35 protein-coding genes (1 of these 35 only partly in view) are annotated in these 40661 nt (G+C 52.3%); 10 read left to right on the forward strand and 25 right to left on the reverse strand.

Annotated features, from left to right (window positions below; translation table 11 throughout):
* Positions 1–623 carry the end of a PhoH family protein gene (locus P2G53_RS08015; RefSeq protein ID WP_275815995.1) on the forward strand. The gene continues 769 nt to the left of window position 1, outside the view, so only the last 623 of its 1392 coding nucleotides appear in the window; its start codon lies off the left edge, out of view; its stop codon occupies positions 621–623.
* A 50-nt stretch (positions 624–673) separates the two neighbouring features.
* A complete protein-coding gene (yidD, locus tag P2G53_RS08020; RefSeq protein WP_275815997.1) occupies positions 674–946 on the forward strand; it encodes a membrane protein insertion efficiency factor YidD in 273 nt (90 codons plus the stop codon).
* Here the strand turns inward: yidD and P2G53_RS08025 are convergent.
* From P2G53_RS08025 to P2G53_RS08035, 3 genes are read right to left on the reverse strand one after another with little or no spacing between them, the layout of a single operon-like run.
* Complete coding sequence (locus P2G53_RS08025; RefSeq protein WP_275815999.1) at positions 919–1851, reverse strand: biotin-dependent carboxyltransferase family protein; 933 nt, start codon at positions 1849–1851, stop codon at positions 919–921. The two genes, yidD and P2G53_RS08025, sit on opposite strands and share 28 nt — an antisense overlap.
* Entirely contained in the window at positions 1848–2525 is a 678-nt protein-coding gene (gene pxpB / locus P2G53_RS08030; protein ID WP_275816002.1) for a 5-oxoprolinase subunit PxpB, read from the reverse strand. The genes P2G53_RS08025 and pxpB overlap by 4 nt, the downstream gene beginning before the upstream one ends.
* Positions 2509–3249, reverse strand: a complete 741-nt coding sequence (locus tag P2G53_RS08035) for a 5-oxoprolinase subunit PxpA (protein ID WP_275816004.1) — start codon at positions 3247–3249, stop codon at positions 2509–2511. The genes pxpB and P2G53_RS08035 overlap by 17 nt, the downstream gene beginning before the upstream one ends.
* A gap of 171 nt (positions 3250–3420) precedes the next feature.
* Here P2G53_RS08035 and P2G53_RS08040 point away from each other — a divergent pair, with 171 nt between their 5' ends.
* Entirely contained in the window at positions 3421–5604 is a 2184-nt protein-coding gene (locus P2G53_RS08040) for a hypothetical protein (protein ID WP_275816006.1), read from the forward strand.
* A gap of 43 nt (positions 5605–5647) precedes the next feature.
* On the opposite strand, the gene P2G53_RS08045 is transcribed toward P2G53_RS08040, so the two are convergent.
* A complete protein-coding gene (locus P2G53_RS08045) occupies positions 5648–6460 on the reverse strand; it encodes a mechanosensitive ion channel domain-containing protein (protein ID WP_275816008.1) in 813 nt (270 codons plus the stop codon).
* A gap of 224 nt (positions 6461–6684) precedes the next feature.
* On the opposite strand from P2G53_RS08045, the gene P2G53_RS08050 reads away from it, so the two are divergent.
* The 3 genes from P2G53_RS08050 (at position 6685) to P2G53_RS08060 (ending at position 8200) form a co-directional block, all read left to right on the forward strand.
* The gene (locus tag P2G53_RS08050) at positions 6685–7260 is read left to right on the forward strand and encodes a TIGR04211 family SH3 domain-containing protein (RefSeq protein WP_275816010.1); all 576 of its coding nucleotides are present in this window, start codon (positions 6685–6687) and stop codon (positions 7258–7260) included.
* A 479-nt stretch (positions 7261–7739) separates the two neighbouring features.
* Positions 7740–7991, forward strand: a complete 252-nt coding sequence (locus P2G53_RS08055; RefSeq protein ID WP_275816012.1) for a GrxA family glutaredoxin — start codon at positions 7740–7742, stop codon at positions 7989–7991.
* A gap of 71 nt (positions 7992–8062) precedes the next feature.
* Positions 8063–8200, forward strand: a complete 138-nt coding sequence (locus P2G53_RS08060) for a hypothetical protein (RefSeq protein WP_275816014.1) — start codon at positions 8063–8065, stop codon at positions 8198–8200.
* A 43-nt stretch (positions 8201–8243) separates the two neighbouring features.
* Here the strand turns inward: P2G53_RS08060 and recD are convergent, their stop codons facing one another.
* The 8 genes from recD to ttcA form a co-directional block, all read right to left on the reverse strand.
* A complete protein-coding gene (gene recD / locus P2G53_RS08065; RefSeq protein WP_275816016.1) occupies positions 8244–10085 on the reverse strand; it encodes an exodeoxyribonuclease V subunit alpha in 1842 nt (613 codons plus the stop codon).
* A complete protein-coding gene (recB, locus tag P2G53_RS08070) occupies positions 10082–13573 on the reverse strand; it encodes an exodeoxyribonuclease V subunit beta (protein ID WP_275816018.1) in 3492 nt (1163 codons plus the stop codon). Before recB ends, recD begins: the two co-directional genes overlap by 4 nt.
* A complete protein-coding gene (gene recC, locus P2G53_RS08075) occupies positions 13566–16835 on the reverse strand; it encodes an exodeoxyribonuclease V subunit gamma (RefSeq protein WP_275816020.1) in 3270 nt (1089 codons plus the stop codon). Before recC ends, recB begins: the two co-directional genes overlap by 8 nt.
* A gap of 85 nt (positions 16836–16920) precedes the next feature.
* Positions 16921–17118 carry a hypothetical protein gene (locus P2G53_RS08080; protein WP_275816022.1) on the reverse strand — a complete coding sequence of 66 codons (198 nt, stop codon included), beginning with the start codon at positions 17116–17118 and terminating at the stop codon, positions 16921–16923.
* 32 nt (positions 17119–17150) lie between these two features.
* On the reverse strand, positions 17151–18176 hold the full coding sequence (locus P2G53_RS08085; RefSeq protein ID WP_275816024.1) for a sensor domain-containing diguanylate cyclase: 1026 nt from the start codon (positions 18174–18176) through the stop codon (positions 17151–17153).
* Between the two features lie 105 nt (positions 18177–18281).
* Positions 18282–19058: a class II glutamine amidotransferase gene (locus tag P2G53_RS08090; RefSeq protein WP_275816026.1), complete on the reverse strand. Its 777-nt coding sequence runs from the start codon at positions 19056–19058 to the stop codon at positions 18282–18284.
* The gene (locus P2G53_RS08095) at positions 19051–20238 is read right to left on the reverse strand and encodes an MFS transporter (protein ID WP_275816028.1); all 1188 of its coding nucleotides are present in this window, start codon (positions 20236–20238) and stop codon (positions 19051–19053) included. Before P2G53_RS08095 ends, P2G53_RS08090 begins: the two co-directional genes overlap by 8 nt.
* An 8-nt stretch (positions 20239–20246) precedes the next feature.
* Positions 20247–21134 carry a tRNA 2-thiocytidine(32) synthetase TtcA gene (ttcA, locus tag P2G53_RS08100; protein ID WP_275816590.1) on the reverse strand — a complete coding sequence of 296 codons (888 nt, stop codon included), beginning with the start codon at positions 21132–21134 and terminating at the stop codon, positions 20247–20249.
* 200 nt (positions 21135–21334) lie between these two features.
* Here ttcA and P2G53_RS08105 point away from each other — a divergent pair, with 200 nt between their 5' ends.
* On the forward strand, positions 21335–21811 hold the full coding sequence (locus P2G53_RS08105) for a DUF302 domain-containing protein (RefSeq protein ID WP_275816030.1): 477 nt from the start codon (positions 21335–21337) through the stop codon (positions 21809–21811).
* Here P2G53_RS08105 and P2G53_RS08110 read toward each other — a convergent pair.
* The 3 genes from P2G53_RS08110 to recQ are packed head-to-tail and all read right to left on the reverse strand — an operon-like array spanning position 21804 to position 25139.
* A complete protein-coding gene (locus P2G53_RS08110) occupies positions 21804–22586 on the reverse strand; it encodes a hypothetical protein (protein ID WP_275816031.1) in 783 nt (260 codons plus the stop codon). The genes P2G53_RS08105 and P2G53_RS08110 overlap by 8 nt on opposite strands.
* 16 nt (positions 22587–22602) lie before the next feature.
* Positions 22603–23019: a YqaA family protein gene (locus P2G53_RS08115; protein WP_275816033.1), complete on the reverse strand. Its 417-nt coding sequence runs from the start codon at positions 23017–23019 to the stop codon at positions 22603–22605.
* Positions 23016–25139: a DNA helicase RecQ gene (recQ, locus tag P2G53_RS08120; protein ID WP_275816035.1), complete on the reverse strand. Its 2124-nt coding sequence runs from the start codon at positions 25137–25139 to the stop codon at positions 23016–23018. The genes P2G53_RS08115 and recQ overlap by 4 nt, the downstream gene beginning before the upstream one ends.
* A 126-nt stretch (positions 25140–25265) precedes the next feature.
* On the opposite strand from recQ, the gene P2G53_RS08125 reads away from it, so the two are divergent.
* On the forward strand, positions 25266–25850 hold the full coding sequence (locus P2G53_RS08125; RefSeq protein ID WP_275816037.1) for a YecA family protein: 585 nt from the start codon (positions 25266–25268) through the stop codon (positions 25848–25850).
* A gap of 53 nt (positions 25851–25903) precedes the next feature.
* On the opposite strand, the gene P2G53_RS08130 is transcribed toward P2G53_RS08125, so the two are convergent.
* Genes P2G53_RS08130 through P2G53_RS08140 form a run of 3 tightly spaced genes read right to left on the reverse strand, consistent with a single transcriptional unit; the run spans position 25904 to position 29294 of the window.
* Positions 25904–26365 carry a glycine zipper 2TM domain-containing protein gene (locus P2G53_RS08130; protein ID WP_275816039.1) on the reverse strand — a complete coding sequence of 154 codons (462 nt, stop codon included), beginning with the start codon at positions 26363–26365 and terminating at the stop codon, positions 25904–25906.
* 10 nt (positions 26366–26375) lie between these two features.
* Complete coding sequence (locus tag P2G53_RS08135; RefSeq protein WP_275816041.1) at positions 26376–27494, reverse strand: phospholipase D-like domain-containing protein; 1119 nt, start codon at positions 27492–27494, stop codon at positions 26376–26378.
* A gap of 21 nt (positions 27495–27515) precedes the next feature.
* A complete protein-coding gene (locus P2G53_RS08140; protein ID WP_275816043.1) occupies positions 27516–29294 on the reverse strand; it encodes an ABC transporter ATP-binding protein in 1779 nt (592 codons plus the stop codon).
* Between the two features lie 166 nt (positions 29295–29460).
* Between P2G53_RS08140 and P2G53_RS08145 the strand changes: the two genes are divergently transcribed.
* Complete coding sequence (locus P2G53_RS08145; protein WP_275816045.1) at positions 29461–29928, forward strand: methylated-DNA--[protein]-cysteine S-methyltransferase; 468 nt, start codon at positions 29461–29463, stop codon at positions 29926–29928.
* A gap of 2 nt (positions 29929–29930) precedes the next feature.
* Here P2G53_RS08145 and P2G53_RS08150 read toward each other — a convergent pair whose 3' ends face one another.
* From P2G53_RS08150 to P2G53_RS08160, 3 genes are read right to left on the reverse strand one after another with little or no spacing between them, the layout of a single operon-like run.
* The gene (locus P2G53_RS08150; protein WP_275816047.1) at positions 29931–30248 is read right to left on the reverse strand and encodes a BolA/IbaG family iron-sulfur metabolism protein; all 318 of its coding nucleotides are present in this window, start codon (positions 30246–30248) and stop codon (positions 29931–29933) included.
* A 12-nt stretch (positions 30249–30260) separates the two neighbouring features.
* A complete protein-coding gene (locus tag P2G53_RS08155; protein WP_275816049.1) occupies positions 30261–31604 on the reverse strand; it encodes a DUF3422 domain-containing protein in 1344 nt (447 codons plus the stop codon).
* 36 nt (positions 31605–31640) lie between these two features.
* On the reverse strand, positions 31641–32006 hold the full coding sequence (locus P2G53_RS08160) for a hypothetical protein (protein WP_275816051.1): 366 nt from the start codon (positions 32004–32006) through the stop codon (positions 31641–31643).
* Positions 32007–32143: 137 nt separating this feature from the next.
* Here P2G53_RS08160 and P2G53_RS08165 point away from each other — a divergent pair, with 137 nt between their 5' ends.
* A complete protein-coding gene (locus tag P2G53_RS08165; protein ID WP_275816053.1) occupies positions 32144–32815 on the forward strand; it encodes a hypothetical protein in 672 nt (223 codons plus the stop codon).
* 25 nt (positions 32816–32840) lie between these two features.
* On the opposite strand, the gene P2G53_RS08170 is transcribed toward P2G53_RS08165, so the two are convergent.
* The 4 genes from P2G53_RS08170 to P2G53_RS08185 all read right to left on the reverse strand — a co-directional run.
* Positions 32841–36272, reverse strand: coding sequence for an SbcC/MukB-like Walker B domain-containing protein (locus P2G53_RS08170; protein WP_275816055.1), 3432 nt, complete (start codon positions 36270–36272; stop codon positions 32841–32843).
* Entirely contained in the window at positions 36269–36922 is a 654-nt protein-coding gene (locus P2G53_RS08175; RefSeq protein WP_275816057.1) for a DUF4194 domain-containing protein, read from the reverse strand. The genes P2G53_RS08170 and P2G53_RS08175 overlap by 4 nt, the downstream gene beginning before the upstream one ends.
* Positions 36923–38329 carry a Wadjet anti-phage system protein JetA family protein gene (locus tag P2G53_RS08180; protein WP_275816059.1) on the reverse strand — a complete coding sequence of 469 codons (1407 nt, stop codon included), beginning with the start codon at positions 38327–38329 and terminating at the stop codon, positions 36923–36925.
* A gap of 176 nt (positions 38330–38505) precedes the next feature.
* A partial coding sequence (locus P2G53_RS08185; protein WP_275816061.1) for a VCBS domain-containing protein occupies positions 38506–40661 on the reverse strand: 2156 nt, incomplete at its 5' end.

Raw genomic sequence — 40661 nt, forward strand, 5'->3', positions numbered from 1 at the left:
ATATTCAGCAGGCGTTTGCCATGAGTGCCGTGCTGGACCCGGATCTGGATCTGGTGATCCTGAACGGTGCTGCCGGTTCAGGTAAGACACTGATCGCTCTGGCTTGTGCGCTGGAGATGGTGATTGAGCAACGACGCTACAACAAGATCATCGTCACCCGCTCTACGCCACCGGTAGCAGAAGATATCGGTTTCCTGCCGGGTACCGAAGAGGAGAAAATGACACCCTGGCTGAGTGCCATTCAGGACAACCTTGAAGCGATGCATGAACATGATGAACGCCCTCAGAGCAGCGTGAAATACGCCATCGAAAAAGCGAACATTCAGTTCAAGTCACTTAACTTCATCCGTGGTCGCAGTATTCAGGAAGCGATCGTACTGCTGGATGAAACGCAGAACCTGACCCCTTCGCAGCTGAAAACCATCATCACCCGCTGCGGCAAGGGATCAAAAATTATCTGTTTGGGTAACCTGGCCCAGATCGACTCTAATTACCTGACGCCACTGACCTCAGGTCTGACCTACATTGTTGAACGTTTTAAAAATTATGAAGGCGCCTCCAATGTGCATCTTGAAGGTATCTTCCGTTCACGCCTGGCGGAATACGCCGAAGAACACCTCTAACCAGGTTTGGCCCACCTCCGGTGGGCCTTGCTTCCTGATATACTTAACAGATGTTGAAATCCTTCCTGCAATGGCTGCTGATTCTGCCGGTACGTGGTTACCAGTTGCTGATTAGCCCTCTTCTGGGACCGCGCTGCCGGTTTTATCCCAGTTGTTCCCATTACATGATTGAAGCTATTCAGACCCATGGCCCTGTTAAAGGTGTCTGGTTGGGTTTGAAACGACTCTGTCGCTGCCATCCCTACAGTGACGGGGGTTTCGATCCAGTGCCCGAGTCAAAAACACCCTGTGACTGTCACAAGGACAACGCAAAAAAATTATAAAACGGTCGCATCACGGCCTGAGCCGCCTGCAAGCTGATCATTTCAAACCGCAACACTGTACCCGGTCGACACTGACTCAGACGAAAAGCATCCAGCGGCAACAGCGTCCCCAGTTTGGGGTAACCACCGAGCGTCTGACGATCTTTTAGCAGGATAATCGGCTGACCGTCCGGCGGAATCTGAATTGCACCGTAACTGATTCCTTCCGACAACAACCCACTGAGCCCAGAGTCGAGCGTTTCGCCTGACAGACGAAAACCCATGCGGTTACTGTCGCTGCTGAGACTATAGTCAGAGGCATAAAAAGTCTTTAGTGCCTGAGGGTTAAACTGATCTGCCTGATAGCCGGGAATCACTCGCAGGGTCAACGGTTGATCATAATCCGGAATAAATCGCCAGGGCACGGATCTTACTGGCCGTTCAGGACATGAGGGACGACAAGGCAGCAGATCTGCTTTGCTAATCGGCTGGCCTGAAAATGCACCGATCTGTTCCCGCTGCACCGTGGCAACACTGCCAAAATTTCCCGCTAACTGGAAGCCACCGGCAACGGCCAGATAGCTACGCTGCCCGCTGTTGGCAAACCCGATTTTCAGGCGATCACCGGGGTGCAACTGAACACTTGTCCAATTGCGGACAGGCTGGTTATTTAATGATATGGGCTGTCTGGCGCCCGTTATTGCGATCAGGCATGCAATCTCCGCTTCCAGCTCGACATTGCCCAGGGTAATTTCAAGCAGGGCCGCATGCGGAGGATTCGCCAGCAGTTTATTGGCCCAGCGCGCGGCATGTTCGTCCATGGCTCCGCCCGGACTCAGTCCGTAATGCTGAAACCCCCAACGCCCGGTGTCCTGAATCAGACTCAGGGCACCGGGCTTGATCACACGTAAACCCTGGACACTCATGATTGCAGCCGCTTCAACTCAGCGGCAGAGATCGGCTCAAACGAGACCCGGTCTCCGACCTGCAGCAACCCCGGGGGCTCACTTTGTGCATCAAATAAAGTCACCGGACTGCGCCCGATCAGCCACCAGCCACCGGGAGAGGCCTGCGGGTAAACAGCCGTCTGGCGCTCAGCAATGGCTACCGAACCCGCGGGTACTTCAACTCTGGGGGTGGCTTTGCGCGGCAGCAGCAATCGCTCTGATAACGTCCCCATATAGGCAAAACCAGGTGCAAAACCCACGGCCTGTACCTCATACTCCGCCGTACAATGCAGCTCAATGATGTCAGCAACGGGTAAGCTAAGCTGAGAGGAAATCACCGCAAGGTCGGGGGCAAATTCAGGTTCATAACAGACAGGGATTTTAATTCGACGTCCGGTTTCCTGATCAGTATCCGGTATATATTGATCAAGTATGGCTGCAATTTGCTGTCGGATTGTCGGATCATCCAGCTGCATCAGATCGTACGTAATCAGCAGACTGTTATAGGCCGGTATCAGATCGATAACGGATGATCCCAACCGGGATTTCAGTTGGTCTGCACAGGCTGCGACCGAGATTGCGGCCTGCTCAGCCGGCAGATCAAACCGGAGTAGCAGGCTGTCCACCCCCGCCACTTCAACCCGGTAGCGCATTCAGCACCTGTCTGATTTCACGGACAAGGGTAACCGCAGCCGGATTATCGCCATGTACACAGAGTGTATCGGGCTGCAGTTGCAGTATCCGACCACTCTGACTCTCCAGTTCACCCTTCTCAGCCAGACGCTGCACTCTGGCCAGAATAAGATCGGTATCCTGTAGTACTGCACCGGGCTGCTGGCGCGAGACCAGCAAGCCCTGATCGTCATAAGCACGGTCGGCAAACGCTTCAAACCATAAGCGAATACCGTATTCGTCCGCGATAGCCTGACGACGCTGATTATCTGCTGTGGCCTGCACCACCAATGCCAGATTTGGAGAATACATTGCGATGGAAGTCAGAATGATGCGCAACAAAGACTCACTGCGCATCATATCGTTGTACAGAGCACCATGGGGTTTAACGTAGTTAAGCTGACCACCCTGTACCCGGGCAATCCCTTCCAGTGCTGCAATCTGATAGATCAGCAGCCCTCGAATCTCCGCTTCACTGCATTGCATACTGCGACGACCAAACCCCACCAGATCGGGATAACCCGGGTGAGCGCCCATTGTCACGCCATGCTCCAGCGCAAGTTTCACGGTATTCTCCATATGCACCGGGTCTGAGGCGTGGAAACCACAGGCGATGTTGGCAAGATCAATATGTGGCATCACCTGATCATCCAGGCCCATCCGCCAGTCACCAAAACTTTCGCCCAGATCACAATTCAGTTTCATCGGTTATATCCCACTTTTTCCACCGGTCTATCAGGCAGCCTACACTTGCAGTTAACGGCCGCTATGGTTTGCTTTCTACCAATGCGCTTTAAGCGTATCATTTTGCGACTTTGTTGGGTTGCAGCTATATGTTGCTCAACAGCCAAACGAATCAATGACAATGGCAACAGCATGTTCAGTGCAAGCTCGGTAATTCTGATTGTCGCCCTCTATATGGGCATTTTGTTTCTGATTGCCCAACGGGTTGAAAAACGCATCAGCCTGCGCGGCGCCCCAAGCCAGGGTTCACAAGCCCTGATGTATGGCCTTTCACTTGCCGTATACCATACATCATGGACCTTTTACGGCAGTGTGGGTTTCGCTGCAACCTCAGGTCTGCTGTTTTTGGGCATCTATGGCGGGGCTATTCTCGGCATTATGCTCTGGGGTGTGACACTGAAACGGATGGTGTATGCCAAAACCACATTCCGTATTACCAGCATTGCTGACTTTATCTCAACCCGCTACAACCGCTCGCAGAAAATCGCCGCTCTGGTCACCCTGATCTGCCTGCTCGGCATTGCACCCTATATTTCCCTGCAATTAAAAGCAGTTATCAGTTCGGTTGATCTGATTACTCACAGCACAAACCGGTCGTTGGAAAATGAGATGACCGGCATGCTGGTAGCGCTGTTTATGGCCATCTTCACCATCGCCTTTGGTGTCAGGCGCATTGATCCCACTGAACGACACCCCGGAGTGATGGCCGTATTGGTGGCTGAGTGTCTGGTTAAACTGATCGCTTTTATGATGGTGGGCTGGTTTGCCACCTACCATCTGTTTGATGGTTTCGGCGATATTTTCAGTCGGCTGGAAGACCGTGGCCTGTCTCATGTATACAGTTTCAATGCCGTTGAAAACAGTGGATATATGTGGGTAACACTGTTGCTGCTGAGTTTTGCCGCTATACAGAATCTGCCCAGGCAGTTCCATGTTGCCGTGGTGGAAAACTCTAATCCCAAGCATGTCAGAACAGCCATGTGGATATTGCCGCTCTACATGATCCTGATGAACCTGTTTGTAGTTCCGATTGCTGCCGCAGGACTGTTACAAGGGCTCCCCATCACCTCAGCGGATTATTTTGTCCTGCTGCTGCCTCAGCAGTCAGGTGAGCAGTTTCTCACCCTGCTGGCCTTTATTGGTGGTTTTTCTGCTGCAACCGGCATGATCATTATCACCACCATGACCCTCTCAACCATGGCATCCAACCATCTGGTGATGCCGTTAATTGATTCCGTTAAGGGCCTCAGGTTTATGCACCGCTATCTGCTGCAGATTCGCTGGGGGCTGGTCCTCGCAATTCTGTTTGGCAGCCTCTGGTTTGCAGAAGCGTTTTCAGATTCCTACATTCTGGTGGCGATTGGTCTGATCTCCTTTGTTGCAGTGCTGCAGTTCACCCCCGCCCTGTTTGGTGGCTTGTTCTGGAAACGCGGCAACAGTGCCGGTGCACTGATGGGTCTGATGGCAGGGTTCATTGTCTGGAGTTATACCCTGCTGCTGCCCGCGTTTATCCAGCATGGCTGGTTTGATCAGACCCTGCTCACGCAGGGTCCCTGGCAGATTGACGCGCTCAGGCCAGAAGCATTGTTTGGTATTGAAGGGCTACACCCGATAACCCACGCCGTGTTGTGGTCGATGGTGTTCAACCTGGGCTGTTATCTGGTCGGCTCTCTGCTGTACTCACCTAACAAAGCCGAACGCACCCTGACCTGCGAATTTATGGCTGCCATGCGAGTTTTGGTCAATCAGCGGGCACGCCCTACCGGTCTGAATGCCTATATTCTGCTGGAGCCTAAACTGGATGAAGCCATCCTGCTGCTGAGCGAATTCCACAGCGAGCAGAAAGCGCAGGACGAGGTGCAGCGGATTGCTGAAGATCTCCAGGTGGCGGATAAAACCCACATCAGCATCATTGAGCTGATGGAGTTCCATCGCATGCTGGAGCATATCCTGGCTGGATCAGTCGGCTCTGCCGGTGCGCATAATGCGATTGAAAAGAACATTCGCTATAACGAACGTGAGTCCGCCGACCTCAAAGCCCTGTACAGCCATATCATCAGTGAGCTGAATACCGGCTCTGCAATCGAAAAGGTGGCTGAGGATGACAGTCCAACCTCTTTCAATATCATTGAAGATCTGCAAAACCAGATCGATCGACTTGAGATTCAGGTGAAAGAACAGTCCAAAACCATTGAATCTCTGGAAGGCAAACTGGAACAACGTAACGAAGCACTGTTTAAAAGCCGCCTGGAGGTCCAGAGGGCCCAACAGGAAGTGCATGAACTGCGCATCGAGCTCAGTAAAAACCTGAATTGAAGCCAATAAAAAAGCCCCGTTCGGGGCTTTTTTTATTTCAGTTTTATTCCGCTGGTTGTTCAGTCTTGTGTAAGTGAACATCCATTTGCGGGAATGGGATCGCAATACCTTCCTGATCAAAACGCAGTTTCACCTGTTCAGTGATATCCCAGAGGACCGCCCAGTAATCGCCGGATTTCACCCAGGGACGAACCACGAAATTCACACTATTGTCAGCCAGCTCGGACACTGCAATCACCGGTTCAGGATCCGGCAGGATACGTTCATCTGCAGCAATGATCTCATTCAGCACCTCTTTAGCTCGACGCAGATCGCTGTCATAGCCAATTCCAAACACCATATCTATACGACGGGTGCCTTTGCTGGAGTAGTTGATAATGACACCACTGTAGATACCACCGTTGGGCACGATCACCTGACGGTTATCGCCGGTTCGCATCTCGGTATTGAAGATATGAATCTTTTCAACAACACCAGCAACACCACCCGCTTCTACAAAATCCCCCTCCCGGAAGGGTTTGAACACAATCAGCATCACGCCGGCCGCGAAATTCTTCAGCGAGTCCTGCAATGCCAGACCTACCGCCAAGCCGGCGGCACCCACCAGAGCGATCAGAGAGGTAGTATCGACACCCAGCTGATTCAGTGACGCCACCACAATTATCAGCAGCAACAGTATCGAACAGATGGAACTGACAAAATGGATCAGCATATCTTCCATCTTGGCTTTGCGCAGAATGCGTTCCAACAAACTAATGAGCAACTTGGCGACCCAGCGACCCACAAAGAAAATGGCCAGCGCGAGCAGAATATTCAGTGCCCAGGGCGTCACGTATGTTGAAAAAAAGTTTTCCATTTCATATCTCCAGTCAGTAAACAACGCACTTTGCGTAAGTATCATCCCGCTTTTGCAGCATAGCAACCCTTGCTGTCGTAAAGTTAACGTCAGTCTGGAACCTTGAATACGCTGCCCTGTCAGCATAACGGGCAAAGATGAGTGACGACCTGCGCTGTTAAGGTCGTGGAGAACACCGTACAATAACCGCCAAATGGGCGAACATTAACGAAATTAGTAGATCAATGAAAAAATACAGCTTACTTCCACTTATACTTTTCTGTGTTTCACCCCTTGTCCTGGCACAGCCTGGCCACATTGCCGATGATGCCACGGTGTATGTGCACAATGGCCCCAGCAATCAGTACCGGATCATTACCCGTATTGCCAGCGGTACCCCGGTAGAGATTCTGGAACGCAATAACAACACTAAATATACCCACATCCGTATGGATAATGGGCGTGATGGCTGGGTTGAAAGTGCCGCGGTTGATCCGGGCGACAGCCTTGCCGTCAGGTTGCCCAAACTCCAGCAAAGTCTGGAGCAAAGCCAGAGCACAGTGAGTCAACAGGCGGAGCAGATCGAGCAGCTGCAGTCAGAGTCCGCCACGTTGAAATCCAGCAATGAAACCCTGAGTTCAGAGGTGCAGAAACTGAACAGCCGTATCAAGGAGCTGCAGTTTCAGATTGATACCACCGATGAGACCAACCTTATGCGCTGGTTTACCTATGGCGGTCTTGTCGCATTAGGTGGCGTCTTTTTTGGTTTGATCCTGCCTTATCTGCCCCGACGCAAGAAACGTCGCGACGACTGGTTCTGAGCTCATCATTCCTGCTTCAAAACGGCGCAAATTGCGCCGTTTTTTTATCACTTATTCATCAGAATATGTCAGAAACATTGCACCGATCTGGCACAGCCATTCACTGCTTAAAGCACTACCTTGAAGCACAAAATGACCAAAAAACAGTCAAAAAATCCATATGTATCAAACCCATACACAGATGTATATTTTTTATACAGATTAATAAAAAAGGCCGTCGCAGAGGGGCTTACCCGAGTTCCCCCCTGTTTTTCGACAGGGTTATCCACAAAGATTGGGGAAAAACAGCGCCAGCCTTTACCCCCTGTGGGGTTCACCACATTTTGGCGACGCACAAAACTATTCACAATCGCCGGCACCATAACTGGGCATGGCGATTCTGGCAGCATAAAAATAACAAATGGCCCAGATTAAAAGAGCCAATTAGTCCCGGATTGAACTTCCCTGTTTAATGGAGTTCAGAAAACAGGAGAGCTGCTATGAAAACCATCACTATCTTTGGCCGTGAAGGCTGCGGTTATTGTCGCCGCGCTGTTGAACTCTGTGAAATCAAACATCTGCAATACCGATATATCGATATTCATAAGGAAGGGATCAGCAAAGCCGATCTGGAAAAAACCATCGGCAAACCGGTTTTAACCGTTCCTCAGGTGTTTCATGGCCAGGATCATATCGGAGGATATACCGAATTATCCGGCTTTCTCAGCCAGACACAGCACAATCGCGCTTAACTGGCTGGAGTGATGGCCGACAAATAGTTTATACTGAACAGACAGCCAACTTGGCAGAGGAGTGACAAAAGATGCTGTTACTAAGTCTGACAATTCTAGCCGTTGTGGCACTTATACTGGGCGTAATCTATGCCACTCCCACGCGCCCCGAACCCGTGCGTATCCGAGTTGAAGAACAGCCGGTACCTCAACGCCGTCGTCGACGCTAAACTAACCTACCTGTCGCCAGTGTCCTTGCACTGGCGATTTTGTTTATTCAGCTTGATTCCACAGCCTGTCTGCCAAACCGCCCCAGCGGAGGACAGGTTGCGAAGTTGCCCTTTCCAATGAAACCCTGTTCGCGATCAGACTCAGCTGTTTCTTAGCCCGGGTAATACCTGTATAGAGCAGTTCCCGCGTCAGAATATCCGGCGCTTCAGCCGGAATCACCAACACCACATGATCAAATTCTGAGCCCTGACTCTTGTGCACGGTCATCGCATACACCGTTTCATGCTCAGGTAAACGGCTGGGTAAAAATCCTGTCAGCCCCTGCGCCTGAGGAAACCAGACTTTACTGTTGCCCTCAGCATCCGGCCAGACGACACCGATATCACCGTTATAAAGACCCAGACGCGCATCATTGCGGGTAATCATCACTGGCCGGCCACGGTACCAGAGGTGATCCCCGCGGATAACACCCCGACTGACAAGGCCCTCCCGAATACGTTGATTTAGTCCAGAGACGCCCAACGGCCCCTCGCGCAGCGCACAAAGGACCTGGAGCTGCTCTAACCGGTCCAGAAACACCTCTGGTCCAGTTGACAGATCATCACTCAGCAAATGGACATGAAACTCTATAACCCTCTCGAGCAACTGACTGAGCTGCTGCTCACCCAGTGTCGCCAGAGTCAAATCTTCAGGAGGATCTGAAATCAATTCAAGCACGCCCTCCAGATCACCCAGATTGACTGCCTGCGCCAGTCGCCCAATACCGCTGCCGGCAGAGAAACGATAACTTTTCCACAGCAATGACAGGCAATCACGAATAAGGACGTTATTTTTCTCATCTGCCTGCAAGGCTGAGCCGGGCTCGAGGCGGCATAAGCGATTCAACAGATCAGTTTGTGCGCTGCTATACGCCAGTGTCTGCGGCCAGGCACAGATATCGCCCAGCACACTGCCCGCTTCAACTGAGGCCAGCTGATCTCGGTCACCCAATAAAATGAGACGTCCCTGGGGTGGCATCGCCTGGAGCAGGCGATACATCATGGGCAGGTCGATCATGGATGCTTCATCCACCAGCAGCAGATCCAGCGCCAGCGGGTTGTGCCGATTGTGTTTGAACTCTATGGTACCCTGCTGCACGCCCAGCAACCGGTGCAATGTACTGGCATCTTCAGGTATTAATGCCCGCACTTGTTCAGACAGATGCAGGGCATTTTTGGCACGGGCAATCGAGTCGCTCAACCGGGCCGCGGCCTTTCCGGTCGGTGCTGCCAGCCTGATCTGTGGACTCAGACCTGCGGCAAGCTGTTGCTGGATATATAACGCCAGAATTTTTGTAACCGTTGTAGTTTTACCGGTGCCTGGTCCACCACTGATCACCGTGAATGCATGCTGCAGCGAGAGTCCTGCTGCCACTTTCTGCCAGTCAGGTGTTTCATCACCGGCAGGAAACAACTCACCTAAACCTTTTTGCAACAGACCCATATCACATGCCAACGGCTGTGCCCGCTGCAAGATCGCCTTGCTGACCTCAACTTCATAATGCCAATAGCGATAGAGGTAGACCCGGCCCTCATCAAGTACCAGCAGCGAAGGTTGAGAACCATCACTCAGTACAACCCCATCCGGCTGCCACACCTTCTCACCCAGGGCCGACAGGGGCGCCACCAGTTCAGCAGGCCAATGAGATGACTCTTTAAGGTAGGCCAGTGGCAGGCAGACATTTCCCGCCGATAACTGATGGCTTACCAAAGCAGCCAGCGTGGGCAGGCCGTGCTGATTCCTGGCATGATCAGCTACCAAACGGGCAAATTCGAGATCCAACAGGCGGAGGTAACCCTGTCGTTGCCACTGGGTCAATACTGCTAATTCGGTGTCCTGGCTCATGGCATCACCCCACCGCCCGCAAACAACTGGTCAAGCGCGTCCAGCAGCGCCTGCGCAGGCCTACAGGCAAATATACCGGTGTCAGACTCAGGTTGAATGCCGCGCAAAAACATGTAATAGACCCCACCAAAATGCCGTTCATAGTCATAATCCGGCAAGCGGGTTTTCAGCAACCGATGCAATGCCAGAGAATAAATCTGATACTGAAGATCATAGCGATGAGACAGCATCGCCTGTTCAAGTGCGGGTTGTTGATAAGCTGCGACATCCGAGCCAAGGAAGTTGGATTTATAATCCAGTACGTAATAACGACCCTGATATCGGAACATCAGATCGATAAATCCCTTTAACATGCCCTCAACCTGTTCAAACTCCAGTGCCAACCGCGACTGGGCTGACAGCGGATCATGGCTTCGGATCACCTGCTCAAGCGCGGCGGCACTGACGCCCTGTACCGGAAACATAAACTCCATCTCCACGCGACGATCAGCATCAGCCAGGTGCCCAAGGCGCAGATCCGCACCGTCCAGCGGACAGGCAAGCACGTCCTGCACCAGGCGAGAAACCACGGGTAGCCACTCAGGGCCATAGCCATTCACTTCAAGCTGTCTGGATAAAATTTCACTGTCTTTGTCTGTCTCAAAACGCTCAAAACTGATCTCTTCAAACAGCGCATGCAAACAGGTACCGGCCTTTGCTCCTTTCGGAAAGGTGAAGATCGTATGCGCTGACTGTTGAACCGGCTCAACAGCTGCGTTTTCTCCGGAAACCTCCAGGTCAAAACCGGGCAGTTCCGGCAAAGACTGGGTATGCCTGCTCAGCGCTGAATAGCTGGTGACCCGCCAGCGATCCGGAACAGAACCCGTAAATTGACGGGCATGCAGATCAGGCTGCTTTTCCGTTGTTTGAAATGGGGCAGGCGTTTGTGCTGCTAACTGAGGTGCTACCACCCTGATACCGTTGCTATAGGTTTGCAGCGTTGCCAATGCCTGCGCCGGGTCAGGATCAACCTGCGAAAGCAAATAACCGATGGCTGTTTTATCAAGTGCCAGGGAACGGGTGCCCGGTTTTACAATGCCGATATAACAGGCGTAGATCGAACGTGTCAGCGCCACATACAGCAGCCTGAGATCCTCTGCGAGTCGTTCCTGTTCAGCTTTTTCCATAGACTGTTCACTGGCTGCAAGATCTAAAACCGCCCTGCCATCCGCATCATGAAAAAGGGCATCCCGACTCTTTTTGGCGCTGCTCGCAAATGGCAGGAACACCACCGGAAACTCCAATCCCTTGGATTTATGAATTGTGATGATGGTAATGCGTTTTCGGTCACTTTCGAGTCGCAAAACCTGCTCGTCCGACTGCGACGCCGACTCCTGTTGCTGAGCATTAAACCAGCGCAGCAACGCGGTGTGGGTTTCCAGTGTAAGGCTGCGTTGCTGCAGCAACTCACTCAGGTGCAACAGATTGGTCAGACGTCGTTCGCCCAGTGGTTGGGCCAGTAATCCTGCTGCCAGATTACGCCTTTGCATCAACTGATTGAGCATCGGTAATACACCCAGCCGCTGCCAGACCTGATGATATTCGGCGAACTCGTTCAATACAGCTTCCCAGGCCTGCTCATCACGACTGAAACGTTCCAGTGCATGCAGATCCAGCAACATCAGACTGCTGGCCATCGCTGATCGAAGGGCAGACTCATCCTGCGGGTTAGCAACAGCATTCAGGAGCAGACTCAGATCACGTGCCTCCTGGGTCTGGAACACTGAATCCCGACCGCTCAGGTAGACACTGGGTAAATTAAGCGACTGCAACGCCTGATAGATATGGTCCGCTTCAAAACGGTCCCGCACCAGTACAGCAATATCCCCTCCTGTCAGTGGGTTTTTGCCAATGCAGGTCTCTGTAGTTAACAGCTGCAAAATCTGGCGGGCGGTCACGGTAGCCATATGCCGCTGTGATCGATCTTTACTCTGGGCATCCCCGGCGGCGTCAAACCAGATCGTCATGGCAGGCACGACCTCACCCTCGCTCAGCAGCTGAGTGTTTTTACCGGCCGCATGTACTGGTTGGTAGGGTATCTGATCGGCATAGATAAAGGGTGCAGGCACGTGCTGAAACAACGCATTAACCGCATCGACCATCGCATCGGTCGAACGCCAGTTGGTGGCTAGCGTGAAGGGCTGGGCCACAGCACTTTTGGCATCCATATAGGTAAAGATATCGGCACCACGAAACGCATAGATCGCCTGCTTCGGATCTCCGATCATGATCCAGGCTGCTTCCTGACGGGTGTGATACACACAGCTGAAGATGCCGTACTGCAGGGGATCGGTATCCTGAAATTCATCAATCAGGGCCACCGGATACTGTTGCCGGATGGCGCCGGCCAAAGATGCCCCCGCCTCTGACTGCAGCGCGTTAAACAGGGAGCTCAACAGATCATCAAAGGTCAGTTGTTGTTCCCGTAGTTTTTCCTGCTGCATCCGTTGTTCCAAGTCACGCAGCACCCGGGAGAACACGACCTCTTTCAGCGGCAGCGTTTCTGTTAGCAACCGTTCAGTCAGATCAAACAGTGGATGAGTGGGCGGCTCACCTTTTTTGGTTTTTTCCTGCAGCTGAGTTGTCGTAAACCGTAACAGCGTGTCAGGCAATTTTTTGGGCGGCTCAATCTGCTCACTGGCGGCATAAGCGGTGATCTGCTCTATCCATTTAGGTACAGAGTCCTTTCTGTAACTGTTTTTATTCACCCCCGAAGCCATAATCAGGGGTTCAAGATCAGCGTATCCCGCCAACCAGGCACGTTTGAATTCCTGAATCAGCTCAAGACGTTGTTCAGACAATCTGATCAGATCAGTATCGGCAAGGTCTGTCGGCGTTAACGTCAGGCCGTGGCGCCCAAGATAACCCTGCACCGGTTTAAACAGTGCATCCGGGGTTTTCCACTCATCCAGTATCCGGTCAGCAACCGGCGCGGGCAGGCGGTAAAGCAGATCACGCCACACATCCAACAGCGCATGGCGCACCAGTGGCTGGGTGTCAGTGACTAGTTCCTGACTGAACAGACTGCCACTTTCAAAGGCGTGTTGGCGCAGCATGCGCTGACAGAAGCCGTGAATAGTAAAGATAGAGGCTTCATCCATCTGACGCAGGGCGGCTTCCAGCAGTGTTACCGCAGCCTGAGTATCCTTCGTGGCTTCAATCAGCGACTGCAGGAAACCATCAGAACTGCTGCCCACCAGAAAAGCTTCACGCGCTGCTGCCACCCGTTGCCGGATCCTGTCCCTCAACTCCTCTGTGGCCGCCTCGGTAAAGGTGACCACAAGTATCTGGTCCGGGCCTAAAGGCGTTCTGTGCGGATCCAGCCCCAACACCAATCTGAGATAAAGCGCAGCGATGGTAAAGGTTTTACCGGTACCGGCACTGGCTTCAATTAACTGAGTCCCACTGAGGGGGAACTGCATCAGGTCCAGCGGAAGGGCATTACTCATCCTTGCCATCCTCCATATAGCTGAACATGGGTTCCATTAACGCCAGGTCCGGTAGCAGCGCATCAAAATAAGCATCAGCATCAGGAAAGACACGTGCCAGATAAGGATCTTCACTCAGGCCATAGCTGTTTGCGTTGCCCTGATAGAGTTCCGTTAATGCATACCGGGCAGCCTCTTCACCTTTTTGCAGGGTTTCAAAATACTTGAACGCAGCTCTGGCGTTGAATGCCAGAGGCGAACAGAGACTGCGCTGGTAAAACTCACACCACTGCTGCAGATAGACAAGGGCATCCTCTCTGGCCACCGGAGCAAATGACACCCAGGTATTCAGACCACGGAAAAAACTTCTCCCACCCCCACTCAGCTGCAGCACTAGATGCTCGATCCAGGTGATCAGGCGATCATTGCCATTGGTCTGAGCAGGTCGAAAGCGCACCATCTGGCCCGCATAGATCTGGTCCAACGCGCCAAGTAAGCGGGTATCACATAGCGGCAGATCAACTGACTGACGCATTGGCTCACCCTGCATGAGGAGTTCAAGCTTAACCTGCAGCTCCGTCATATCTTTACGCACTTTAGCCAGCAACGTTAAACCGTGACTGGATACGGGCAACCCGCCCTCTGCCAGTAACAACTGATCCAGCCGATCAGGATCTGTACCGGTCAGCAACGCCTGCAGATAACGCTGTTTCAGCAGATAGGTTTCTAAACCATCAAGATCAAAAGGCTCTTCATCAATCTGAGCTGCATCAAGTGGTCTAAAGAAGGTTTTCAGGCGACGGTTAAAAAAGCCCTTACAGGGGTTTTTGATCTGGCTGAGCAGATCGCTTAGATCCAGTTCAGTCAAAGGCTCCTGCGGCAGCACCTGAATGCCCGCCGCAACGGTTGCTCCCCCACCCTGTGCAGCAGCCAGCCACTCTGTTGCATAACTGAAGACCCGGGGGTCTGTCCGGGAAAAGTTATCCAGACTAAAAGGCATCATCGGATGCTGCACACAGAGGTGTTGCAACAGGGCCTGGCCACTGGTCGCATAATCAAGCTCGCAATCTGCCTCAAGGCAGTAGCCCAGACGCAGATAATCCAGCAGTTCACTGACCAGAACCGAGGGAATTTTCTCGCGATTATCGTATACCGAGCGCCCTATATAACTGATGTAGAGCTTTTCCTGCGCTGACAGTAATGCTTCCAGAAACAGGTAACGGTCATCATCCCGGCGGGAGCGGTCACCACGTCTGGGTTGCTCATGCATCAGGTCAAATCCCATCGGCGCAATGGCGCGGGGGTAAGCTGCATCATTCATCCCGAGCAGGCACACCACCCTGAAGGGGATCGAACGCATCGGCATCAGAGTACAGAAATTCACTGCCCCCACCAGAAAACGCTGGCTGGAGCGACTTTCTTCAAGTCCTGCCAGAAGATAATCCACCACCACCGTTGCAGACAGAGGGCCCTGCCAGTTCGCATCCGACAGTTGCTGCTGTAGGTGCTGGAGCAGGTCACGGATGGTTTTCAGCGCGAGTTCATCGTCCGTATCCGGCAAATAACAGTTATCCAGCAACTGATTAATCACCTGCACCCAGTCAGCCAGTGTTTTGTCACCGGTCAAAGCTGTCCGCAGGTGATCCAGACAATTGATAAAAGCCGCCAGTTTGCCCAGTAACTCCGCCTGCAGGCCCTCAATTTCAGGATACGGCGCTATGCCTTGCCACAAGCCGGTATTGCCCAGCGCATAACCACTTAACATACGCCTGAGTCCAAACCGCCAGCTGTTTTCCTCAAACACCGGTATCGACCATGCCGCACGTTGAGCACCGTCCAGCCCCCAGCGAATATTGGCGCCGTTTACCCAGTCACTCAGGGTATTAAACGCAGCCTCATCCAGTTCAAACCGACGCTGGATGGCAGGCACTTCCAGCAGTTCGAGCAGGTCGCTGACACTGAAACGGCTCTGCGGCAGCTTCAGTAAGCGGGCAAAACTCAGCAACAGCGGATTTTCCTGCGCTGTATTCTGATCCGAGACAGCATAAGGAATCTTACGCTCAGCCGATGCGCTGCTAAAAACAGCATCAATATACGGGGCATAGACGCCAACATCAGGCATCATCACAATAATATCGCGGGGCTGCAGACCCGGATTTTCTTCAAACAGAGCTAACAGCTGGTTATGCAGAACTTCCACTTCACGCAGGGCGCTGTGACAACTGTGGACAGAGAGCGAACGATCATCCGATTGAATAAACTGTTTGTGACCACTGTGGGTCAGTTGATCCGGCAGTGCCGATGGGTCAGACAGGTCGAGAATATCCTGCTGCACTGCGTTCAGCAGTGTAGTTCGGCCAGGATCAACAAAGGCATCCAGTTCCTGACTCTGCAACGCCTGTAGCTGGTAGATGTAATCCCGTCCCAGCTTACCCATGGAGGAGAGTAACGGGTTGCCCAGATCAAGCAACTGTTCAGCAACCATGCCCGGTTTATCAAACCAGCGCCGGTTAAGCCGGGCAATCTGTTTCTGATCCACCACATCACCCCAGTAATAACGGCAGGGGTTGCAGACCATCAGATGCACATCAATACGTTGCCCCAGTTGCTGCAGGGCTTCGATATAGTTCTGCGGCAGCGCCGAGATACCAAACACAAACAATCTTTGCGGCAGTCGCCGGGTGACGCCCGGTTGCGTCAATGCCTGCTTAAAGGCATCAAACATATTCGCCCGATGCCAATGGGACTGACCCAGACTGTGTGTATAGTCCACCAGCGCCCGCCAGAGAATGGGCTGCCAGGGTTGATCTATGGCTGCCAGGCAGCCGCCCTGCTCCCAATCAGCGATCCAGTCAGCACGGTAAACCAGATACTGGTCGAACAGGTCGGCGATTTTCTGACTCAGCTGGTACAGCCGAAATTGATCGGGATCGTCCCTGAGATAACGCTTCAGGGCACTGAAGGCTTCCAGCTTCAGCAACGGCGGCAGCACCTGCATGAGTTTCCACTGCATCGCTTCCTTATTGAATGCGGAGCGTTGCGGTACATCATCAAGCACTGAGGAGAAACATTGCCAGAGGAAAGATGCCGGCAGCGGAAATTCAATTGAAGCAGCGATACCCTGAGACTGAGCCAGCTCCAGTTTCAGCCACTGAGCCATCCCGGGACTCTGTACCAGAATCTGCTCTGCGACAAAGGGATCTTCCAGCGGTTGCAAAGAGATCTGTTTCAGCAACAGCGCTTTGAGGACAATCAGATCATTGGAGTAATAGACGGTCAGCATGAGAGGCCGTTCGACAGGGTCCTTCCAGAGAAAATCAAACGTTTAGTCTGTAGCAGCATACCCTAACAATACAGGGGATTCAGCTTTATTCCCTGTCCGTCGCCTCTAATGCAGGCAGCTCGCCAAAGCCAGAGGACTGGTCCCAGAACTGGCGCCCCTGCTCTACCCGGACCACACCTTTGAAACGGTTCTGCAGATAACTCACCGCTTCAGGCAGGGTGTCAATTTCACAGAGAATAACGCCACCACGGTCATTATCAGTACTGAAGAGATAACTTTTCATTTTTGATGTTCAATCAAGATCTGATGCCGCAACTATAGGGTTTGCAACTGATTTTTACCGGATCGTTTCGCGTTGTAGAGGGCTTCATCCACGCGCTGCATAATGCTTTCAGCCGTATCGCAGACATGATACTCGGTCAGACCAAGACTGACAGTGATGCCAATCTTTTCACCCTCTCGTACCGGAAACCGATGGTGCTCCAGCGATTGGCGGATACGTTCCGCGACGACACAGGCTTCCGCCAGATCAGTTGATGGCAACAATACCACAAACTCCTCACCACCATAACGGTAACCGGTGTCGGTGGTACGCAGGGACGCCCGTACCATTGAGCCAAAGGTTTCTAACACCTTATCCCCTACGATATGACCAAAACGGTCATTAAGTTGTTTGAAGTTATCCAGATCAAAAAAACACAGGCAGAAAGGGTGTTGATAACGTCGGGCGTTGGCCAGTGCCTCGTCCAGACGCTGATAGAAATAACGTGAGTTATACAGGTTGGTCAGGTTATCGGTGATGCTCAGTTCACGGTAGATTCGTTCCCGTTCCAGCAGAGCAAACTCCGCTTTTTTCCGATCACTGATGACAGAGAGTGTTTCAATTGCACCAATCACCTCACCCGCCGGATTGGTGATAGATGCCGCTGAAAAATGCAGCCATTCACCCTGCTCCCCACACTCGGGGAAAAAATCCTCCGCGTCATACGCATCGGCAATCAGATTGGAGGGTTTGTACTTACCTTCATAGTAATGCTCAATGTCACTGATTTGACCATCCAGCATAAGGTCAGCCATACAGGGCCGGGGAGCTTTGTAGAAAGGCCGCCAGTGATCTTTTGTGCCGATAATCTCATCCCGGTGTAAACCACTGAGTTGCTCCATCGCACTGTTCCAGTGACGCACAACATGATGTCGATCAATCACAAAAGCGGCCAGAATAATCCGGTCCAGAAGGAGACCGAGCATCGGTTCATTGAGCGATTCAACAATGCCACTGACAGCGGGCAGGTCACTGTTTGAGCCAGCAACCGTCTTAGCTGAGGATGTAGAGTTAGCCATACTGCATTCCATCATCTTGCCTGCTGATCGGTGCCAAGCGGCAATGTTATTATCACTGAAGTATAAACCCAAGCGGGCTGGAAAGGTGACAAGAATGGTCTAAATTCAGCCCCAAAGTTTGACCGGATCGCACTTATTATCGAGTTTTCCCCCGACGAAGCTGCAAATCTGACCATTTTCAATCGCTTTGGCATCACTACCCATCAGGCTGTGAGTGCCGATCATAGTGATCTCAACGGTTTCATCTGCTGTGATCTCAAGCGGTAACACGGCGTTAGTGAGACTGAACTCAGTCCCCTCAGTTTGCAGATAAGAAAGTCCCTGATGTTCACTGCCATCGCTGTACGCATAGAGTGAACTGCCATCCCAGCAGGTAAAACTGTGACTTTCCAGTTGTCTTAACCGGCTGGCATAATCAGCCATCAGTGCAAGACGCATCTCAGTATCCGGATATCCCTCCTGCCAAAGCCGGCGCAACCGCTCAAGCAGCAGACAAAAAGCCCTTTCACGGTCCAGACAACTCAACGGCCAATGATCGCCCAGCGGGAACCGTTCAGGATCTTCAATCCCGGTCAGAGAACCCAGCATTGAAAAGAGAAAGGGATGACCGCGCAAGGATCGCAGAAAGGGCTGAATTTCGAGGGGTTCCAGAGGAGCATCAGAGTAACCCTGAGCCATCCACAGTTCGGTCTGAAACGGATGTGATTGCAGATAACTTAACAATTCAGGGCTCAGTTCAGCTTTCTGCATCACCTGACGATGAGGGTTACCTTCACAGATAAAGCCAATCCCCAGCGCCGCCAGATCAGTCAGATCGGCACCCTGTTTAACTCTCACCCTGACCGGTGCTGACGCCTGCACCACTATTAATTGTTCATGCATCACTGTGCTGGCCTTTGCTTAAGGTCTGCTGATGAACCCTGAGGAAAAACAGTATCACTGCTGCGGCCCAGACTACGACCGGCAACATCAGGATGTTCATCATCTGCCAGCCCAGAATCGACTCAAGTGCACCGGAGCTGAACGTGGCCAACGTCGCCATACTGAATACCAGAAACTCATTTGCGGCCTGGGTTTTACCCCGCTCTGCTGCAGTGTAGCAGCCGGTCAGCAGCTCGGTGGCACCAATAAACATGAAATTCCAGCCGACGCCTAACAGTACCAGGGCCAGCCAGAACTGCCACAATTCCACCCCGGCAAGGTTAACGCCTATACAACCCAGCATCAGCGTCACCCCAAGCAACATCACAGTTTTCAGCCCCCAGCGCGCGATCAATTTCGCCGTAATGAATGACGGCAGAAACATGCCCAGCACATGCCATTGAATCACTTCCGCAGAGTGGGTAAAAGCAAAGCCACAACGTGCCATGGCCAGAGGTGTCGCAGTCATCAGCAGGGTCATGACCATATAGCCAACGGCGGCCACAACAATCGCAACGATGCACTGTGGTTGAGCGAGAATCACCCGCAGACGACGTCCACCCTGAGCCGGTTGTGCGCTTGGTTCGGGTAACTGAGTCCGGGTCAACAGTAGCAACGCCAGCAGATAAAGTCCCAGCAGACCAACAAAGGCGCCCAGATAGGGTCGGTCGGTAAACCACTGCTGGCCCTGAATCGCAAGCTGAGGACCGATCACCGCAGCCACCACACCACCGGCCATCACCATGGATATAGCACGGCTTTTTACCTGGGGTTCACACACCTCCACCACGGCAAACCGGTACAGTGTGCCAAATCCAATTCCAATACCCAGCAGAAAAGTCGCACAACAAAACAGAATAAAAGAGGGCTGCAATAAAGAAATCACTGCCAGAACGGCCCCGGCAACCCCCATCCAGCTGCCAAGAAAAAAGCCTTTTTTGCGCCCTACCCGCTGCATAATCAGAGAGGCAGGCACAGTCGCCAGCATCAGTCCGGCAAACTGCAGAGCTACCGGCAAGGTAATTAGGAGAGGAGCTGGCGACAGTTGCTGACCGATCAGTGCAACCACAGAGACCAGCAGCACATTGCCGCAGACCAGCAGGGCCTGACAGGCCGATAACAGGTAGACGTTACGATTCACACTCCGGCCTAGAGTGCCAGAATATCTATGCGTTCAGCCTGAGCAAATGAAGCGCAATTCCCCTCATCCTGTCCGGCTGAATCACTGATGCCATGGGGGAAACCCAGTTGCAGACCTTTAAAGTCGAAGGTTGCCGTATCGGCAAGATGGGAAGGCACCACATGTTGCAGGGACCTGAACATGGTTTCCAGACGACCCGGATGAGACTTATCCCAGCCTTGCAGCATCTCCTTGATCACCTGCCGTTGCAGGTTCTCCTGAGATCCACACAGGTTACAGGGAATGATCGGGAACTGTTTCAGTTCCGAATACGCCGTAATATCTTTCTCGCGGGAAAATGCCAGCGGGCGAATGACCATGTTCTTGCCATCGTCCGATACCAGCTTAGGCGGCATCGCTTTCAGACGACCGCCATAAAACATGTTCAAAAACAGGGTTTCCAGGATGTCGTCCCGGTGGTGTCCCAAGGCGATTTTGTTGGCACCAATCTCATCCGCAAAACCATAGAGTGTGCCCCGACGCAGCCGGGAACATAGGCCGCAGGTGGTTTTTCCTTCCGGCACCACCTCTTTCACGACCGAATACGTATCCCGTTCGATAATATGAAACGGCACACCCAGCTCTGCCAGATAGGCTGGCAACACCTCTTCAGGAAAACCCGGTTGTTTCTGATCCAGATTCACTGCCACCAGCTCAAACTGTACCGGTGCACTGCGCTGCAGATTCATCAGAATATCCAGCAGTGTATAGGAGTCCTTGCCACCTGAGAGACACACCATCACCTTGTCGCCCTCTTCAATCATATTGAAGGCTTCAATGGCCTGACCCATCTCACGACGCAGGCGCTTCTGCAGTTTATTCAGTCGGGTTTTCTGCTTTTTCTCCGCTTCTGTCATCACAAAAGCGTTATCAGAGTCGGAGGATGGTGTCATCTGTTCAATCATGGTGCCGGTCTCGGTGGTTAAGGCGCGCATTATACCTCAGGCTTTTACCCGGCGGCGAATTCGACATGCCTGACCCTAGCGAATTTTTGCTTCCGGTCAGAGGATATTTCTCTGCTACACTGGCGATAAAGGCACCCATTCAGGAGCTAGAGATGCGGACCCTTCTCAACACACTGTTTTTTCTGACCTTTACTTTCTGCGGCATCAGCCAGGCGGGCAGTATTCTGCATATGACTCTGGAAGGCGACTATGATGGCAACTATGTAGAGATCAACAGCCAACTGGAAGCACAGCGCTTTTATGTGATCTTTGAACCCAATATTGGCGGCTCTATTGCCAACTTCAAAGAGCGCTGGGGAGAGGATTACAACCGCAACGGATTCACTGAAATCCGCAGTCTGGTGTTCTGCAATCCCTGGTATGTGAATCAGGTTCTCAATCTGGATCCGGAAATGGCCGCCCTCTGCCCCCTTTCACTGACCCTGCTGCAAAAGGGTAATCAGACTGAGATTATGATGTTACGGCCTTCTGCTATTAAGCCGGAAAGTCCGGCTCAGAAGATACTACTTGAGCTGGAGGCTGATCTGATGAAAGCGCTCAAGGCAACTGGCGCAGTAGAAGTTAATTGAGCCAGTTAATCTCCTGCGCAGTCAGTGGGCCAATTACACTGTTTTCCAATGCATCCGGCATTAGCGAAAAGTGGTCATTCTGGGGAATGCGTCCGCCCATGATCTCAGCCCTGAATTGCGGCAGAAGTGGGTCCTGGTAGGGGTCAGCGTAGCCTTCAGGCCACAGTGGCTGCAGTGTTTGCGGATCATATTTATCCGTAGCCCCCAATGTATGCAGAATTTCATGCAGGGTGACAAAGTTATTCAGCGACTGAAAATCCACACTGGCAAAGCCATTTACCAGACCAATCATGCCCTTCTGCAGACCCAGCGAATGCTCCAGTACGGTTCTGTTTTGGGGAGAGAACAGGCGCATAAAAATGCGGATATCAGGCTCCGGCCCCTGCCAGGCACTGTTACGCCAGGCCCAGTACCGGAAACGCAGGCTCCACCAGACACTCTGCAGAATACTGGCATTATCTGGCACCTCTGGCGGCTCATTTTCAACCACATCCGACAGATGAATCTCGATCGGATGATTGAGAGCAATGCCATAACGATTAGCTTCACGACCAAGGAATTGCTCGATCTCATCAAAATGATCGGCTTGCAATGCATTGAGGTAGCCACGAGTATCGCCGCGCTGATCAGCATTAATCGGGTAAATCACCACCCACAGGGTCTCCTGCCAGTCGGTGGTACGGGAGCGGGATAACCAGCTATTCAGTGAAACCACCAGCAGTATCAGCAATAAAAAAAACACCCTTACCCGATACCAGAACTGCTTTTTTTCCATCTCGCCTAACACTCCCTCAGATCAAATAGGCAATCACCCAGTAACGACCCGCCTTACCGACAAGAACCATCACTGCACTCATCCAGAGATTTAGCCTTAGCCAACCGGCCAGTAAACAGAGTGGGTCGCCGATGATGGGCAACCAGGATAATAACAATACGCCCGGGCCATATCGGGTTAACCAGTGTCTGGCCCGTTGCTGCTGCGGTTTTTCCAGCGCCGTCAGCGGTCTGTACCGGGCCAGCCAGATCCCCATAGTAAAAGTCAGCCAACCACCGAGGGTATTCCCGGCTGTGACCGTAAGCCAAAGCAGCCACCATGGGTGCATCGCTTCTGTTAACATCCAGCCAAACAGAAGTTCAGAGCCTCCGGGTAACAGGGTCGATGCAATAAACCCGCTGACAAACAGGCCCGAGAGTGCCGCTTCACTCATACGGGTTCCAGCGCGGCACTCAAGCAGCGCAACAGACCCATATCATATTGCCCTTCAAGGGCATCATAGACCGGCTTTAATGACAATCCGGAGTGATTGCGGTGTTCCAGAATCAGTTGCTCGATCTGCTGGCGCTCTGCCGATGGCAGTTCCACAACCTCATCGATAGCCAGCTCACCCTGTTTTACCGCCACAGCCAGATGGTTATAGATCACCCGCTCAGACAACTTCTGTTGCCGGGCAACCTGTGCCACAGTCATGCCGGACTGGAACAGAATCAGCGACTGTTGCGCCTGCTGTTGAGTGGAGTCCTGTTCAGGTTCGGCATGTGATCTGAGTACATCCAGAAAGGCATCGCCATATAACGCCAATTTCCGTTCACCCACCCCACTCAATCGACGCAGCTGATCCGAAGTCACCGGTCGGTACATCACCATCTCCATCAATGTCGCATCATGGAAAATTACGTAAGGTGGTACATCCTGAGCATCTGAAAGCTGGCGACGGCAACCACGCAACGCTTCCCAGAGTTGATAATCCTCGGCTGAGAGCTGACTTTGCGGCCGCTTGCTCTGACCATAGGCGGCCTGCTTACGCTTATCCTGGCGCAGCTCAATCCGGTCTTCACCCCGCAATAAAGATCGACATTTTTCGGTCAGATGCAGAACCCCATGCATCTCAAGATTCACACCCAGATAGCCTCGGGCCACCAGTTGACGAAAGACCGAACGCCACTGAGCTTTATCCAGATCACTGCCAATGCCCCAGGTAGACAGGGTTTCATGGCGGTGACTGCGGGTTTTTTCATTGCTGGTACCGCGCAGGATATCTACGATATGGTTAACACCAAAACTCTGCCCGGAGCGATACACCGCGGACAGTGCTTTACGCGCAGCTTCGGTGCCATCCCATACCGCCACAGGTTCAAGACAGGTATCACAATTGCCACAGGGTTGATGGTCCGATTCACCAAAGTACTGCAACAGTACCTGACGCCGACAACTGGTGACTTCACATAAACCTAACAGCGCTTCCAGCTTTTGCTGTTCTATCCGCTTTTGCAGCTCAGGTGCCTGTGATCCCGACAACATCTGCCGCAGCAACATCACATCCTGAAGGCCATACACCATCCAGGCATCCGCGGGCAGTCCATCGCGCCCGGCCCGTCCGGTTTCCTGATAATAGGCTTCAATGCTTTTGGGCAGATCCAAATGAGCCACAAACCGCACATTGGGTTTATCAATCCCCATCCCAAAGGCGATCGTGGCCACCATAATGATCCCCTCCTCGGTCAGGAAGCGATGCTGATGGTAAGCCCTGAGTTCCGGATCAAGACCGGCATGGTACGGCAGCGCCGTAAGCCCCTGCTCCGTCAACCAGGCCGCGGTTTCCTCGACCCGTTTGCGTGACATACAGTAGACAATACCTGCATCCTGCGCATGTTCGGCGCGAATAAAACGTAACAGCTGCTGACGCCCGCTATCTTTCTGACCGATGCGGTAGCGGATATTAGGGCGATCAAAGCCCTGAATAAACTCCCGCGCCTGCTGCAGTCCCAACCGATGATGAATTTCATCACGGGTGCGCTGATCTGCGGTTGCCGTCAGGGCGATGCGGGGAACATCAGAAAAGTGCTGCGCCAGCTGATCAAGCTGAAGATATTCAGGTCTGAAATCATGTCCCCACTGCGAGACACAATGCGCTTCATCAATCGCAAAAAGAGCGACTCTGCCCTGCTGCAATAATCTCAGGGTCTTTGACTGTAATAGACGTTCCGGCGCCACATACAGCAGGTCCAGCTCACCACTGCGATAGGCCTGCTCGGTCAGCATGAGCTGGTTTGGGTTAAGACTTGAATTAAGACAACCGGCACAAATACCCAGCTGTGACAGGGCTGTGACCTGATCCTGCATCAGGGCAATCAGAGGAGAGATCACCACCGCGGTACCGGGTAGCAATAGTGCTGGTAATTGATAACAGAGGGATTTCCCGCCGCCGGTGGGCATCACCACCAGCGCATCCTGGCCCTGCAGAATGGTCTCGATCACAGCATCCTGAGGCGGTCGGAATGCTTCATAACCAAAGACGTCGCGCAGGCGTTGCAGGGCTTCATTCATCATGCTGTGATTATCCTGAATGGACTGATGCTTGTCACTGCATTCCCATGCTCAATGGATAAATAAGCTGCCCCTAAGCGCCAAGCAGGCTACAATCACCCACATTGCCTCTCTTGCCGGATATTTATCATGAGCCTGAATCTCACCCAAGCCCTTACTGACGCTGAACTGGATCTACTTGAAGACTTTCTTTATTCAGACTCCGTGTCAGAGGACAGCCTTGATCTGATCGGTGTGCATGGCCTGTTTTGTGCCCTGAACATCAGCCCCAAACCCTGTCCTGAAACCGAGTGGATGGAGCTGATCTTTGATGGCCAGCCAACGTGGGCCTCAGCCGAAGAAGAAAATCAGATTTCCACCTTGCTGCGTCGGTTTTACAGTCAGATCGGTGCAGACCTGTATAGCGATCAGGTACCAGAACTGCCTTGTGAACTGAGCCTCGAGGCCGATGAAGAAGATGAAACCGCCGCACTGTCCTGGTGGGCGCAGGCCTTTATGGAAGGTGTCTTCACCCATGAGGATGACTGGTTCAGCGCAGATACCGAGGAAGATGTAGCGGAGATGCTGCTCCCCATGATGGTGGTTTCGGACCTGTTTGATGAAGAAGATGTATTGGCCATTCGGAAAAATGCAGAGCTTAGTCAGCAGATGTGTGAAGAGATTCCGGAGCTACTGGTTGACCTCTATCTTTACTTTCACAGCCCTGAAAAGTAATTGAACTCAAAAAAAAACGGCTGCATCTGCAGCCGTTTTTTTTATCATCCTGTTTAGTACGTCACGCGGGCAGTGCTGCCATGTTGAAGCACCCGAACCCGATCACCCGGGCGGAAAAACGGCCCATTACCCACTTCCTGTACAATCGAAAGCACGCGTCCATTTTCCAGTCGCACGGTGAGTTCCTGCCCCTGCGCCCGGGTTGCAGACTCTTCGATGTTCTGACCCAGAATACCACCGGTGACCACACCAATAATGGTAGCTATGCTTTTACCCTTACCGCCGCCAATCTCACTGGCCGCCAAGCCACCAATAATTGCACCTGCACCGGTGCCCACAATACCGTCCGTGCGTCCTTCAATCACCACCGGCTGAGCCGCTTCGACGACGCCATAATTGACCGTTTGCACCTTACGCGCTTCATTACGGGAATACGTACTGCCACTGAGGTTGTTGGCACAACCCGAGAGCACCACCAAAATTGAAAGCGTGGCCACCATCCATAAACGCTTCATGTTTGTTACCTCATTTTATTTTCAGTACCAGATGGCTGATCCATGCCCAAACCACCTCTTTTAAGCGCCGATGCCAGGGACGTTTTTGCCAGACATCGTACGTTACCTCAATGCAGTGATGCAGATCACTGCTGAAAATTTCGCTCATTCTCTGCACAGATTCTGAATGCCTGATCTCCAGATTGGCTTCCAGATTCCAGCGCAGATTCCAGTGATCCAGATTACAGGACCCCAGGGTTGCCCAGTCATCCACTACCGCCATTTTGGCATGCAGAAAACGGGGCTGATATTCATATATTTTAACGCCCGCCGCCAGCAAACGCCGATAAAAGCGTTTGGAGGCATGAAATACCCAGGGCTGATCTGTGTAAGGCCCCGCGATAATCAGCCTCACATCCACCCCTCGTTTAGCCGCACTGCGCAGGGCATGGCGTATAGAAAACGAGGGGAGAAAATAAGCCGTCATCAACCAGACTTTATCTTCCGCCCGATTTACCCGATGCAGGAAACTACTTTTGATATCCTGCTGATACAGGCCCTGCACGGTTCGCAAACGCACATCGGCATCACCACAGGGCTGGCCCAATGTCGCAGCGGATGGCAATTGCTGTGCAGTACATCTTTGCCAGAGCTGGTTAAACAGATTCACCGCATCGGCGACCACCGGACCTTCAACCCGCGCCATCAGCTCATGCCAGGGGCTACCCTGCGCTTCTGATAACCAGTATACATCACTCAGACCTGTACCCCCGATGAATGCAACCTGCTGATCCACCACCATTAACTTGCGATGATCACGGGCAAAATTATGGGTCAGTTTCAGGGCGCTGAGTGGGTTATACACCACCAGATCAATCCCTGCTTTCTGCAATGGCTGACTGTCTGCGCGAATAAAACGATAGGCCCCAAAACCATCCACAATCAGTTTGACCATGACACCGCGCTGGCGCGCTTCAATCAGCGCAGCGATAAACTTTTCGGCAATCATACCCGGGGTAACAAAATAGAACTCAAGCAGCAGACTGTGACGCGCCTGGTCAATCTCTGACAACATGCGTGGAAAAAAGGTTTCACCATCGACCATCAACTCGATGGCATTGCCCTGACGCCAGGGGAAACGTTTACGCATCGGTGTTTAGTGGTGCTTTCATTACGCCTGAAACTCTCCATACAAGCGGGCATATAAGCCATTATTTTGCAGCAGCTCCTCGTGAGCACCCTGCTCACAAATCCGACCATCCTCAAATACATAGACATGGTCAGCCTGCTTAACCGCACTGAGCCGGTGAGCAACAATAATCGTGGTTCTGCCCGACAAAAACCGTTGCAAAGCCTGGTGCAACGCCAGTTCTGTTTCGGTATCCAGTGCCGATGTCGCCTCATCCAGAATCACCACACTGGGATTCGTGAGCACCATACGCGCAATTGCGAGGCGTTGTCGCTGCCCACCGGATAAACGGATACCCTGGCGACCTATCCGGGTTTCAAGACCGTCGCTCTGAAGCCGGATAAAGCCATCCAACTGAGCCACAGACAGCGCATGCCAAAGCTGTTCTTCACTGAATTCACGCCCCATCTCCAGATTGCTGCGCACGGTGCCATTAAACAACGCTGGGTGTTGCAAAACGGTTGCAACATGCTCACGTACCCGGGGCAGACCAATCTGTGTCACCGGCACACCGTTAAAATACACCTGGCCCTGACTGGGGGTATACAGCCCCAGCAGCACCTGAACCAGTGTCGATTTTCCCCCGCCACTGGCACCGACCAGGGCTATTTTTTGTCCGGCTGGAATTTCCAGTGAAACACCCTGCAGCACCTCCTGCCCCTCAACATAGGAAAAATGCACATTATCGATCCGAATCGACACCTTCGGCTGGGTAAACGGATTCACCTCAGCCGGGTAATACGGCTCTTCATTCAGTTCAAGCAGTCCGTTAATGCGCGCTAAAGCGGCATTCGCCCCGTAATAGGCGTATTGAATGCCCAGTACTTCCTGCACCGGGCCCATCATGAACCAGAGGTAACCAAACACGGCCATCATCTCGCCGATACTCAGATCAGAGAACACCACCATCAACATGGATAGAGCCCTGAACAGGTCCACACCCACCATAAACAGAATGAAACTGAGACGATTGGCAGCATCACTTCGCCATTCAAACGCCGTAGAGCGATCCCTCACCTGACGGGCCTCATCCACCAGACGCGACAGATAATGCTGTTCACGGTTACTGGCGCGAATCTGCTGAATCCCTTCAAGGGTTTCGGTCAACGCTGCCTGAAACAGCTCATAGGCCAGATTTTCTTTCTTCTTGAGCTGTTTCACCTGTTTGCCCACCACGGTCGTGAAGTAGATCACCACCGGATTAAGAAACAGGATGAACAGCGCCAGTTGCCAGTGCATCCAGAGCAAAATAATCGCCGTACCAAAGACAGACAGGGTTGCGATCAACAACCGACTGACCGAACTGCCGACAAAGCGGTCAATGGTGTCCAGATCGGTCACCAGCCGGGAAGCCACGGCTCCGCTGCCCAGAGTTTCATATTCCGCCATCGAAATCCGCTGCAGGTGATTTAAGAGACCGCTGCGAATGCGATAGATCACATCCTTGGAAATCGTGGTGAATTGTCTGGCCTGCCAAACGTTAAGACCCAGCGCGATCAGCCTGAGTACGACCGTAAATCCAAGAATCGCGCTGATATACAAAACCGGACCATGCCAGGCAATCGGGAAAAACTGATTCAGAAGCTCAACCACGCGTCCGGGTTGATTCAGCAACACCTCATCGACCAATAACGGCATAAACAGTGGCAGAGGCACTGAAGCCAACGCCGCCAACAAGGCGATCAGATTGGCTTTAATCAGTTCAGGTTTGTGCTCAGCCGCCACCCGGGCAATGTAGGTCCAGTCGTAGAGTTGCTTCAAAAGAACGTCCCGTTATATGGATGGATTGATTGTCTTTATCAGTATACGCAAACCGGCCTCTATGGTTTCAAGCAATCCGGTCTGGCTGCTATAGTTGGATCATAATGTTCAACGTCAGTTCGCAGAATATCTTGCTTGTCATCATCAGATCAGGAGGGCCCAAACCATGTACGCTGCAATGATGAATACCGCTCTGGGGACCCTGCTGATTAAAGCCAATGAAGATGCCATCACCACCATCCACTTTATGCATGATGGTGAGGCTGTACCCGAACTGGTCAGCAATGCCCTGACCGATCTATGCATCCTGCAACTGGGGGAGTATCTGAATGGCCAGCGCAACCAGTTCAGTGTGCCGATCAAACCCACGGGCACACTGTTTCAGCAACGGGTCTGGAAAGCACTGCAGGAGATTCCCTATGGCAATACCTGCAGTTATGGTGATATTGCCCGCAAGCTAGGTAACCCGCGTGCAGCCCGGGCCATAGGCATGGCCAATAATCGTAATCCTATCCCCATCGTCATTCCCTGCCACCGGGTTGTAGGCAGAAATGGTCAGCTCACGGGCTACAGCGGTGGACTACCGCAAAAAAATTACCTGCTTAATCTGGAACGTAAACCAGCAGTCGCCTGAGGTTACTGGTCTACCTTGGAACCACCGCGGCAGGTCGGTGATGGCATCACTGCGCCCCCTCGAGTCTGCCACTCTGCCGGGGTAAACAGGTGCAGCGCCAGCGCATGCACCGGCCCCTGCAGTTCGGCGGCCAGCAGGCCATAGATCATCTGATGACGCTGCACCAGACGCTTGCCCTCAAAGGCGTCGGCTACCAAGGTCAGTTTAAAGTGGCTATCGGTTGCCGGACCCGAGTGCATATGGCTTTCGTTCTCAAGATTAAGGTGTAACACCTCAAACTGAGCACGTAATTTTTGTTCAATGGTGTCTGCAAGGCTCATCAGCCTACCCTTCTAATCTGTCTTCTGGCTGCCGGGTTCAATCACCCCCGCCAGCTTGGTAAAACGTTTGTGAATTTTACGCGTAATCAAAGCAACCGTCGTGACAATGACCGGTACCGCGATGCCCAGTGCCAGATCCTTATTGAATGGCACCCCATTATTATACAGGGCATCAATCAGGTATTTGGTCAGACCGATGGTGTAATAACTGATGGCCGCCACAGACAGTCCCTCAACCGTATGCTGCATCATCAGCTGGATTTTTGAGCGCTGATCCATCGACTCCAGCAAGGCCTGATTCTGTGACTGAATCGCCAGCTCCACCCGGGTACGCATCATATCCGATACCCGGTCGATACGTTTGGACAGATCTTCCAGACGGCTGCTGATTGCCTGACAGGTGCGCACCGCGGGCGTCAGGCGGCGGGTCATAAATTCAGTGATGGTCAGGTGGCCGGACACTTCATCTTCACGCAGTTCATCCAACCGTTTAATCACCAGTTCGTGATAAGCATAGGTTGCACTGAAACGAAACGTTGAACGCGCTCTGCAATCCTCAACCCAGGCCGCCATATCGGTCAGACGTGCCAGTATCGATTTTTCTTCCACGCCGTTAGAGGTATCTGCCAGCGATGCGGTAATGGCCGCCAGTTGCCGGTCCATCTCACTCAGCTGCGGATTAAACTCCCGCGCCAGTGGCAGCGCCAGCAGCGCCATCACACGGTAGGTCTCGATCTCCATGATGCGCTGGGTAAGACGGCCCAGCTGACTGTCACTCATCTGCTTGTTATAGATCAGTACACGGCCAAAACCATCGTTGTGTAGCTGAAAGGTGGTCCAGACCCGGGCATCACCCTGCTGCGGGCTGCTGCCGACCAATCGCATACCCTCAAAAAAGCGTTTCACCAGCGGCAGGTTGAGTTCCTGAGTCTGGCGGGCATCTTCTGTGGCGATATGAAACGCCGCAATCACCGTACCGGGAATGCCTGACAGCCAGCCCTCTGGTAATAGCGAGATACCCGTTGTGTCGAATGGATTCCCACCCTGCTCTACCTCAGAATTGATAAAGGTGTAGGTGGTAAACTCCATATGCCTTTCACGTCTGACACGCAATTTACCAAAGTCGACGTGGTAACAGAGCTGGTCCCGTTCGGGTGGCTCTTTACCAAAATGGGCATACAGGGTTTTGAGGTGTTCAAACTGGTCTGCGCACTGCTCTGGTGAGCACATCACCGCCATATGGGTGATCCGAGCCGGGGATGGAATCACCTGGAATGGGCGCGAATGCAACTCCTCGTACAAGGACTCCCTTAGGGGATGCATGGTCAGGCCATGTAGATTTGCACCCTGTTCCATCAATTCAACTCCATAAAAAACAAAATCTTATCTTACTCAGACATCCTCAAGCGGCGCAAGCAGCAAGGGCTTTTCGCACAGGTCTATCGCCATAATCTGGGGATAGACATCAAACCATTGGCGGAACACTTCGAAATTCATTTTTTGCGGCCAGTTATCACCCAGCTCGTCCCAGGCAGACAGTTCATTCTGAAAAATAGAGAGCCAGCACTGTTCCAGTTGTTGATTAAAATCACTCTCCAGCACCACTTCGGGAATCAGATACACCGTACCCTCACGACGCTGTTCATCGATGGACAGGTTTTGATGCAGACCATCAGCGTCCACATCCAACTGGTTGGTCCAATCCACAAATGGCTGTTTCGGCAACACAACAAATGCCGATCGGTTAAGCAGTTTCATGTCCAGATTCCGTTATTCAGAAGGGCAGTTCAATACGGACAGCAGCAAAGGTGAGTTAAGTCAGGCCCGGGTTTTAGATATACTCTCACAGAGCCGTGAGCTAAACGAGTCTGATTATCCAACATGAGCCATCCTCTGTGAATATCCGGGTCCTGCCCAGTCTTAACAGCCGCGAGCAGTGGATTGCCTTCTGCCGTCGCGAACAACCCTACTGCTATGTTGAAAGCCCGCCTTGTCTGGTGGATTTTCAGACCAGCTTTCTGCAGCTCACCCTGTTTCCTGAGCAGGGTGATGCAATACAGTACAGTCTTGGATCGCGCAGCAGTATGGAACCTGCCTGGCAGTTGATTAAAGCCTGTCAGTGGGATCTTGATGCGCTGATAAAGGGCCTGAACGAGCTGGATTTCAGCAGTAACGTGCGGGATAACGCGCTGCTTCAGGTACATACAGACCTGACGGCACGCAAGGTATTTTCCAGAGAAAAACTACAGCCACCCCATCAGATTGGGCTACTTAAACCACTGATGGCACTGCCAACAGGTTGGGATAACCAGTCGCTGAGTCAGATGATCAGCCATGGTCAGTACACTGATCTGCGATCCGAGCAGGTACTGTTACCCGGCACTCAGCTCAGACCCAGCGCACCGGCCGAACCACCGTCACCGGCGGAACTGATCCAGCTGCTAATTGAGGATGATCATCCCTGCAGCGCAGAGATGCGCGATAACAGGCTGTACCTGCTGCTGCATGGTCAGCCGATCGCCAGTCTGATCCCCCGACTGCACTGGCCAGAACCGCGTCTGGCCTGAGCCGGCAGTCCGCAGGTCTGAATGCTCAGACCTCCAGGGTTTCCTCAGCTTCTTCCTCGGCACGCTCTGCCATCATTCTCAGCGGGTTATCTGAGTTCAGCAATTGCCGACCTTTCAGGGTGGGAAACTCCACATCCAGATCCACCACCCTGCCATCACGGCAGACGTTGATAATGGTATCCATACAGGAGCTAAGCAGAGAATACTTCTCATCCGGTGCTGCAATAATGGTTTGCAGACCCAGATCGCTCATAAAGCCCAGAGAAGTCACAGTGTTTTCAGAGTCCAGCTTGTTAAAGGCTTCGTCAAACACCGACAGACTCATACCACCCAGCGGTTTGCCATCACTGCTTTCGCGCAGACGGTAGGTGGCACCCAGCGCCGCCGCAATCGCAACGTAGAATGGCACTTGGTGCTCACCACCGGAACCGGTCTTGATACGCTGCGTCAGGGTTGTCTTGCGGTTGCCATCCAGATCCTTGACCACCAATTCGAAGTTATAGAAGTTACGGTAGTCCTGCAGCAGGCTGCTCTCACCTTCATCTTTCAGCACTTCATGGATCTTGGTCAGTGCATCTTTATGGGTGCGATCACCATCAAACTTCATATCAAACAGTGACCCCACATTAGCACCGTCGATCTGGGTATAGGCTTCCACCAGTTCCAGAATATCTTTCAGCTCTGGATTGGGTGTCATCTCAAAGCTATACATCTCTTTGTGGAACGGACGGCCTTTCAGGTGCTGATTCAGTTCTCGAATCAGATCTTTAATTTTGTTGATCTGATCATTCAGATGCGCCACAAAGTCAGAACGGAAGGCCGTCTCCGCTTCCTGACGGGCACGTTCAGCTTTCTGACTGTAGTTCGCCAGCTCTGAGTCTTTAAGTGCCTGAATAGTTTCATCGACAAATTCAGACAGCTCTTCATGGGTAGAGTCCTGCGTTACTTTATCCAGTTGCTGATGGCTCAGGCCACCGCCATGGTATTTCGCCTTGTACTGAGCCACGCCATCACGTACCGCATTTTTCTTTTTCTCATGCAGCGCCAGCTCGGACTGAGCGCGTTTAGCCGCCTCAAAGATCACCCGTTCCAGTTCACCGGCGCAAGATTCATCCAGATAATCCCGTTTCTCCTGCGCTGCCTGCGCATCAAAGTCTTCACGGCTTTCACACACAGAACGGGCGGTTGCATGCTCTTCCAGTTCTTTATCCAGCACTTCCAGTGCGGCAGTATCCTTGATAATGGCCGTGCGTACTTTCTGCAGTTTGTCCATCAGACTGCGCTGGGTCTGTTCCGCTTCTTTCTGCTCAGCGACCAGATCGGTAATACGCTGCTGAATGCCGGTGTCATCCTGATTACGCAGATCGATGATCGCCTGACGCTGACCTTCGATTTCGGTCGTCAGCTGTTCACGCTGGTTCACCAGATCAAATACCCGCTCATTGATCGCATCCAGACCGTTATGCAGGGTGATCAAACCATCACGCAGTTTTTCAAGACTCTCGTGATTGCGCCCAAGCGTGCTGAACTCCTGCACCAGTTGATCCACCTGCTTGCCCTGCAAACTGGCCTGATCCGCACGGCGACGAATGCCCATGATCGGCTGCATTTCGTTGATCGCGGTCGTGGAACCTTCCGTCTGCAACATGCAGTCATAGGTCAGGGCGCGTTCATGGCGCAGCAGTTCGTTTTCGGTTTCAACCGCCATTACCCCACCGAGGGCACGATTCAGGTAAGCCTTCGCATGATCGTTGTCGGTGTCAATAAAGTGCGCCAGAGAACCTGCTTTATAACGGTTGAGCCATTCACCGGTTTTGGTGGTGTTCACGATACGGCAACCTTTCAGGTGACGACCCTTACGGCGGTATAAGGTGATCGCCTCCTTCACTCGGTCAGGCTCAACAATCAGGGCTTCACGACGGGCACCCAGAAAAGACTCCAGCGCGATACGCCATTTATCGTCATTAATGTCCGCCAGTTCACAGACAGGGGTACTCTCGATGCCGTACTCCTGCAGCAGCTCCATCAGCTCACGGGTGTTGTGACGCACTGGTGCATGGCCCTGCTTCAGGGCTTCTACCGCATTTTTCTGATCCTGAATGGTGGAGCGCAGTTCGGAGATACGAATCACCGACTGCTCATAGCGACGGGAGACTTCACGGCGCACACCTTCGATCTGCTGTTTCATGCTGTCCAGTGCGTTATCCACTTCCACCGGTGCATGGGGCCACAGATCTGACATCATGTCCTGACCACTGCGCCACAGGGTGACACACTGCTCAACCACCGGGGCAAACTTCTCCGGCAGTAAATCTTTGTTTTCAGCAAAACTCACGGTCGTACGCATCAGGCTGTAGACCCGCTGAATACGGTCTTTGACTACATTCACCTCGTGGGTTTTGGCTGCAATTGAGGACTCAAGTGCCTTCACTTTGTGCGCCGAATCCGAGGTATTCAGTTCGGCACGGGCGTTGGCGAGATCCTGCATCAGCTGAGCCAGCTCAGCCTGCTTCAGATCCAGTTCCTGCTGCAGGGTGGTTTCTTTTTCCTGATTGTCTTCGAGGCGCTCTGCTGCATCCTCTTTTTTCAGGTCAGCGTCTTCAAAACGGGTTTCATGCACCACCCATTCATACTCTGCCGCGTTTTTAATATTGCGGGAGATACCGCTGCACAGCTCCTGAACCTTCTCCAGTTCCGTGATTCGGTTGGCCACCTCGCGGGTTTTCTGCTCCATCGCCCGGTATTCATCCAGGGATTTGCGGAAACCACCTACGTGCACGATGTTTTCATCCAGCACAAATTCACGAATAAAGCGGGTTGGACTGTCAATCGGTACAAACTTCAGGGCGTTCTTGAAGTTTTTGACGAACTTGTCGTCATCATTCGGCATCTGGGTGTCATGACTGAGCAGCGTCACCATTTCGCGCACAAAACGGCTTGAGCGCTTCTCCAGAATCATGTCCGGACACTGCTTCAGCAGATTCTCGCGCACTACCGGCCAGGGTTTTGGCAGGCGGCCGTTGGGTGTTTTTTCGGTAAAGTCATCCAACGATACTGCGCAGTTAGGCAGAATAAAACGACCCAGCACATCCTCTTCAGCCGCCGCCGTGGTGGCACTGATCGCCAGACCTACAGTGGTTTCCTGCGCGGTTTCGGTATCAAAAAAACTCATCGCCAAATAACAGAGCGAATCGGTACGTGCAGTATTCTTGCGGCCATCATCATCCAGAAAACCCAGACAGTAGGTACGCAGACTACGCTCACTTTTTTCACCCGCAGAGGCGTTAAAGCTTAAATGGCGCTTGTTCCCCCCCATCAGCACGGTCTGGATCGCATCCAGCAACGATGACTTACCGGAGCCGTTGGGGCCAACCACCGCCACATTACCTTTAATCGGGATCTCTACCGCACCCAGCACATACCAGTTCACCAGGACCATTCGGTTCAGTTGTTTCATGGTGCAGTCACCTCTTGCTCGCTGGTCTGTTCTGCAGTGGGTTCATCAATATCATCCGCCCCAGCCTCATCGGGATCACAGAGCCCTTCCAGTTGGCGAATATAATCTTCAACCACCACCTGACGGATAATCGGATTTATTTTCAGAGGCACGTTTTTGGGATCTGTCTCATCAGCTTTACCCCGTTCAATCACGCCATGACGTGAAAACAGTGACAGAATCTCTTTCAGACGGGTTTCATTAGGGATCTCTTTACCGGTCAGGTTTTCATAAGTGGTCAGCAGTTCATCCGTGCTGGTATAGGCCTGCCCAGCCTCCACATCAAACGACTCCAGACGCTGTTCATATTGCTGACGAATACAAAGCAACAACAGAGACTCATCGAGCTTAAGGCGCATATAGCGCTCTTCGCCCTTTGGCAGAATACCCATGTAGGCTTCATCAGGCTGATAAACAAACGACCAGCCGATCGCTTCAAACAGGTTGGTGAAGTAATCCACATGGGACGCCACCAGAAAATAACTTTCCCGGTGCACCGGGCGATCCGCATAGAGGAACTGATTGGTCAGGAGCTGGTTGGCAGCACGGCTGAAATCACTGGCCTGATACTGGTCGCTACGACTGACGATTTTCTGCAAATCACCTAGCATTTATGCTTTCCTCTGGATGACAAAGTCCCGACACTCCACCATGTCGGCAACGTTCACGTACTTTTCCTGAAAACTGATCTGATACTGATCCATGGTCTTGCGGGCTTTTTTACCCAACGACTTCAAATGGCGCAGGTAGCTGAAACAGATATAGTCTTCAATGGTTTCGATGCTGAATTCAGCCGCCGAAACCTGATCCTTACCAAGCAGATGGCGTTCCAGATACAACTCGATCCGGTCAACCCGCACCTCACGCCGCTCTTTGTATTCTTTGAACAGCTGACGCAGTTCCAGCACTCTTGGGTCGATCTCCTGCTGGGTGATCACCCGTGGTTCGGCTGGCTGACGGCGTTTAATCGGGTTACGAATACTGCCTGGTGCCAGAAAACCCACGGTTTCCAGCGAGTTGATGCGCGGAATTTCACGACCATCGCGACGGGCAACCTGCGTAATCACCCGGGAGAGACGTGATGCCATGCCCGGTGTGGTTTTATCCATGTACCGCACGGTATCCGATACCCGTTTTTCCAGCCTATAGCGGAAATCATCAATGATCGCCAGACGCTGATCCACCGACTCAAAGATGCGGATTATCCGGTTGATATGCTGATGCACCTTGGCCTCAGCTTCATACAGACTGATTTCAAACTGCTGCTGATAATGTTCGGTCAAACGCTGCACCGTCAGGCTATCGAACTGCAGTTCACGCAGCAGAGACAAGATCTGCTGCCGGAAACGGAACGGGTTATTCTTGGTTTTCAGTGTCTTGTAGTCGGAGACCAGAATGTGTTCAACAAACCGGTCAAAGAAGTTGCGCACAATCTCCTGCGGGTTATTGCTCTGGGACAGATTGATCTTCAGTTCACGCAATCCGAGCATCATATCGGTCAGGTGAGCACTGAAATCTGCGGCTGTCTGGGCGGCTTCTGACAGGGTAATACCGCGGCCCACCGGGTCTTTAATTGCAGCTTCCAGCGAGCTCAAAACGTTCAGAACCGCGCCACCGTAACTGCGTTTTTCCAGATTGGCGATGGCAACCAATGTACGCAGCAAGAAGCTAATCGACGGTGACAGCAACACATAGGTGCGATAGATGCGCTGCTCTTCTTCCAGCCAGCCGGTTTCAACCAGGCGCCGGTAGATACGGCTGGTATATTCCGCGCTGGAGCTGGGCAGGGCCTGCTGCTCCTCTGCGCTTTCGCCCTCTTCCGGCTCCCAGCGTCTGACGCCCAGACGCACCACCGCATCTTCAATAGCAGAGCGCACTAAGTCCTTGGGGACAAAAGGATCAACCAGATCCTCATCAAAAAACAGATCGGCCAGAGAAAGCAGGACCGACTGATAAACCTGTCGGTTCTGACCGGACAACGGTATGAAAAGTTGATCGGGCAACTTGTTGAAAAGCATTCAGGCGATATCCGCGTCCTAGAAGGTAATTTTTATCACGTAATGGATCGATTCTAACGGAAAAAAACCGGAGGGATAAGGCCGAATTGTGACTCAGCTTAAATCGATGATTTATAAGCCACAGAAACAAAAACGCCCCGCTTAGCGGGGCGTTTTGTCAATGATGCAGCAGTTAATTACTGATCAACATCCAGGTTATTACCTGCCAGCAGGGTGGTCAGATCAGAAACATCACCATTTACAACGATGGTCTGATCAATTGTACCTGCCGCATTGGCATCACCACCGGTATAAACATTGATGGTTGTCTGACCAGAGTCACTGTCAAAGCTGGCTTTGAGGTAATCGTCCAGAGAGTCAGCACCACCAATATCCAGTGCACCGGTTGGATCCAGCAGATCTGCCAGGTCCAGCACATCACCTTCACCTGCGTTGAAGTCAGTGATTGTGTCTACACCACCATCGGCATCACCATCCTGCCAGATGTAAGTATCAGCACCAGTACCACCAGTGATCGTGTCGGAGCCAGCACCACCGTAGATAGTATCTGCACCGTCACCACCGACAATCGAGTCATTACCACCCAAGCCAGTTAGAATGTCGTTTCCATCACGGCCAAACAGCAAGTCATCAGAAGAACCACCAGTCAAGTCATCTGCATTATTGGTACCAAACATCAGGTTCGGGTCATTGGTACCGACTGCAGTAATACCCAGATCACCTGGATCATCCAGACTGAAGTCAAAGCGGACAAAACGTGCCTGATAGTTGCCGCCATCATCATCATTGTACAGTACATCCCATGTATCACCCGCTGATGGCGGGTTAGCTGTCAGGTATTCAGCCAGCGTCTGTGTACCACCCACTTCAACAATCTCGGTGTAGCTGGCGGTATACTTCATCAAGCCGGTTTCAGCGTCATATACCCAGCGATCTGCATCACCACCACCGTTGCCCGTGCCTTCAATGACCATGAACTCAACGCCATTGATGGTTACGGTCGCAGTGACTTCCTCTTCCAATTGAGCACCGTCCTGTGAGCCAACATCAATAGGCACAGTGAATGGTGACTGCTGGAAGTCGGTAAACAGGGTAACCGAACCGTTAGTTGGATCCGCAATAATACTGTTAACCAGAGACTGCTCCAGCACCAAACTAGATTCCTGATCGTTACCAGAAGTCAGCGGAGAACTACCGTTACCCACCTGCGCCGACTGCTGTGGAAGCTCATTCGGTGGAAGTGCATGCAGTGTGACATTTGCAGTTTCATTAACAATAGTGCCGTCAGTATCCGTATCGGTCACGGTGTAGGTGATCAGATCGGTAATTTCTGCGGAGATAAAGTTAACATCAAGATCCGGATTCGCAATGAACCGGAACTCAGGCAACGATCCACCCGCCGGAACATCAAACTCCTGATTCAGCGCTACGTCTTCCCAGGAATCACCATCCCAGTAGACCACCTTGCCGATGGATACCAGGTCAGCAGGATCACCCTCAGCAGCCTGATTAACCGTCGCTTCAACCAGACTGGTAAAGGTGATTGTCAGGTCGGTATCCACATCATACACACTGAGATTCAGTGGGTAGCCATCGGTATATTCTGCTGGCAACTGACCTGGATCTGCAGGCAACCAAACATCTTTGGCCAGCTCAAGGACTGATGCATCATCCTGACCATTAATAGTAATGGTCAAACTGGTTGTAGATGTAAGGGCGCCATCGGATACAGTGTAAGAGAAGGTGTCATTCAGCTCATCACCTACATTCAATGGATCCAGAATCGGATTACTGTCATCCAGATCATAGCTGTAAGAGCCGTCTGCATTGATAGTCAATGTACCGTACAGGCCAGCCACAACAGTAGCTGCACCAATTGGTGTTGAACCATCACCCGCAGAGCCACCACTACCGGATACCTGCACAACCTGAAGGGTTGGACTGTCTATATCGGTATCCGCAACATCAGCATAGGCCTCTGCACCGTTGGCAGATTCAGCAGCATCAGAACCATGATCCTGACCATCAATGACGTTACCGGTAATCAGGGCAGCGTCAACACCATCCACACCTTCGTTGACGAAGTTAGTATCAGCATTGGCAACTGGCTGATCATTTATGTTATCCAGGCTGATATCTACAGTCGCTGTGTCTACGCCACCTTCGTTATCAACCACCTGTACGCTCAGGCTGTAATCGCCCAGCTCAGCATCATCGATGTCCTGTGTAACAGAGATCGCACCGGTCGCAGAGTCAATTGCAAACAGACCTGCTTCGTTACCACCCGTGATGCTGTACACCAGTGTATCGCCATCTGCATCCACTGCACCTA

It is taken from the genome of Neptuniibacter sp. CAU 1671, from assembly GCF_029222905.1.
GTDB lineage: Bacteria > Pseudomonadota > Gammaproteobacteria > Pseudomonadales > Balneatricaceae > Neptuniibacter.

Excerpts from the sequence above, each read along its gene's own strand:
- P2G53_RS08130 (WP_275816039.1), bottom strand. The coding sequence starts at position 26,365 with ATGAAGCGTTTATGGATGGTGGCCACGCTTTCAATTTTGGTGGTGCTC.
- P2G53_RS08055 (WP_275816012.1), top strand. The coding sequence starts at position 7,740 with ATGAAAACCATCACTATCTTTGGCCGTGAAGGCTGCGGTTATTGTCGC.
- P2G53_RS08110 (WP_275816031.1), bottom strand. The coding sequence starts at position 22,586 with ATGGAAAAAAAGCAGTTCTGGTATCGGGTAAGGGTGTTTTTTTTATTG.
- P2G53_RS08150 (WP_275816047.1), bottom strand. The coding sequence starts at position 30,248 with ATGAGCCTTGCAGACACCATTGAACAAAAATTACGTGCTCAGTTTGAG.
- P2G53_RS08040 (WP_275816006.1), top strand. The coding sequence starts at position 3,421 with ATGTTCAGTGCAAGCTCGGTAATTCTGATTGTCGCCCTCTATATGGGC.
- P2G53_RS08045 (WP_275816008.1), bottom strand. The coding sequence starts at position 6,460 with ATGGAAAACTTTTTTTCAACATACGTGACGCCCTGGGCACTGAATATT.
- P2G53_RS08115 (WP_275816033.1), bottom strand. The coding sequence starts at position 23,019 with ATGAGTGAAGCGGCACTCTCGGGCCTGTTTGTCAGCGGGTTTATTGCA.
- P2G53_RS08135 (WP_275816041.1), bottom strand. The coding sequence starts at position 27,494 with ATGCGTAAACGTTTCCCCTGGCGTCAGGGCAATGCCATCGAGTTGATG.
- P2G53_RS08125 (WP_275816037.1), top strand. The coding sequence starts at position 25,266 with ATGAGCCTGAATCTCACCCAAGCCCTTACTGACGCTGAACTGGATCTA.
- recD (WP_275816016.1), bottom strand. The coding sequence starts at position 10,085 with ATGAGCCAGGACACCGAATTAGCAGTATTGACCCAGTGGCAACGACAG.
- P2G53_RS08035 (WP_275816004.1), bottom strand. The coding sequence starts at position 3,249 with ATGAAACTGAATTGTGATCTGGGCGAAAGTTTTGGTGACTGGCGGATG.
- P2G53_RS08160 (WP_275816051.1), bottom strand. The coding sequence starts at position 32,006 with ATGAAACTGCTTAACCGATCGGCATTTGTTGTGTTGCCGAAACAGCCA.
- recQ (WP_275816035.1), bottom strand. The coding sequence starts at position 25,139 with ATGATGAATGAAGCCCTGCAACGCCTGCGCGACGTCTTTGGTTATGAA.
- P2G53_RS08085 (WP_275816024.1), bottom strand. The coding sequence starts at position 18,176 with ATGGCTAACTCTACATCCTCAGCTAAGACGGTTGCTGGCTCAAACAGT.
- P2G53_RS08170 (WP_275816055.1), bottom strand. The coding sequence starts at position 36,272 with ATGAAACAACTGAACCGAATGGTCCTGGTGAACTGGTATGTGCTGGGT.
- P2G53_RS08145 (WP_275816045.1), top strand. The coding sequence starts at position 29,461 with ATGTACGCTGCAATGATGAATACCGCTCTGGGGACCCTGCTGATTAAA.
- recC (WP_275816020.1), bottom strand. The coding sequence starts at position 16,835 with ATGCTGACCGTCTATTACTCCAATGATCTGATTGTCCTCAAAGCGCTG.
- recB (WP_275816018.1), bottom strand. The coding sequence starts at position 13,573 with ATGAGTAATGCCCTTCCGCTGGACCTGATGCAGTTCCCCCTCAGTGGG.
- ttcA (WP_275816590.1), bottom strand. The coding sequence starts at position 21,134 with ATGACAGAAGCGGAGAAAAAGCAGAAAACCCGACTGAATAAACTGCAG.
- P2G53_RS08090 (WP_275816026.1), bottom strand. The coding sequence starts at position 19,058 with ATGCATGAACAATTAATAGTGGTGCAGGCGTCAGCACCGGTCAGGGTG.
- P2G53_RS08175 (WP_275816057.1), bottom strand. The coding sequence starts at position 36,922 with ATGCTAGGTGATTTGCAGAAAATCGTCAGTCGTAGCGACCAGTATCAG.
- P2G53_RS08155 (WP_275816049.1), bottom strand. The coding sequence starts at position 31,604 with ATGGAACAGGGTGCAAATCTACATGGCCTGACCATGCATCCCCTAAGG.
- yidD (WP_275815997.1), top strand. The coding sequence starts at position 674 with ATGTTGAAATCCTTCCTGCAATGGCTGCTGATTCTGCCGGTACGTGGT.
- P2G53_RS08180 (WP_275816059.1), bottom strand. The coding sequence starts at position 38,329 with ATGCTTTTCAACAAGTTGCCCGATCAACTTTTCATACCGTTGTCCGGT.
- P2G53_RS08080 (WP_275816022.1), bottom strand. The coding sequence starts at position 17,118 with ATGAAAAGTTATCTCTTCAGTACTGATAATGACCGTGGTGGCGTTATT.
- P2G53_RS08025 (WP_275815999.1), bottom strand. The coding sequence starts at position 1,851 with ATGAGTGTCCAGGGTTTACGTGTGATCAAGCCCGGTGCCCTGAGTCTG.
- P2G53_RS08105 (WP_275816030.1), top strand. The coding sequence starts at position 21,335 with ATGCGGACCCTTCTCAACACACTGTTTTTTCTGACCTTTACTTTCTGC.
- P2G53_RS08060 (WP_275816014.1), top strand. The coding sequence starts at position 8,063 with ATGCTGTTACTAAGTCTGACAATTCTAGCCGTTGTGGCACTTATACTG.
- pxpB (WP_275816002.1), bottom strand. The coding sequence starts at position 2,525 with ATGCGCTACCGGGTTGAAGTGGCGGGGGTGGACAGCCTGCTACTCCGG.
- P2G53_RS08050 (WP_275816010.1), top strand. The coding sequence starts at position 6,685 with ATGAAAAAATACAGCTTACTTCCACTTATACTTTTCTGTGTTTCACCC.